We start from the raw sequence: 53,421 nt of genomic DNA on the forward strand, positions 1-53,421 counted from the left end.
AAATCCTGCTTAAGCAGGATTTTTTGCTACTTTTCTTTCAGTTTATTTGGCTTTATCGATGAATAATTGAGTACTGTATTCAGATGTTGCTAATTTCTGAATTTTCTTTTGACCAATTTGACCAGATAAACCTTGTGTATATTTTAAAAAGGCTTCTGCATAATCTAAACCCACGTTCAAACGTCGATCTCCAGTAATTGTCTTGAACGTTGTATAGTAATCACCTCCATTGGCTAAGAAGTCGATCGTGATGGCTCTATATGTTTTATTCAGGTCTAAGTTTTCATATTGTCCCAAATGATTACGCACTTGAATTTGACTTAGACGTTGTCCTTTATCTTTTGTGAAATCAACATTCCAACGTAAGCCACCTGTATATGGATAGCTTCCTGTATTATTTTGTGCAACCACACCATCTATTGCATCTTCTAAAGTCGCTTTAACCTCTACACCTGTTAGGTCTAAACGCACTAAAGTGTTTTTAAAAGGTAAAACATTATAAATTTTGCCAACACTTACATCTCCAAGTCCAACGTCTTCACGTACCCCACCACCATTTTGAAATGAGATGTCTGCATTAAAGAAGGTTTTTCCTTGTTGTAAAAATGCTTCTGCAATAATTTGCTGAATATCACCACCATGTTGGTCAACATGAGTATTCTTATTACAGACATCGCCTAAAGTTGAGCGATTTACATCACGTTGTGTGCCTGGTACACGACGTGAACATAGATTATCTGTTGTTTGCCCTACGATTTCCTGAGCGAATTTCTTTTTCTGTTCTTGGTATGGTTTTAGAACATCTAAGGTTTTTTGTAATGGTGCAACGACTTTAAACGGCACATTCTCTGTTTGAAACAGATTGAGGATATTTTGTTTTTCTGTTTCAGTTACAGTTTTTGCTTCTTTAGCTGTTCGTGTAAAGCTATTACCTATTAACATGTGTGGCGTCCCGCTACAGCTTTCGATATTGCCATTTTTATCAAAATTCACTTTTAAATCACCAACGATGTAGCTGTATTGCCAAGCTTGTGTAATACATACCAAATGCCCATCTTTATTTTTAAGTTGCGTTGGATAAGCGCCTTCGGGCGTCATTCCATATTTTTTAAGACTGTTTGGCCCCAACAAGGTATGCGAGTCACCACCAATGATGACATCGACATCAGTCAATGATTTTGCCAATTGTTGATCTAAATCGTAGCCCACATGGGTTTGCAAAATAATATTTTTAATGCCCTGCGCTTTAAATTGATCAATTTCCTTTTGTGCAGTTTCAATTTCATCTGTAAATAAGGTATCTGCATTGGGTTGCGAAGAGTTTTTGGTTTTCTTTGCTACAGTTAAACCAATAATCGCAAATTTTACGCCATCCTTTTCAAATATTTGTGATTTTAGAATACGCTTGGTTTTATAAAGTGGTGAAGAAGCACCAAAAGCAACATTGGCAGTTAAAATTTTGGTTTTTTCTTTACATGGGCTTTGGTCTAAGAAATCTATAAATTTCTTTAATCCATCATCTTTTGAATCAAATTCATGATTACCAGGTGTGAAGGTATCAAAGCAAACCGTATTCATTGCATCGGCATCAGCCTTACCATCCGTTAAGTTATAGTAGAGATCACCTGTAGTTGCATCACCTACATGAATTTTTAAAACATTTTTCTTTTCTATAGCAAGCTGATTGATAAGTGCAGCAACTCTTGCAAAACCACCACTTGCAACGCTGAATTCCTCATCGCCTGTTCCAATATTCATTGGAAATTTAATTGTTTCTTCATCTAAATGTGAATGGTGATCGTTGATATGTAAAATATTGAGCTCTAAGGGTTTAGCTTTAACGACTGGAGATACGGTATTGTTATTGTCATCATTACAAGCAATGAGCATGAATGAAACAGTTGTTAAAATTAATACTTGTTTTTTATTATTAATCAACATGATAAAACCAATAAATAATTAGAATAATGTGTAGTTTGGCAAATATTTGTTTAGCTTTGATGAATAATTGCTCGTTCTTTTTGAATTTATCGCCCAAAAACACTCACTTCAGCTTATTTAAATATGACATATATCGCCTTTTAAACACGATACCGATTTGATGCTTTATTTTAGATTTTGAATATTTTCATTTAATTAACAGCAATCACTACACGCCATGGTCTTGTAGATTTAAATACAATTATCATAAATAACTAATCTCTATTGCTGCATTTATTAAATGTTCATTGATCAAAGCCCAAAACCATCAACAATGTAATTAAACTTGTATTTTTAAACTTTAAAATAGCAAACAAAGTCACAAATATGATAACTTAACCTGAATCAAGTCAATTAAATTTATATAAAATAAGTATCATAATTTTTTTAATTTTGAAGATCACTTCTTGTTGAATAAATCATGAAATCATTATTTTTCAAGGTATTGAATTTTAAAATAGATTTTATTATTCATATTGGATTATACAAATTATCGACTAATAACATTATTTTTATCGGAAAATAGAGCAAAAACTCTATTCTTGTCATATATTGGACAAAACACGATCAAATTTAAAACGTAAGTATAGGGAAATGCTATGAAAAATAAATTACTTGTATGCACTATATTCATGTCGAGTATTTCTAGCTTGGCACAAGCAAAGCAAGATGTATGTGTTTTCGATTTGCTGGGGAAAGCGGGCGAATCATATAAAATGATGGAAGAATGGTCTTTAGCAGCAAAAGAGTGGAATCGAGATATTCAACTGATCGCTTACCAAAATGAAGAGCTTGCAGATAAAGATTTTAAAAGCGGTAAATGCGATGCCGTATATATGACGACGATGCGTGCACGTCAATTTAATAAATTCGCAGGTTCAATCGATGCACTTGGTGGTGTACCCAATAATGCGATTGCACTCAAAGCGATCACGTTCGTTTTAGATAAAAGAAATGCAAAACGTTTAAAAACCACGGTTGATGGCGAAGAATTCGAAATTGGTGGTATTGGTCAAATCGGACCTGCTTATATTTTTGTTAATGATCGCGCAATCAATACCATTGAAAAAGGTCGTGGTAAAAAGTTTGCTGTGCTTTCTTATGACAAAGCTCAAATCGCAATGGTTGAGCGTGTTGGTGCGATTCCAGTACCATCTGATGTCTCTAACTTCGTTAAAAAGTTTAATAATGGTGAAGTCCCGATGGTAGGCGCGCCTGCCTATGCCTTTAAGCCTTTAGAAATGGAAAAAGGGCTAGGCTCTAAAGGTGCACTGATCAATTTCCCTGTATTAAATGTCACAGCAGATTTGGTCTTTAGATCACAAAAATTCCCTGCTACTTTTGGTACTCAATCTAGAGCATGGTTTGTTAAACAACTTCCACGACAATTTAATATGGTGAAACGTTTGGAAAGCAGTATTCCAGCCAAATACCGTTTAAATTTGAGTAAAGCAGATGTTGAAAAATATCAGATCTTGCTCCGTGAAGGTCGCATCGATTTAACCAAACAAGGCGTATATGACCCAACCATGATGTCAGTTTTAAAAAGAGCGCGTTGTACTGTAGATCGTACCAATTTTGAATGTTCTTTATCTGGTGAATAACAGCAATTTTCATCATTTGTTAGATCATTCAATATAATAAAAATCAGACAGAGATGGCATCCGAAAACTGTCTGATTTTTATTTTCAATCTTAAAAATGGCTTGAGAGTATTACAACTTACTGCGCCGAAGGTTGCTGTATTACATTTGGATCATTGGTTGCTTGAGCGGGTTGTGATTGTTGCATGTGTGCATCACTTTCAGCGGCTATACCCTGTTGTGTAGAATCAACTGTTGCTGTTTGAGCAGATTGTTGATCGCTCATTGTTGTCGCTTGCTGTGCTGTTTCAGGCGACTGTGTAGATTGATTTGAAGTACATGCCGTCGTAAGTACAGCAACACCAAATGATAAACCTAAAATAAGACCTAATTTTTTCATCATATATTCCTTTTTCACTCGAATTTAAAAATGACGACAACACTAAAACTGTCGTGTTGCATATCATTGCTAAATTTTTCAAAAGAATCGTTAGTACTTGGTTAGGCTTTTAACGTGTTGACGTATAAGTTATGCAAAGTTTATTAAATCAATCATTTATTTTTACCAGTTATTATTTTCAATCTAAGGTTTTGTTTTCAATATTTTTTATTGTTCAATTTATGAATTTTTGGTGCTTATTTGCAAATCTTAAATATATATTTTGATATCAAACCACCTACTTTCGTTACATTGTTAATAAAAAGTTAAAAAATTGCGCCAGATTGGTTTAGACAAAAAAAAGCTTACCCAAAAAAGACTGGATAAGCTACGAAAACACATTTAGGGTGAAATATAGGCTTAACGATTACAATCAATTTTAAATGATTAGCCTATTTTTAATTCTTTAATCTTTCAGTGTGATCAATCATCTCTATGGGATGAAGTTCTATATCGTCTAAATTTAAATCACAAAAACTTATAACCTATCAATATAAAACTCACTTCAACTGTTGCAACTTAGAACAGAAACCAGTTTAGAAAGTTTTTCTTTAAATACAATTACATTTTTGTACGATTTAAAAACGTAAATTTTCTTATCAATGACTTGAATTTTAACGACTCGCCCATACCTTTAAGATTATTCATGAATTAAACGATCATGGCAGTTCAGCACTAACGCAGTTAATCTGACGCCGAAAAGGACTGTACATGTTTAAAAACCCATTTAAACGGAGTAAATCAATGGCGACTGAGCATAACCAAGACGCTCAAGATCTTCAAAACGAGCAAGCCGAACAGCAAACTCAAGCTGAAACAGAGCAAGCTGAAGTTACCGTTGAAGATTTACAAGCTCAAATCCAAAAACTTGAAGAAAATTTAAAACTTGAAAAAGCACGTACAGCAAATGCTGTTTATGAAGCTCAAAAGAGTGTTGAACGTATTCAACGTGAATCTGAAAAACATAAAGATACAGTGCTCGAAAAATTTGCCAAAGAACTTGTTGAGTCGGTGGATAACCTAGAGCGTGCTATTCAAGCTGCAACTGAAGAAACTCCAGTAGTTGAAGGTGTAAGACTCACCTTAAAATCGTTATTAACGACGCTTGAAAAATTTGGTGTTGTTGAGGCCGATACAACCAATGGTTTTAATGCTGACCTTCATCAAGCAGTAGGCATCGACCCAAATGCACAAGCCAACCAAATTGGTACTGTTTTACAAAAAGGTTATACCTTAAATGGTCGCCTACTTCGCCCTGCGATGGTGATGGTTGGTCAATAACAAGTAGTGTATTGCTTGAAGTGTAAAAATTAGAGTTTTTTTAAATATTTTCATCGTAGATGACTTGAAAAATTTCGAAAAGCTCTCATATCGGATAACAAGAAAATCCCTTTTAATTCACCTTTGCTTAAGGCGGAAATAGGGATTCAAAAGAATTTAGAGGAAAATATTAATGGCTAAAATTATCGGTATTGACTTAGGTACAACTAACTCATGTGTAGCAGTACTTGAAGGCGATAAAGTTAAAGTTATCGAAAACGCTGAAGGCGCTCGTACAACGCCATCAATTGTTGCGTATAAAGATGGCGAAATTTTGGTAGGTCAATCTGCTAAACGTCAAGCAGTAACCAATCCTAAAAATACATTGTATGCGATCAAACGTTTAATCGGTCGTAAATACGAAGATGCAGCTGTACAAAAAGATATTGGTCTTGTTCCTTACAAAATCGTTAAGGCAGACAATGGCGATGCTTGGGTTGAAGTAAACGACAAAAAACTTGCACCACAACAAGTTTCTGCAGAAATCTTGAAAAAGATGAAGAAAACTGCTGAAGATTATTTAGGTGAAACAGTAACAGAAGCCGTGATTACCGTTCCTGCTTACTTTAACGATGCGCAACGTCAAGCAACTAAAGATGCAGGTAAAATTGCTGGTTTAGATGTTAAACGTATTATCAACGAGCCAACTGCTGCTGCACTTGCGTTTGGTATGGATAAAAAAGAAGGCGATCGTAAAATTGCTGTTTACGACTTAGGTGGTGGTACTTTTGACGTATCAATCATTGAAATTGCTGACTTAGATGGCGACCAACAAATCGAAGTATTGTCTACAAATGGTGATACATTCCTTGGTGGTGAAGACTTTGATAATGCATTGATCGATTACCTAGTTGAAGAGTTCAAAAAAGAGCAAAACTTCAACTTGAAACAAGATCCGCTTGCACTTCAACGTTTAAAAGAAGCAGCTGAAAAAGCGAAAATTGAGCTTTCTTCATCAACTTCTACAGAAATTAACCTTCCATACATCACTGCGGATGCAACTGGTCCTAAACACTTAGTGATGAATGTGACTCGTGCGAAACTTGAAGGTTTAGTAGCTGACTTGGTTGCTCGTACTATTGAGCCTTGCCGTATTGCACTTAAAGATGCAGGTCTTTCGACTTCTGACATCTCTGATGTAATCTTGGTTGGTGGTCAATCACGTATGCCAATGGTTCAACAAAAAGTACAGGAATTCTTTGGTAAAGAGCCACGTAAAGACGTGAACCCTGACGAAGCTGTTGCAATTGGTGCTGCAATTCAAGGTGCGGTATTGTCTGGCGATAAAACAGATGTACTTTTACTTGACGTTACACCGTTGACTCTTGGTATTGAAACAATGGGTGGTGTTTTAACGGCAATCATTGAGAAAAATACAACGATTCCTGCGAAGAAATCTCAAGTATTCTCAACAGCTGCGGATAACCAACCTGCTGTAGACATTTCAGTTTACCAAGGTGAACGTAAAATGGCTCAACAAAACAAATTGTTGGGTAACTTCCAATTAGGCGATATTCCACCTGCTCCACGTGGTGTGCCACAAATTGAAGTGTCATTTGACATCAATGCTGATGGTATCTTGAAAGTATCTGCAAAAGATAAGAGCACTGGTAAAGAGCAATCGATCCAGATTAAAGCAAACTCAGGTTTGTCTGATGCTGAAATCGAAGCAATGATCAAAGATGCTGAAGCAAATGCTGAAGAAGATCGTAAGTTTGAAGAGCTTGCTAAAGCACGTAACGAAGCTGATGCATTGGTTTCAAGTGCTCAAAAAGCAGTAAAAGATCTTGGCGAGCAAGTGACTGCTGATGAAAAAACAGCAGTTGAAACAGCAGTTTCTGAACTTGAAGTTACTGCTAAAGATAATGATCTTGATGCGATTAAAGCGAAAACTGAAGCTTTACAAAACATCATCATGCCGATTACGCAACGTGCTTATGAAGCTGCTCAAGGTCAAGGCGGAGCTGAAGGTTTCGATCCGAACCAATTTGGTGGTGACGCTGGTCAACAACAGCAAGAAGCGGATGATGGCGTTGTAGACGCTGAATTCACTGAAGTTAAAGATGACAAAAAATAATTTGTCGATTTAACTCGAAAGATAAAAAACCGCTCAAGTAATTGAGCGGTTTTTTTAACTCATTTTTAAAACATTTCACTAAAAAGATCGATGAACGCATTTAAATAAAAATAAATATGTTAATTTAGCTTGATAACAGGGTCGCAGAATAAAAAGGCTTTCAATGAAAAACCAACCGATTGTTTCTCTTAATGTTTACTATACCTTGATCATTGCTCAATTGGTGCTACCTGTACTTGCGACTGCGATCGATATGTTCAGTACAGATCCTGAGTTAAGACTCTTAGACAGAACCTTGTATATTGAACCGCAAGCATGGGAAGGTATTTTTATTGCTATTGTCGCCATCACAGTATTGGTCATCACCTTTGGGCTATTTTTCCGTAAAGATTGGGCAAGAAAAGCTTATCTATATACGTTCTTCCCTGCTTTTTTAGTCTATTTCATGCCTTATCTACACTGGTTTTATATGAGTAGTTTTGCTGCGATTTTCAATGATTTAGCCTTTGTGTGTTCAGGTGTTTTACTGATGATTTTTGTCACACCAGCCCTATATGAACCAATCTTTGAAAAAGACTAAGTCATGTATAAAATATTGATTATCACGTTAGTACTTTACCTATTTTTAGAAGTTTTATGTCATGGCTTTGCTCTATTTATACGTAAATATTTAGATAAAGCCGTTACGCAAAATGAAAGAAAACCGTTATATCTTCAATTTATTCAACAAACCTTTTATCGCACCATGCTATTGGTCAGCATCATCTTAATGAACCACGTGTATAGCGAAATTGCATGGTTTGAACAAAGTGACTGGATTCGTTTCACGTGGAGTATTTCAGTTGTTTTACTTATTTTGCTGGTACTCCATGGGCTCAATACTTTTATTATTCGCCAAGTGGTTTTAAAACAGCAACAACAATCCGTCACGGCTGTATTTAAACAAAAATTTAGCTATATCATGTTGCATCCGTTGGAATTTAAACATCTATATAGCACGCAAGACTATTTAAGCAAATCCGTTTGGATCAACCGATTACTCAGTATTACAGCCTTAATATTATTATTTTTAGATATTCAGATTTTATATAATGTGGTTCATTCATAAAAAAATACCGCTTAATGCACCATTGTTATTTAATAAATATTGTTAAATCAATAAACTACCGCTTTCTTTGAACAATACATCTCACGATAAGCTTGCGCTTCTGTAAATTTCAGATAAATTATTCACAACAAAAATTATTTTTTAATTAAATCATGCGCTTTTGGTTAGTGGTTGCTTTGATTGTCTTTACAGCATATTTTTCGATTCAACGTATGATGTATCCACAACTCAATCATAACTCTATGGTTGATCGAATATCACATCCTTTAGATACTCGATTGCGTTATCGTATTGGAGAGATAGATCCTCGCTTTAATTTGAGTCGAGAAAATGCGGAAGCACTTGCACATCAGGCTGCAGATATTTGGCATTTAGGCGCAATGAAAAGCTTATTCGTCTATGATCCAAATGCTCAACTCACCATTAATCTGATCTATGATGAACGCCAAGCAGAGTCATCTGCTCGAAATCAAGAAATGCGAATTTTAGAAAATACGCAGCAATATACGCAAAATGAAAAACAAAAAATTCAACAAATACATGCAGAGTTAGATCTCGCCAACCGTGAATTAGAAATTCAAAAGATCAATTATCAAGCCAAAGTGGATCAATATAATCAACTGGTGAATATGATCAATCAATCACAGCAAAACTTAAATCCATCTGCAAGACAACAACTTGATCAGCAAAAAAGCCAACTTCAATACGATCAAGATCAATTAAAACAGCAGCTTGATAATTACAATCTGAAGGTAAATGACTTAAATCGCCAAGTTGATCAACTCAATTCAGTTAATCAACAATTTAACCAATCTGTTGACCAATTTAATACCCGTTTCCAACCTAGACAATTTGATAAAGGTGTTTTTGATGGCAAAAGTATTAAGATTTATGAGTTTGAATCTAATGATGATTTACGTGTAACTATCGCACATGAGCTTGGACATGCATTGGGTTTACAACACAATTCTGACCCAAAAGCCTTAATGTATCCCATGATGAAAGATCAAGATTTACAAAATTTTAAATTAACGGCCGCAGATTTGGTCATGTTAAAATAGAACAATAAACAAACAATACTCTATGGCTTTTTCTTAAATTAAATACCCATAATTAATTTATGTATCTAAATGGGTTTTAACAGATTTTTGTTAAAAATCATGTTATTGTCAGTTGATAACGCAATATTTAAGGAGAAGGCTGTGAGTTATTATCATATTATTCTAGAAGTAAATGATCACATCAGCACGATTGAACAAACTCGAGATATCGAAATTTTTGATATTACTGATATTCAGCCTTATCTCTACTCTATCCTACTGCCTTATTTCAATGAACAAATGATTGAACTTGAAGATGATAATGTTGAATTTAAAGATATTCTTCATCTAGAAATTAAACAGACTCTATTACCTATCCAACATTTGATTGAAGAAGAACAAAAGCAACTTCCAAGTGATACTGATGTGACCATTACGGCCTATGAAATTTTCAATGATCGTGATCATACTCAAGATGTGACTGCTGTTATTTTAGATTTACTGGAAGCGGTTAAAATCGATCAGTCTGCAATTGAGTAAATGCTAAACTACGTTTGAATAAAATAAAAAGGTCTGCGATTTCAGACCTTTCCTTGATATAAAAACCAATCATAAACAATGAGATGATTTAATATTTTAAATCATCTTGCACAATACAAATTACTGCATCATCTGTTTAGCTGCTTCGTTTCTAAATGCTTTTAAAATCTGTTGCCCTGCTCTACCTGTCGGACTCAAACCCAATTTAATTTGCTCTTGCTGAATCGCCTGACGGGTTTTATCGCCAACCAAACCATCTGCATCGCCAATTGCATAACCTTTTTTCAACAAATAGTTTTGAATTTCACGGCGTTCTGCGCGAGAAGTCCCTGCATCATTGGTTGGCCAAGCTGTTTGGAAGTAGCCCTTACCTTGTAAACGATCCGATAAATGTGCAATGGCTAATGCATAGCTTTCCGCAGCATTATAAGCATAGATTGCATCAAAGTTTTTAAAGACTAAAAATGCTGGGCCATTTTCGCCCGCAGGCATCATCAGACCCGCTTGAGAGCTTTCAGATAAATTACCTTGAATAATCGGCGTACCGTCTACACGCGTAAAACCACGATTCACCCATGAATTTAAAGATTTTTTATTGCGACGACTTTCACCATTGATTGAAACCCCTTGTGGAATCTGAACTTCAAAACCCCATGGCATACCTGTTTGCCAACCACGCTTTTTCAAAAAATTAGCAGTTGATGCTAAAGCATCTGAAGTACTTGAAACCAAGTCACGACGGCCATCTCCATCAAAATCTACAGCGAGTTCTTCATAGGTTGATGGCATAAACTGAGTATGACCAAAAGCCCCGGCCCATGAACCTTTCAACTGTTCTTCTCTTAAATCGCCACGCTGTAAAATACGCATTGTGGCAAAAAACTCACCGCGAAAATAACTTTGACGGCGACCTTCACAACTCAATGTCCCTAAAGCCTGCAATAATGGATATTTCCCTGAAATATCTCCAAAATTACTTTCTACACCCCATACAGCCACCACCGTTTCAGCCGGTACACCATAAGCTGTAGCAACACGATTCAACACATCACGATGTTGCGCCAACATTTGACGCCCTTTTGCTACACGTTCATCATCGACAAGACCAGACAAATAATCCCAAATTGGCGTAGAAAATTCTGGTTGATAATCCAATTTGCTAATGACTGAATAATCAGGGTTTAAATTTGCGGTATAGCGATCATATGTCGAACCACTCACACCCGAAGCCATTGCTTGAGAACGAAGATTGGCAAGGCAACTTTGAAAATTAGAATTGGGTGAAAATGTTGGATTTGATGTTGTTGTAATTGTAGTGCCTGATGAAGGTTGACCATTAATGATCAATTCAGCATTGGCATGTGAAGCAGCCAATAAAGCAGATCCGCAAAGTAATGAGAAGTAACGCATAATATCCACAATTTCTTTTAAATTTAAATTATGTGAATACCATATCAGCCTATGAATAAAATGACAGATGTAAAAACGTAAAATTTGAATTCATTTCCTTCATTTTAAATTCATATTTTTTGGTCTATTTTTAAATTTAAAAACTTATCCACAAGTATCTAATTTGTTATTTTTTAAATTCAAAAGTGACCTTTCAATTTTGAATTCAAAATAAACTTATACACAACTCACAATTATTCACATGCACCATTTTAAATTCAAACATGAAAAATATGCTTAAAAAAAATCATTAATCATTGATATTGAATCATTATTTTAAAATTGAGCACTCAAGTTATTTCCTAGTACGTTTAGAATAATTTTTAAATTCAAAAGCCATGACAGTTTAAATTTAAAGTTTTGAATTCAAAATTTTTTAGCTTTTTAAATTTAAATCTATTGTGGATAACATGTATTTCTCTCTTATCATTTTTTGAATTTAAATATACAAAACCGTTCTAAATTCATTTTAAATTCAAATTTTTTACATTTTATGTCATGTCTTTTGCTTTATTTTTATACCAATTGTGGTTTTTTCATGCAATTGAACTTTTGATTTTTCGACCAGTGGCACATCGTAAAATCAAGGAGCGCCATCATACCGAAATCGAGGTAATAAAAAAGCGGTCAAATGATTGACCGCCTTTTTAACAAACAAAGCTGAGCTTAAATGCTCATATCTTCGCTGAGTGCCAATGGATTCGGTAAAATCTTCGCCAGTTGACGACACAAAGTCGTTAATTCAGCACTGTCATTTGGCATAAGCGTGATATGACCAATCTTACGACCTTCACGCTCAGTTTTATTATAAAGGTGCAAATGCACACCATTTAAAGCCAAGACATCTTCAGATTTTGGATACTGTCCAATGATATTGATCATCACCGTTGGGCGAACAACCTCCGTCGAACCCAATGGTAAATCCGCTACAGCACGAATATGATTTTCAAACTGTGAACACACTGCACCTTCAATCGACCAATGACCTGAATTGTGCACACGAGGCGCCATTTCATTGGCATATAAGCCTTTGTCAGTGACGAATAACTCGAGTGTTAACACGCCAACATAGTTCAAATGATTGAGTAAATGCGTAATGTAATCTTGCGCGACAGGTTGTAAATCTGCACTGTTTGGTGCAGGAACAATCGAATGCGAAAGAATACCATGATGATGATGATTTTCAGCCAATGGCCAAGTTTTGACATCACCATCGATACCACGTACAGCAATAATCGATACTTCACGTGAGAAAGTCACAAAACTTTCTGCAATCAATGTACCTGCAGGGCCAAGTTCTGCCCAAGCTTGGTCAATTTGATCGGCTGAACGCAATACAAATTGACCTTTCCCGTCATAGCCACCCGTTGCCGTTTTTAAGACAATTGGTAAGCCCAGTTCAGTTACAGCAGTATTTAAACTTTCTAATGAATCAACTGCTTTATACGGCGCAACAGGGATGTCTAATTCATCGAATAATGCTTTTTCAGACAAACGATGTTGTGCAATCGCTAAAGCCTGACGTGGTGGATACAAATCTTTCTGTTTGGTGAGAACATCAACATCCGCCAACGGGGTATTTTCAAACTCAAGACTAAAAACATCTGCACTTGCAATAAAATCGTGTAAGCCATTTTCAGTCTGACTTGAAAAGACTTGACCTAATATTGCGGATGGGCAATCTGTATTGGCTTCAAAGAATGTGCATTGAATGTTTAATGGTAGCGCAGCTTGCGCCATCATACGGCCGAGTTGACCACCACCAAAAATACCGATGGTTTTATTCATAACCTGTGTCCCGTTTTAAACTTGGCTTTAAATTTGACCTGGAATATTGTTACTTGCCACTTTATCAGTTTGGGTAGCACGGAAATCTGCAACATTTTTTGCGATTTCAGGACGTGTTAAACCGAGAATCTGCGCCGCCATAATGGCTGCATTAGTTGCACCAGCAGGCCCAATTGCCAAAGTACCTACGGCAATACCAGCAGGCATTTGTACAATGGAAAGCAATGAATCTACGCCATTTAAAATAGAAGATTTTACAGGAACGCCCAATACTGGCAGATCTGTTTTAGCAGCACACATACCTGGTAAATGCGCTGCACCACCTGCACCTGCAATGATCACTTGAATACCGCGTTCACGTGCTGTTTCTGCATATTCGAATAAGCGATCTGGCGTACGATGCGCAGAAACAACTTCAGCTTCAAAAGGGACACCAAGCTGTTTCAGCATATTGGCAGTGTTTTCGAGAGTCGCCCAATCCGATTGAGAACCCATGATAATTCCAACTAAAGGAGCGTCTTGTACAGCGGCCGCATTCATTGCAAATATTCCATAAACGAATGTAAGGAAGTTTAAATTCTGGTCGTCCAGTCTTTAAATGAATATCAAGAAGCTCGCTATTATAGACTGATTTTTCATCTCACGAAAATTTAACAGAGCTCGTCGAGCATTATTTTCAGTATTTTTTTAGAAAATAGGGCATGCATCCCTGTTTTAAATGGATCATTGAGATCTAAAAACAAAAAATACACAGCCCAATAAACATAGACCCGCCCATAAGTAATCGAGCTTAAAAGGTTGTTTAAATAGAAAAATCATAAACGGAACAAAGACCAATAACGTTACAACTTCTTGGGTAATCTTCATTTGACCTAATGACCAACCATGTTGCGCCAATAAACGTGTCGCAGGAATCATAAAACTGTATTCAAGCAGGGCAATGACCCAACCAAATAAAATGGCTTGCCATAACGGTGCATCGTGTAAAAATTTTAAATGTCCATACCATGCTAAAGTCATGAAGCAATTGGAGATAATGAGTAATAAAAGGGGGAGGGATAAAGCCATTTTTAGCTCAAAACTATTCTGAATACAGATAGATTACACGGATATTTTAAAAGATTAATAAATCTTAGTACTCTTTTTTTATAGCTATAGATTAAGCATGATTTTAAGGGGAACGTACAATCTGATTAAAAGAAAGTTACTGCATCACCAGACCCGATTTACAAGATTAGCTGATAAAATAGCTCATCCAAAATCATAACAAGAAAAACTATCTTTTCCTTTTAACCCTTGCTATCGTTGCTTTCAAATCGAATTAATCACGACAACAGCACAACAAAAAGTGATGTGTCTAAAAAGCAGTGGAGTTAAAAAGAATGCATCTGCATATTCTAGGTATTTGTGGCACCTTTATGGGTTCTTTAGCACTTTTGGCTCGTGATTTAGGGCATAAGGTGACAGGCTCAGATGCGAATGTCTATCCACCGATGTCCACTCAGCTTGAAAATGCAGGCATTACCTTAATGCAAGGTTATGATCGTAGCCATTTACAGCCTCATCCTGATCTTGTCATTGTAGGCAATGCCATGAAACGTGGTATTGATGCTGTGGAATATATGTTGAATGAAGGTCTACCTTATATTTCAGGCCCTCAATTCCTTGCAGATCACGTATTACAAGGCAAACATGTCCTCGGTGTTGCAGGAACACACGGTAAAACCACGACGACAACCATGTTGGCTTGGGTTCTTGATCAAGCTGGTTTAAACCCAGGTTTTTTAATCGGTGGTGTGCCTCTAGGCTTTAGTGAAAGCGCACGTTTAGGTGGCGGAAAATATTTCTGCGTGGAAGCAGATGAATATGATTCTGCATTCTTCGATAAACGCTCTAAATTTGTACATTACCGTCCAAAAACTGCGATTTTAAATAATCTTGAATTTGACCATGCCGATATCTTTGATGATTTGGCTGCCATTCAAAAACAATTCCATCATTTAGTGCGCACCATTCCAAGTGAAGGTCGTATCATTGCGCCAATCACTGAAAGCAATATTGATGAAGTTTTAGAAATGGGGTGTTGGACACCTGTGGTACGTACATCACTTGAAGCCAATAACACTGCTGAAGTCTACGCAGAACAACTTTCTGCCGATGGTTCGCATTTTAAAGTCTTACAACACGGCGTTGTAAAAGGCGAAGTACAATGGAACATGACAGGGCAGCATAGTGTTGCGAATGCTTTAGCAACCATTGCAGCGGCTGAACATGTTGGTGTTTCAATTGAAACTGCTTGTGAAGCTTTATCGAATTTTGGTGGTGTAAAACGCCGTATGGAGTTACTCGATACGATTAATGGGATCGAAGTCTATGATGACTTTGCACATCATCCAACCGCAATTGATACAACACTCGAAGGTGCGCGTAAACGCTTAGGTGAACGTAAACTTTGGGCAATCATTGAACCACGTTCAAACACCATGCGTATGGGTAGCCATAAAGATGGTTTAGCACATTCTGCACGTTTGGCAGATGAAGTGATTTGGTATCAACCTGAAGGTTTGGATTGGGATCTACAACCCGTTATTGACGCTGCGCCCAACAAAGCGGTTGTCGCTCGTACACTAGACGACATCATCAACACTGTGGTTGCAGAAGCAGGTGAGGGCGATGCCGTGGTGATTATGTCCAATGGTGGCTTTGGTGGTTTACATCAGAAATTAATCGCTGCTTTAAAAGCAAAATAAACTGTTTTAAATAACACAGCGCTAACAGAAACACCTCGAAAATTGGGTACTTTTAATCTAATTTGAAGGGTGTTTCTCTATATTGGTATTGTTAATCATCAAGCTTAATCGATTCATCTAAAATCCAGCTTTGCAGAATGATCTTCTTCATTTTGATCGATCCATCATATGGATTTTTGTTAAAGGCTGAGATTCTTAGATAATTTGAATTCCCTTATAAATTCGCATTTTCAATTTTCACCAATAGACTTAAAAACTCAGCAATATTTTGTTCATCCAGTTGATGCGGTTGAAACTTTTTAAAGCCTTGCTTTTCAAAAAAGCGAGAAATTCGAGTAGAGTTTTTTACGTATTTCATCGACCATTTAGAAAAATGGTTTTTCTCAATTTCATGATCTTTAAAACGATGAATATTCACATGTCGACGATCTTGTTGAATCCGCTCAAACAAAACCTCGAGTATTTCTTTATTACCCTCTAAACATTGAAAATATATCCCATCAGAATAATACAATACGCCGTAAAGCTGATTTTCATGATTAAAATCTCGAGCTGCAGACAAAATATCCGTTAAATCTTGTAATAAATCTGAATCACCTTCAACTCGAGCACTTGCATAGCATAATTGTATAGGCATTCTATGTTCCTTTATTCTTTAATTATTCAATGTAATGACTTCATATTTATAAAAATCTAGAAATATCTAGTGGGTATAGAAAGTATATTTATAAATTAAATTATGTATTTTATGAATACTTAAAGTGCTCAATTTACAGACTGGATTGCTAAAATTTGAATACGAATAGTTTTTTATTGATCCAACGATTATTGTTGTCTGTGCTTAATGATTTCACTGAGCTGAACCATTTTTAGCAGTTATTTTTCTGTGGAAATACCTATAGAATACAGAAGCTTCATAACAATACTTGATGATAGGGAAGCTTCTCTACACATACTTATGCATTACGTCGATTAATTTAAAAATAGCAACTAAGCAGCTACATCTGCAAAACTTTTCTCACGGCGGAACATGACATCGACATAAGAGCAAGTTGGCACAATTTTTAAGTTCTTTTCACGTGCAAATTCAACCAAAGTATCTAACAACTGACGTGCTATTCCTTGCCCACGTAATGAATCATCGACCCATGTATGGTTAGCAATGATGATGGTATGCTCACCATTCCACACATAACTAATTTCAGCAATGCGTTTGCCTTGTTTATTATCTAAAAAGAATTCACCATTTTTTTGATTATTTACATGTTGGAATTGCATAAACCTGATCTCGACTTTGATTGCTTATCTATACAATTCCACTCTAACAAAGTGATTCTAAGATTTCAAAACATCATGTATCGATTAATCTTTATATTAAAACCAATTTTATTCGAACATTCACAGCTTTTGCATCATTATTAACACTTAACAACCCAATTCATTCAGCCTAAAATTTAATATTCGTTTTTAAATTGATTGACCATGTCATCTCTATCTCCCCAAACATCTCCTAGTCAACCATCGCCCAGTGAAACGCAGCAATGGGTGAGTGTGATTAGTCTTGCTTTTGCTGCTTTTATATTTAATACCACTGAATTTGTTCCTGTTGCACTACTCAGCGATATCGGTCACAGTTTTACTATGCCTGCCACAGATGTTGGCATCATGATCACACTCTATGCTTGGGTGGTTGCTCCGATTTCACTCCCAATTATGCTATTGACCAAAAATATTGAACGGCGCCTTTTACTTATCACTTTATTTGTCGTTTTTGTTGTCAGTCATATTTTGTCTTATGTGGCATGGAGTTTTGATATCCTGCTGATCAGTCGTATCGGAATTGCATTTTCACACGCTCTATTTTGGGCAATTACCGCTTCTTTGGCTGTACGCGTTGCACCCAAAGGCAAAGAATTTCAAGCTTTAGGCTTACTTGCAACAGGCACAGCATTGGCGATGGTTTTAGGCATTCCATTCGGCCGTATGATCGGTGAATCTTACGGTTGGCGGAATACTTTTGGCTTAATTGCCGTAGGTGCAGCTGTTGTATGTTTAATACTTGCCAAAACTTTGCCTCGTTTACCAAGTGTCAATTCTGGCTCTTTAAGCAGTCTAAAAGTGCTATTTAAACGGCCTAGCCTGATGATTGTTTTTGCGCTAACCGCTCTAGTGATCACAGCACAATTTACGGCTTATAGTTATATTGAACCTTTTGCTTTAAATATTGCACATTTTAGCTCATCACAAACCACAATTTTATTGTTGATCTATGGTGCTGCTGGCTTCTTAGGTTCTTATTTATTTGGGAAATTTGGTCAAAAATATCCTAAATTACCCATTCCTTTAAGTAGCGCTATTCTTGCAATTTCAATGTTATTACTGATTCCACTTTCAACTGATTTTACCAGTTTTAGTATTCTCAGTTTATTTTGGGGAATGGCGATTATTTGTTTTAGCTTAGCGCAGCAAGCCAAAACTTTGAATTTAGCTTCTGATGCAACTGACGTTGCGATGGCTATTTATTCAGGTCTTTATAATGTTGGTATCGGTGGTGGTGCACTACTCGGTGGGTTAGTTACAACGCATTATGGGTTAAATAATATCGGTATCATTGGGGGAATACTTGCTGTATTGGGTACGATTCTGGCACTTATTTTAGTACAGCGCAAAGACTTCAATCCTAAATAATGAATACCCTTTACAGCTCTACAGGCTAAAATCATTCATAGCACAATCGGTTACAGATTGGTCGTGCTGATTATAAAAGCAATGCTTTTATTCATCTCAAAACAATGGTGAAATTTTGTATTTAAATTAAAAAGGTAAAAATTCATTCAAAATTTGCACAATTGCTATAAATGTGCCATTCTCTACTCATATTAAGAAATGTGTACATTTCTTTAAACAGTTTTCGAACAAGGGGAGTAGCCTCCTCCAGTCAGAATATCGTCATTACGCTTTGCAAAAAGCCGGTATCTGAGCATCATCAAAACACCGATGATGTAGGCAAGACCTTGATCATGTTGATACAGATGTTTAATCATCTGGCAGCAGGTCAAGGTTTTTTTATGCCTGATTGCCAGATTTTGGAGAATTTTATGGAAACTATTGGCAATCCATGGCTGTATTTAGCGTTCTTCGCTATCGTTGCAATCATGCTCATCATCGACTTTCTTGGGTTTAAGCAAAAAGAAGGTCAAGACGTTAAAATTAAAACAGCTGCATATTGGAGTATTGCATGGGTTTCTGTGTCCATGCTTTTTGCGGGTGGTTTATGGCTTTATCTACAGCAAACCGCTGGTGTTAGCATTGCAAATACCAAAACCATGGAATATCTCGCGGGTTATTTACTAGAGAAATCCCTTGCAATCGATAACGTCTTCGTTTGGTTAATGATCTTCGCAGCCTTTGCTATTCCACCAGGCTTACAACGTAAAATCCTGCTCTACGGCGTATTGGGTGCTATCGTTTTACGTACAATCTTTATTTTTATTGGTGCATGGTTCGTACAAGAGTTTTCTTGGATTCTGTATATTTTCGGCGCATTCCTTGTCTACACAGGTTATAAATTCCTTAAAGGGCAAGATGAAGAAGAAACCAATATTGAAGATATGGCGATTCTAAAATGGTTACGTAAACATATTCGTATCACACCAAACTTAGAAGGCAATAAATTCTTTGTTCGCCAAAATGGTCTACTTTGGGCAACACCATTATTCTTGGTTTTAATTTTAGTTGAAGCTTCAGATGTAATTTTTGCGGTGGATTCAATTCCTGCAATTTTTGCCGTAACCAGTGATCCATTCATTGTATTGACCGCAAACTTAATGGCGATTTTAGGCTTACGTGCAATGTTCTTCTTATTGGCGGGTTCAGCATCGAAAATGCATTATTTACCTTACGGCCTAGGTATTATCTTAGTCTTTATCGGTTTTAAAATGCTTATGCTTGATGTATTCCATATGCCAATTTGGATTTCATTAGGCTTTATCGCTGTTGTATTGAGCGTTACAGCATGGTTATCTATTCGTTATAACAAGAAACAGGAATTAAATTCTTAATTTTTAAATCCTGTCTCAGTCTGAAATAGAGAGCCTTCCATATGGAAGGCTTTTTTATTTAAAACCAAGATCTAACTTCTATAAATATAAAAAATTATTCTACAACTTCGACAATGCGTAAATTTTGCCACTTTTCTAAAAACCGTTTAGATCGCACACGCTGTATAAATACGTCACGACTGACCAATCGATTATTCCAGCGCAATTTAAGCTCAAATAAATCATTTAATTCAAACGGTGCAACGATTTCTAAATCATCATTTTCCAATAAACGCACAGCAATCGCCGTGGCCGTTTCTACCCACACGCTCAAAGCATCAATAAGTGATGAATACTGCGTAATGGATAAACCTCTATCAGTTTTATACCAAGTATGTACGAAGGCTTGATTGACCACATCCCATTCATTTTCTGGAAATTGCTGATTCAATAATCGTGTTAAACGTTGTTGTTCAGAATGCTCATCTGTTAAATCATAAAAAATCACATCGATTTCCGTTTGCTCTATTTTATAATTTTGTTGATGTAAAACAGACCAAACTAAGTTTCGAATCACACCTGCACTTAGATAAGCTTGTGTATTGAGTTGCCTTAAATAAATCAATCTTTGCATTAAAGCAGGCTGATCAAAAACAATTTTCTTCAATTTAGACTGATAGTCATGGTCATCAAAATGAATCATTTGTGTCATTGTAAATACGCTTTTAAAATGATCTTCCTACTGTGAATCACCAAATAAATAACTGTAATCAATATTGGCACATGTATTATTTATATTATAAAAATAGTACATCAAAAAAAGAATACCCAAAAATAAACACCTAGAAAAAATCACTTTTTAAGTTTTCATTACGACTAAATATAGATTGCTATTATAGATTAATTATTAGTATATTGATGATAATTACAGCAAAAAAACAGATTTCTAATAGCAATTATGGGGTGAAGTAATGAACAAAAATAAATGTCTTAGCGCAACAAAAATAGCAACAATCTGCTCACTCAGTTTATCGAGTGTTAGTGTATTCGCAGCGGAATCAGATGACCTTGCAAAGAAACTCTCGAACCCTGTTGCCAATTTGATCAGTGTACCTTTCCAATTGAATTTTGATGATAATATTGGTGCGGCTGAAAATGTTCAACGTTATCAACTCAATATTCAGCCTGTTATTCCCATTGAACTGAATGAAAACTGGAATTTAATTTCACGCACTATTTTACCCGTAAATTATCAAACCTATAAAAATACCAATAAAAGTGATGATTGGGGCACAGGGGATATTGTTCAAAGCTTATTCTTTTCACCTTCAAATACGGGTTCTAATGGCATCACTTGGGGAGTGGGGACAGCGATGTTACTGCCTACGGCTTCAGAAAAATTATTAGGTGCAGACCAATATGGTCTAGGACCAACAGCTGTTATTTTAAAACAAAGCGAAGGTTGGACATTTGGTGCATTGGCAAATCATCTTTGGGCAGTAGAAAATCACGGTGATGTAGAAGATGTGAATAGTACTTTTCTTCAACCTTTTGTTTCTTATACTTATCCAAGTAGTTTGACGATTTCATTCAATAGTGAAGCAACCTACGATTGGAACACTGAAAAATCAACAATACCTGTCAATTTAATGGCAACTAAAATCATCAATTTAAATGATCAATTGATTAGTATAGGCGGTGGGGTAAAATATTGGGCACATGATACAGATGCAAGTCCTAAAGATTTTGGCGTTCGTCTAATCGCATCCTTTATTTTCCCTAAATAAGATTCAACACTCAATATCTCAGCGATAACAGATATACTGAAAATAGAATGTCTGTTATAGATTTTCCTATAATATCAATGACAAATGCCATGATATAAAATTTTGTACTTGCTTTGAGATCGTTTAGATAGGCTTGCTTGTTTTTACTTTAGGATAATGCTGTCATAAATCTGATGTTTTTGCTCATGTTAAGCACGTGATGAGTGTTATAATTCACACAAATAGAATTCATGCATAATGAGAATCTATGTTTTTTAAGCAAGATTAACTTAACTTTGAATATGCTTGTGATCAGACAATTTAATCAGAGATATAATAAACAACATCAATGCAGATTCACCATCAAGCATATAAACAAAGTGATTTTTAGTTAAATTTAACGATTATGGGATTGTATTAGGAAATGTTTATGAAAAAATTGTTATCCATTACTTTAGGTGCATTATTCATCGCTGGCTGTGCTTCAACCACTCCTGAGTCGAAGACAAATGTACGTACTTACGGTTTGCTCATTTGTCAGCCAGATGAACTTTGTCCTGTTGTTACTGTCATTAAAAATGACTCTCTTCAAGATGCAATAAAAATTCAAATTGCGTTAAACAGCATCAATCACAAATACGACATCAGCAAAGTTGTATTTAGCAATGGTGTAAAAAGCCTTTCATTTAATACTATTGGCCCAACAGACGTCGATTTTCAATTTGGTTCAAATCGATCTCGTAACAGCATCATCGTACCCAATCGCCTAATACATGACTTATCTGTGAATCACGATATTTCTATGAATATCTATACCGATCAAGGCATGATCAGTCGATATATTTTAAAAGGTGACGTTAAAGCACCGATTATTCAGGAGCTTCAACAAGCTTATAAAAAATAACCTTAAAAATATAATTTTTGAAAGGAAAGTGGTTTCTTGAGCAGCTTTCCTTTTAATTTTTATCTCCCCCCATTTAGTTAAATATTTTTTGCTAGATGTACATTTTCATAAGAATAATCAAAACATTCCCAGCAGTATTTTAGATATATACGAAGTACGCACCAAAATTTAAAAATGATAAAACAGCTTACAGCTTCACCCACAAATTTGAGGTACAATCACTCGAAAAAAGTATAAATTGCAGGTTTTACATGTCTTCTGTTGCTCAGAAAACGGCGATTCGTGGTCGCTTTCTCGATATTCAAAATACCGTCCTACAAGCATCTCAAATTTCAGATCAAGTTCGTTATATTGAAGATGCTTTACTCATCACAGAACAAGGCAAAATCATATGGTTTGGTTCTTGGGAAGATGGGCAATCACAATTAAATGAAAGTATTCCTGTAGATCATTATCCTGAACAATTAATCGTACCGGGTTTTATCGATACACATATTCATTTCCCACAAACTGAAATGGTTGGTGCATATGGTGAGCAATTATTAGAATGGCTCAACACCTATACATTTCCCACAGAAATGCAGTTTGCCGATAAAGACTATGCCGATGAAATTGCCCATTTTTTTGTCAATGAATTACTTAAGAATGGAACGACGACAGCTTTAGTTTTCTGTACAGTGCATCCCCAATCTGTGGATGCTTTGTTTGAAGCTGCTGAACGCCATCAAATGCGTTTAATTGCAGGTAAAGTGATGATGGATCGTCATGCACCAGATGCACTCACAGATACAGCTGAGAGCGCATATTTAGACTCTAAAGCACTCATTGAGAAATGGCATGGCAAAGGACGTAATCTCTATGCAATTACTCCACGTTTTGCACCAACTTCTACACCTGAACAATTAGAAAGAGCAGGCCAGTTAAAAGCCGAATATCCTGATGTTTATGTACATACACATCTGAGTGAAAATAAAAATGAAATTGCTTGGGTCAAAGAATTATTTCCAAAGCAAAATGGCTATTTAGATGTTTATCACCACTATGGTTTAACAGGGGAACGTTCTGTATTTGCCCATTGCGTACACTTGGAAGAACATGAATGGCAATGTATGCATGATACAGATTCAGCAATTGCCTTCTGTCCAACATCAAACTTGTTCTTAGGTAGTGGTTTATTCCCATTGAAAAAAACTTGGGATAAGCAAGTGAAAGTCGGTTTAGGTACAGATATTGGTGCAGGTACATCATTCTGCCAGTTACAAACACTGAATGAAGCCTATAAAGTTCAACAGTTACAGGGTGATAAACTTTCTGCATTGGAATCGCTTTATCATGCCACGCTCGGTGGTGCAAAAGCACTGCACTTGGATGATCAATTGGGTAATTTTAATCTCGGCAAAGAAGCCGATTTTGTTGTGCTTAATTTGAAAGCAACAGCTTTACAACAACTTCGCCAACAACGTGCTAAAAATATTGAAGATGCTTTATTTGCCTTATTTACCATGGGAGATGATCGCAATATTCAAGCCACTTATGTTTATGGAAACAAAGTCTATGAGCAAAAAACCGAATCAGCAGCAAAAATCAGGAAAATCTAAGAAAAAGATCATTTTAATCAGCACTGTATTTATCGTATGTGCATTGCTATTAAAAAAAGATGCACATTAAATCATTGGAAATTTACATTTTACAATGCCAAAAAAGATGCATCTTGATCTGATATGTTTTAAAATTAACGCATATTTTAGGGTGTTGCTAGTCAACGCCTTTTTTAATTTGTGAATTTGATGTTTTTAGTTTTAGGTATTTCCCATGACTGTTGAAATGAAAGTGATGATTTCTGCCGAAGAAATTCATGCAAAAGTTCAAGAACTTGGTAAAAAAATTGATGCGCATTATGCCAATAGCGACAAAGAGCTAGTATTAATCGGTTTATTACGTGGTTCAGTCATCTTCATGGCAGATCTTTGCCGCGCAATCACAAAAACCCATGAACTCGATTTCATGACTGTTTCAAGTTATGGTGGTGGTACAACTTCAAGCCGTGACGTTAAAATTTTAAAAGATTTAGACGGCGAAATTCATGGAAAAGACATTCTTATCATTGAAGATATTATCGACTCTGGTAATACTTTGAGCAAAGTCTTAGAAATATTAGAAACACGCCAACCGAATTCGATTGAGTTGTGTACTTTAGTGAGTAAACCCTCGCGCCGTGAAATTGATCTCGATGTAAAATTTCTAGGTTTTGAAGTAGAAGATAAATTTATTGTCGGTTATGGCTTAGACTATGATCAAAAGTATCGTCATGTTCCTTTTATTGGCGAAATTGGTTTGTAATTTAAAAGAATGTAGCTATAGCTAAAATCATTAAGCGACTTCGGTCGCTTTTTTTGTATTTACCATTTTAATAAGTGAACAAAAATGCAACAACTTGTAGCAGAGAAAAGCTTTAACTCTCAGCATAAATATTCAAAGATAAATAAGTTCAATTTCTTAACTCTAGATAAAATAAAGAAAAAGGAGAAGCATGATGATGTCACTGATTTGGGCAATCATTATCGGTTTTTTTGCAGGTCTCATTGCACGTGCAATACACCCGGGGGATGATAAAGCAGGATTTATCGTAACAGTTGTACTCGGAATTGTCGGTTCATTGCTTGCAACCTATGGCGGACAATTACTGGGTTTGTATGAAAAAGGCGCATCAGCAGGTTTTATTGCATCTGTCATCGGAGCAATTATCATATTATTTATCTACAACATGATCGCTAAACGAACTTAATCTTTATTCACTTGAAGTTTTTATTGATCATTCGTCTTAGATTACACATCTCATAAAAAAGCACTGAAAATTCAGTGCTTTTTGGGTTGGATAATTTTTTACTGAATAGCTTTTTTGAATAAAAGTAGTGTTCTATTTTAAAATAATTATAGACCCGACTGTTTCCAAATTTTCTCAATTTCTTCAGCGGGATAAGCTCCCATCACTTTATAACCATTTGAAAAAATAATCGCTGGCGTACCCTGTAAACCTAACTTTTTACCCAAAGCAAGATTACGCTCAATTGGGGTTTCACAAGTGGCTGCAGCAGTAGGTTTAATCTCTTTTTGAAGTAAGTTTTTCCACGCATATTCTTTATTGGCAGAACACCAAACTTGCTTTGAAGAAATAATCGATTGAGTTTTGATTGGGTAAATAAACGTGTAAATGGTGACGTCATTTAACTTGGCTAAATTCCCTTCAAGAGCCTTGCAATATTGGCAATTTGGGTCAGAAAAGATGGCAAGCTGTCGCTTACCATTCCCCCTTACCGATTTAACTGCATCATTTAAAGGCAAGCTTTTAAAATCTACTGTATTTTGTTTGACCACTAAATCTTTGGTTAAATTATGCTGATCTTTCAAACGAATCATCGAACCAATGAATAAATGCTGTGCATCTTCATTTACATACACGATTTGATTATCTAATGTTCCGCTATACAAACCTTGCATTTCAGTACTTTGTAAATTATTAATTTTTACATTGGGATATTGCTGTAGCAGCTTCGCTTTCACATTATCCACATTGGCAAAACTGGTACTGCATAGTCCTAAACTTAAACTCAAGGCGATAAATTGCTTTAACATATAGACTTAGAATTAAAAAAATAGTGTAGGGCATTAAAACATAATTTATCCATCTACATGTTTGAAAACTGTTGTCTTTAATGGGTTTCACGTGGAACAAAATTAAACAAAGCTGGCCGATTAATTTCCACTGAAATATGTACCAATTCCTTATGAATAGACAATGCTTGACGAACCATATCCGCATTTAGATTTTTATTATGACTTTCTAAAACCAAAATGACTGAAAACTTGTTTTTACCGACTTTCCAAACATGAATGTCTGTAATTTTAGCTTCTATATGTAAGCTTTCAATGATCTCACGCACTTCATCTACAACAGGATGATCCATTTCTGCATCCAATAAAGTTTTTCCTGTTTCTTTAATCAATCCCAAAGACCATTTTCCAACAAGAATTGCACCAACGATACCTAAAGCAGCATCTAAAAAATCCCAACCTAAAAACTTACCTGCTATCAGTGCAATAATTGCTAAAACAGAGGTCAAAGCATCTGCAACCACATGTAAAAATGCAGCTTTTTGGTTTAAATCGTGCTCGTAACGATCGCCGTGCTCATGCGAATGGTGATGGTGATGGTCATCATGCAGTAACCATGCACAAATCAAATTAATCACTAACCCTAAAATAGCAATCAAAATGGCTTCATTATAATGAATTTGTACAGGATGAAAGAGGCGTTCAATGGATTGAAAAGCCATGAATAAAGCTACAACCATCAATAAAATCGCACTGCTATAACCCGCTAGAATTTCGATTTTCCATGTTCCAAAACTAAAACGAATATCAGTCTCATAATGACGTGCAGCCCTGTACGCCACATAAGCCATGCCTAAAGCGAGCATATGTGAACTCATATGCCAACCATCTGCAAGCAAGGCCATCGAATTAAAAATCCAACCCCCAGCTATTTCAAAAAGCATCATGAGCCCAGTCAATATCGTTGCCAAAAGTATTTTCTTTTGTGCAAGTGGGTTCCCTTCATCAAACTGATGATTATGCTCACGATTTATCGTTTTAAATTGCATTTGAATGATATCCTAGATACTCCCATAGAGTATATTATTTCATAATCAAATATACTATAAGGGAGTATATTTTTTTGGAGCTTGCACATGGGTCATTTACATCAAAATAAAAAAGTTTTAAACCGTGTTAAGCGAATACAAGGGCAAATAAATGCTGTTGAAGCTGCGTTAAAACATGAAGAAAAATCATGTATCGATGTTTTGCAGCAAGTCGCAGCGATCAAAGGCGCTGTCAATGGATTAATGAATGAATTGATTGAAGCACATTTAAGAGAACATGTGATTTCTGATTCGACAACAGCCAATGAGGATGAGCTACAAACGTTTATTCAGTTATTAAAACGCTATGCATAATTTTATAACAAACAGTTAAAAATCAATTGACCTTATATTGATTAAGTTTTAATCTTTTTAAATAGTCAAAATCCTCCATACCAAGCTCAATACGCTAGAGCTTGGCTTTTTTTATGTGCAATCTTTATTTGCAAATACAGTTCAAAACTCATGAATCAGCAATCATGGCGACCATTTTTAATGATCAGCCTCGCCTTGTGCATTGGGACTATTGGTACAGCCTTAGCCAGCCCTTTATATCCAATTTATCAACAACTTTGGCATCTACTACCCAGTCAAATTACCTATATTTTTGTCGCCTATATGTTCGGCTGTTTGACCACTTTATTATTTTTAGGACGCACCAGTAATAGTTTTGGCTTTATTCGTACACTACAAATCGGTTTGTTTTTTGCAGTGATTGGCTTAACGCTTTCTGTCTTTGCTTCAAATACTTATTTACTTGGTTTTGGACGTTTTATCATTGGGATTGCTTCTGGTTTAATCAGTACATCGGCCATGTTAGGTTTAATATATACCATCCCAGAATCACATAAGCAGAATGCAGCACAGCTCAGTTCTATTATTACTGTAATGGGTTTTGGCTTAGGTCCTTTTATTGGTGGAGCGATCGCACAATTTTCAGATCAGCCACTTATTACTCCATATCTACCCGTCATTTTTGCTGCAATTTTAAGCTTAATCAGCCTATTTACCATTAAAACAGCTTCTTTCGAGAAGCAACCATTTTCAATCGCACCCCACTTGGAACATCCTGAACCACAATTTAAAACTTTATTTTATATTGCCAGTTTTAGCGCATTTTGTGCTTTTGGTTCGTTTAGTTTATTTGCATCATTAGCGCCGTCATTCATCAAAGATGTGATTCCGTGGCATGGCCCATTGGTTAGTGGTGCAACAATTGCAAGTATTTTGCTGATTTCAGCATCAGTACAATGGTTTGCTAAATCCCTAGACATGCATAAAACATTAAATGTAGGTTTGATCTTCCTGATCGCGAGTTATGTCATTCTTTCAATCTGTATGACCATGCATTGGAGTGTGCTGTTCTTTTTCAGTGTTATTTGTGTGGGAATCGGGCATGGTTTAAGTTTGCTGGGTGCTTTTGCTTTAATTCATCATATGACCAATACAGAAAATCGTGCAGCAGTAGTTTCCACTTATTTGTTTATTGCTTATTTTGGAACCATCATACCGATCATTACAGCAGGGTATTTGTCAGATCACTTTGGTTTTATGGTGGGTATTCTTGGGTTTTGCTTAGGTGTTGGTATATTGTGTATTTACTTATTCATCAGACACTTAAATATAAAATACAGTTAGAAAATATTGCATCAATATGTAAGTATTTACACTTACATATTGATTAAAAATCGATATATTATTCTTTGATTATTTCAATTTTTATCACTTCAATATCTGTCGGTTTGTAGCGATGTGTATCTATCTCACCAGCAACTTTTACTTCTGTTCCGACTTTTAATTGATCTGCTGTGGCTAAATCATCATCAACCTCTATCGTTATCGAACCCGTTGTATCTTTTAATTCATAATGTTCATGCTTAATTTGACCAACAATATGACCTTGCAAGGTTACAAGCGTTTCATCATTGGCTCTGAGTGCTTGCACAATTGTAATATTATTTTTTGCTGCTTCTTCAAGAATCTTAGAATCATCTTGTTCAGCCCAAACATTGGATGTCAGCATCGAAACAAGAACCGAAAGCAATAAAGGTGTTTTTCTCATGGATCAAACCTTTTATTTGGGGTAATGATTAATCACCATAAACAATTCTTTTTAAGTTGTAAATTCAGCTTACAAAACAATAACTTTTAATAAAAAAGCTGACCGAAGTCAGCTTTGAGATACCGTTTCAAACATCAAGGATCAGTAATTTTTACTTCCCAATACAAAAAGATCCAAAAATTACACCCAGCAAATCGTCAGCACTAAAGTCACCTGTAATCTCACCCAAAGCATTTTGTGCTAAACGTAGCGATTCAGCGACCAATTCACCAGCATGGTAAACCACAAGCTGCTCATGTGCTTCGGCTAGATAGTGCTGAGTACGCTTCATTGCATCTAAATGACGTGTACGTGCAATAAAGGTATCTTCTTCTGGATGAAAGCCTGCATGTGCTGTAATCGCTTCTATAAGCGCTTGTACGCCCATCTCTTGCTTGGCTGAAACCGTAATATGTCTAAAACCATCAAAATCACTCAGTTCAGGCTTTTGATCCGTCAAATCGCATTTATTTCCAATCAACATTAAACGCTTTGGTTCAATATGTTCAGCAAAATAATTTTCCGCTAGTGCTAAAGGATTTTCCCCTTGGCTTAAGTCATAAACCAACAATAATAAATCTGCTTGTTCTATTTCTTTAATCGCACGACGAATGCCTTCTTTTTCTACAATATCACCTGTTTCACGTAAACCAGCGGTGTCAGTTAGGGTAATCGGCAAACCATTTAAGCTAATTTTTTCATGCAAAACATCACGTGTTGTTCCAGCAATATCCGTCACAATCGCGCGATCATTACCTGCAAGTGCATTTAATAGAGATGATTTACCCGCATTCGGTTTGCCTGCAATCACCACCTGCAAACCTTCACGCAACAACTGACCTTGACGCGCAGATTGCTGAACAGCTGTGACAGATGATTGTACCTCTTGCAACAACGCTAAAATTTTTCCATCCGCCAAAAAGTCGATTTCTTCTTCTGGAAAATCAATCGCAGCTTCTACATGCAAACGTAAATGAATCAATTTTTCTAAAACAGAATTCACTTTATTTGAAAATACGCCTTGTAGAGAACGGACTGCCGAACGAGCTGCTGCTTGTGATGTAGCATCAATCAAATCTGCAATCGCTTCAGCTTGAACCAAATCCATTTTGCCATTTTCAAAAGCACGCATCGAAAATTCGCCTGCTTTGGCAGCAATTGCACCCAGTTCTAATAAACGAGCCAATAATGCATTTTGAATCACAGGGCCGCCATGACCTTGTAATTCAACTACGTCTTCACCTGTAAATGAATTTGGATTTGGAAAACAAATGACCAAACCTTCATCCATCACTTCGCCATTTTCATCTAAAAACTGACGAAAACCTGCAAATCTTGCTTTAGGTAAAGTCTTTTGAGTTAAAGACTCTGCAATCGCATAAGCTTTAGGACCAGACAAACGAATAACACCAACACCACCACGTCCAGGCGGAGTCGCAATTGCTGCAATTGTGCTTTGGTTTACAGTGTTGCTCATCTAAATCTACTCAAATTATGGCAATAAAAAAATCCGCCTAAGATTACCATCTCAAGCGGATTTTTTCAGCTATTGCTTAATGATGATTAAATCAATTAAGCCACATCTTTACTGAGCTTAGCTTTTTCAACATTTTTGTTGATAAACCATTGCTGTAAAATCGTGATCGAGTTGTTCACAATCCAGTATAAAACCAATCCAGCAGGGAAGAACAGCATAAATACTGTAAACATGATTGGCATGATTTTAAAGACTTTCGCTTGCATCGGATCAGCAGGTTGCGGGTTCAACATTTGTTGAACAAACATGGTTACCCCCATGATCAACGGCAAGATAAACCAAGGATCCATTGCTGACAAATCTTGAATCCAAAGCATCCACGGTGCATGGCGAAGTTCTACAGACTCCATCAATACCCAATACAATGCTAAGAAGATTGGCATTTGTAGAAGCAATGGTAAGCAACCTGAAAGTGGATTGACTTGCTCACGTTTGTAAAGCGCCATCATTTCTTGAGAGAAACGCATACGGTCTTCACCAAACTCTTCTTTCATGCGTTGCATTTCAGGTGCAATCACACGCATTTTCGCCATAGAACGATAGCTCTTAGACGACAATGGCCACAGAATCAATTTCACCAACACAGTCAATAAAATAATTGACCAACCCCAGTTACCTACGATGCCATGGAAGAACTGTAAGCCAAGGAATAATAATTTAGCAATTGGCCATAACCAACCGTAATCTACAGTTTGGTTTAAACCTACAGCTAAATCTTTCAATTCTGATTGAACTTTTGGACCTGCATAGAATGTCGCATCAATACTCATTGCTTTACCAGCAGGAACATTGATCGTCGGAGATGTAAACCCGATGATATTCATACCATCTGTAGATTTACGAGACTCTAGTTTTGCAGTGTATTCTTGCCCACCAAAATGACCTGGAATCCAAGCACTCACAAAATAATGCTGAACCATAGCCACCCAACCACCTTTTGCTTCGGTATTGAGTTTTTCTTCAGTAAAATTCGCAAATTTTAGCTTATTGTAATGCGCTTCTGGCGTACCCCATGCACCACCAAGGAATGTACCAAGGGTAAAGATACCTTGGTCAGATTTACCTGGATCGTCAGAGTTGTCACGTTTGATTTGACCAAACATTTGACCTTGCCAATTTTGCGCACTACGGTTGACTACTTGATAGCTCACATCAATCGGATATTTACCTTCTTTCACAGTAAATGTCTTGATGATTTCTACGCCATCGGCAGTTTTATAGACCATTGGTACAGATAAAACTTTAGCTGTTTTGCCGTCTTTATCTTTTACGTCTTTTGCATCAGCAGCTGTATAAGCCACTTTTTCAAACTCATAGTCTGGTCGATTTGGATTGCTGTCCGGGCCATTTAGACCAATCAAGCCAGATTGAGCAACGTAGGTACGTTTTGCATCACTTTCAAGCATAACAAAAGGCTGATCACTATCTTTGCTCTTGTCATGATTGAGTAATTCAATACGCACAATATCACCACCTTTAGGACTAATCCAAAGATGATAAAGGTCAGTTTGTACTGAAATCAGTTGTTGATTTGCTGTAGCTGGTGCAACAGCCTTCTGCTGCGCAGCAGCTATATTTGCTTGCGGAACGTCGCTAGTCGCTGCAGTCTTTTGACCATTTGGCAAATCGGCAGACACATCATGCGCAACAACAGTTTGCTGAGTTTCAGCTTTAGTCGTTGTCGTGCTATGACCATAGTCTTTTTGCCAAGCCAAAATGAGCAAATATGCTGTGACTAGCATGGCTCCGAGGATCGCAAACCTGGCCCATTGTTGCATATCTATTACCCCAAGTGGTTAGAGTGTTTTTGGTTCAATAAACGTTCACGCAAGGGTACAGGAACATGAAGCGTTTGAGAATCTATTTGCTGAAATGAAATAAAACGAATTGTTTTTTTAGGCACAGGGTCGTAACCATGTCCACCCCAAGGATGACAACGACATATACGCTTTGTGGCTAACCATGAGCCTTTGAATGCGCCATACGTGTGGATTGCTTCTAACGAATATTGTGAACAAGTCGGAATATAACGACAACGAGGCCCAATGAGTGGACTAATCGCAATTTGATAGAAACGAATCAACCAATGCAATAAACGAATCATTGGTTTCCTCTATTTTTGAGGGGAAGATTGAGCTATTTTTTGGTGCTTTTTAACAATGCGCTGCAATTTCAACCAAGCAAATTCGAGTTGCTGAAAAAGTTCAGCATTTGGAACTGCTTCTATACCTATTTTAGGCATAACAACAATGTCCAACAAATCTATACTTTGCTGGTTTAAGCGAAAACTTTCACGCGTTAAACGTTTTATTCGATTTCTTTCATGTGCACGGCGCACTTTTTTCTTTGCAACAACTATACCCAAACGGCTTTTAGGCTGCTCGGTAAATTTTGCTAAGAATATAAAATGGGGTTGATGCACTTTAAAAAGCGCACCATCAAATACACCTTTGTAATCTGCAGCACAGCGGATTCTCACCTCTGGACTGAAACTATAAAGAGACATAACACCCAAGTCGTCAGCTAACGGTTTAATAAATTAAACAGTTAAGCTATGACGACCTTTTGCACGACGGCGAGCTAATACTTGACGACCAGCCTTAGTAGCCATACGAGCACGGAAACCATGAACGCGCTTGCGCTTTAATTCAGATGGTTGAAATGTACGTTTCATATCGAAACTCCAAAATTGATCTTTCTAAAGGTTCGCGATTGTATTGTGCATTCTTTATGCTGTCAATGAATATACACTTTTCTTTTTATGGTTGCTGTATTTTTATACAAATAAATCAGTTGTCTTATTTATCCTCTATAAATATTAAAAAATATATATTCACAACATAACTTATTATTTTATAGTATAAATAATAGTTACCAACAAGCATATCCGCAAAGTTATCCATAAGAGAATATTCTTTTAAATTTAATTTCCTCAGTTTTTGAATTTAAATTCATAACTTGTGTTTTATCCACAGAATTCTGGATCCTTATAAATAAATTCAAATTTAAATTTAAAAGATTATTATTATTAGGAGGCATTTTTTGTGTGGAAAACCGTGTTTTTCTATTAATTAACATGAATTTAGCTTGTGGATATTGCTGTTTTTATTAATTTGATAGATTGTGGATAAGTTTATGTGATAATTTATCCACAGCTTGTGTAAAACATTATCCACAAGTGCTTTGAATTTAAATTTATTTGCGGAAGGTTGCTTTTTTGAGCAGTTTGGACTGAATTAGTCATGACAGATGTGGATAACTTGGTTAGAATGGCGACCCCTTTATCTGGGGGATTGGTCTTTTTTAAATTTAAAATAGAATGAAGGGGTTTCACATGCTTTGGACGGACTGCTTAACTCGCTTGCGACAAGAGCTCTCTGATAATGTCTTTGCCATGTGGATTCGTCCTTTGGTTGCAGAAGAAGTAGCAGATACTCTAAGACTGTATGCACCTAATCCATATTGGACAAGATATATTCAAGAGCACCATTTAGAATTGATTTCTATTCTGGCGGAACAATTGTCAGAGGGCCGTATTCGTAAAGTAGAAATACATGTCGACTCTCGACCTGGTGCAATTCTGTCAGCATCTGAGCAACCTGCGACTACAACAGCTGCTTTAGAGAGTTCTGTGCATCAACAAGCGCCGCAAAGAGCTAAAAAAGAGAAAGAACATGATGTTGTTACACCGAAAAACATCAAAAAACGCCAACTCAATCCATTGTTTAATTTTGCTTTGTTTGTGGAAGGTCGTTCCAACCAAATGGCTGCGGAAACTTGCCGAAAAGTTTTAACACAATTGGGTGAATCTCAGCATAATCCATTATTTTTATATGGCCCGACAGGATTAGGTAAAACGCATTTAATGCAAGCGGTAGGCAATGCTTTATTACAAGCCAAGCCAAATGCACGTGTGATGTATATGACTGCGGAAAGTTTTGTTCAGGATTTTGTCAGTTCACTGCAAAAAGGTAAGGTTGAAGAGTTTAAAAAGAATTGCCGATCTTTGGATTTATTGTTGGTAGATGACATTCATTTACTCGCAGGTAAAGAAGCAAGTCTGGTGGAATTTTTCTATACATTCAATGCTTTACTTGATGAATCTAAACAAATTATTTTGACATCAGACCGTTATCCAAAAGAGTTAACTGAGTTAGATCCTCGTTTGGTATCACGTTTTTCATGGGGATTGTCTGTTGGTGTAGAGCCACCAGATATTGAAACACGTATTGAAATTTTGCTTAAAAAAGCAGAAAGCAGCGGTATCGATTTGCCACGCAATTGCGCTTTATTCATTGCACAACAAGTGGTTGCCAATGTGCGTGAATTAGAAGGTGCATTGAATAAAGTCGTTGCTATCTCACGTTTTAAAGGTTCTGCAATTGATTTAGACGTGGTTCGTGAATCGTTGAAAGATGTTTTAGCGATTCGTGCACGTACCATCAGTACGGAAAATATTCAGCGTGTGGTGAGTGAGTATTTTAGAATTCCATTGAAAGAATTGGTGGGTCCTAAGCGGACACGTATTTATGCAAGACCTCGTCAATTGGCGATGGGCTTAGCTCGTGAATTAACGGGTGATAGCTTCCCTGAAATTGGTATGGCTTTTGGTGGACGTGACCACAGTACCGTGATGCATGCATGTGAAAAAGTGCAAAGCTTACGCGACGAAGATCCAATTTTTAATGAGGATTATAAAAACCTCATGCGTTTGCTACAAAGCTAAATTTTGAACAAATTCTACACTTGCAATGCGGCATAAACTGCCGCATAGTACGTCATTAAAAAAATTTATTAGCCCCCGTTTTAGTTATATTTAGTTTAGAGGAATTCCACCGTGCGTTTGAAAATCGCGAAAGAGAGCTTGCTCAATGTTTTATCTCATGTCGTTGGAGCAGTTGAGCGTCGCCATACTTTAAATATTCTTTCAAACGTTAAAATTCAAGTTACGAATCAATCGCTTACTATTACTGGTTCGGATTTAGAAGTGGAGTTAGTTGCAAGTACAAATTTAGTTGAAGGTGCGTGTTTACAGGCAGGGGAAACGACTGTTCCTGCACGTAAATTGGTTGATATTTGTAAATCACTACCGACAGCCGCATTGATTGATTTACAAATTACTGAAGATCAACGTTGTATTTTAAAATCTGGAAATAGCCGTTTTGTACTGGGCACCTTACCTGCTGAAGATTACCCATTATTGACCAATGAAAATAGTCAGGGTACTCAAGTTCAAGTCACTGAGCGTGAGCTTAAACGTTTATTTGAAAAAACAGCATTTGCAATGGCAGTTCAAGATGTACGTTTTTATCTGACAGGAACTTTGTTGGAAATTGATGCTAATCAATTGCGTGCAGTAACAACCGATGGCCACCGTTTAGCGCTTTGTGAAACTCTAGCGTCTTCAACAACAACACAACCTGTGCAAGCTATTGTTCCACGTAAGGCTGTGGGGGAGTTGCAACGTTTATTAAGCATAGAAGATGAACAATTAACTTTGCTTATTGGACGTGAATTATTAAATGTTACGATTCAAACGCAAAGTAAAGACAAGGAACAAAGTGATATTACGGTTCGTTTCACAACGAAACTGATTGACGGTAAATTCCCAGATTATCGCCGTGTAATTCCACGTGGTGGTGATAAAGTGGTAACTATTCCGCATGACGTATTCAAGCAATCTTTGCAACGTGTTGCGATTTTAAGTAATGAAAAATTACGCGGAGTTTTCCTTAATTTTAATGCAGATACATTACAATTACGTGCCAATAATCCTGAGCAAGATGAAGCGATTGAAGATTTAGCGATTCAATATGCAAGTGCACCATTGGAAATGTCTTTCAATGCGCAGTATATTTTGGACGTATTAAGTGTATTGGATGGAGATGATATGGCAATGACCATGTCAGAAGCTAACCAGTCTGTATTGGTGCAAGATCCTACGCAACCAAACCAAACCTATGTCGTTATGCCAATGCGTGTTTAATTGATTGAGTCTTTAAATCTTTTATTATGCATATTACGCGTTTAAACATACAACGTGTTCGAAACTTGAAAACGGTTGCACTCCATGAGTTGCAGCCGTTTAATGTTTTTTATGGACAAAATGGCTCAGGAAAAACATCAATATTAGAAGCCATTCATTTATTGGCAACAGGGCGTTCTTTTCGCACGCATATTCCTAAAAATTACATTCAAAATAATCAAGTGGATGCTATCGTTTTTGCACAATCAATCTCAGAAAAGATTGGTATGCAGAAAATGCAAAGTGGTGAACAGCTCATTAAAGTGAATGGTGATACTGTTGCAACACAAGGCCAACTGGCAAAAATTTTACCTTTGCAATTAATCGATCCATTAAGTACAGATATTATTGATCATGGTGCTAAACCTAGAAGACAATTATTAGATTGGCTCATGTTTCACGTGGAACCGGGCTTTTACCATGCTTGGCAATACTATTCTCGAGCACTTAAACAACGAAATAGCCTGCTTAAAACACGGCGTAATTTAAGTTTATCAGAATTAGAACCGTGGAATAAAATGCTCAGTGATTATGGTGAAGTATTACATTCGCAGCGAGTTGAAATTGTTGAGCAATGGAAGCAATGCCTACAAGAAGACTTAGCGCAACTTTTGCCTGATTTAAGCATTGAGATGGAATACAGTGCAGGGTTCCACGTGGAACAAGGTTTGGCTAATGATTTGATTCAATATCATCAAAAAGATGTAGATCGACGTTATACAGAATATGGCCCACACCGTGCAGATATACGTTTAAAAACCCCGATGGGAGATGCGGATGTTGTGCTTTCCAGAGGGCAGAAAAAGTTATTAATAATGGCTTTAAAACTATCACAAATCGCGATGTTGCACGCCTGTAATAAGGAAACTGTGGTATTATTAGATGATGTGACAGCAGAATTAGATTTAAGTGCACAGCAACGTTTAATTGAACGATTGAGCCAACTTGGTAGTCAAGTTTTTATTACCACACTAGACCATGAATCAGTAAAAAAACATTTACATGATTTGTCTATTTCATATCAGTTATTCAATGTAGATCAAGGTCAGGTAAGTGTCGTTGTGCCATGATTTTAGATTTTAACCAATTTTGGAAAGACCTATTTTTCACTAGGGAGAAACCATGAGTTCAGAAGACCAAGCAGCTTCTCAAACAGAACCAACCATTGAAAAGGCTTATGATTCCTCTAGTATCAAAGTATTACGAGGTCTAGATGCAGTTCGTAAACGTCCAGGAATGTATATTGGTGATACGGATGATGGTTCAGGTCTGCACCATATGGTATTTGAGGTGGTGGATAACGCCATTGATGAAGCCTTAGCAGGGCATTGTGATGAAATTTTTGTGAATATTCACGAAGATGAGTCCGTAAGTGTGACAGATAATGGTCGTGGTATTCCGACAGACATTCACCCTGAAGAAGGTGTATCTGCAGCAGAAGTGATTCTGACTATTTTACATGCGGGCGGAAAGTTCGATGACAATAGTTATAAAGTTTCTGGTGGTTTGCATGGCGTAGGTGTTTCTGTTGTTAATGCACTTTCAAGTAAATTAGAATTGACGATTCATCGTGCTGGACATATTCATCAACAAGAATATAAACATGGCGATCCTGTTTACCCATTAAAAACGATTGGTGACACAACAACGACTGGAACAACAGTGCGTTTTTGGCCAAGTGAAGAAACGTTTAGTCAAACGATTTTTAATGTAGACATTTTGGCACGTCGCTTACGTGAACTTTCATTTTTAAATGCAGGTGTGCGTATTGTTCTAAGAGATGAACGTGTTGCTTTAGAACATGTCTTTGATTACGAAGGCGGTTTATCTGAATTTGTAAGATACATTAACCAAGGCAAAACGCATTTAAACGATATATTTCATTTTACAACACAAGCTGATAATGGCATTGGTGTTGAAGTTGCTTTGCAATGGAATGATACGTATCAAGAAAATGTACGTTGTTTTACCAATAATATTCCACAAAAAGATGGTGGAACACATTTAGCTGGTTTTCGTGCTGCGTTAACTCGTGGTTTGAACAGCTATATGGAAAATGAAAATTTACTGAAAAAAGAAAAAGTTGCTGTCACAGGTGATGATGCTCGTGAAGGTCTAACTGCAATTGTTTCAGTAAAAGTGCCAGATCCTAAGTTTTCTTCACAAACCAAAGAAAAATTAGTATCAAGCGAGGTTAAACCCGCTGTTGAACAAGCGATGAATAAAGCTTTTACGGAGTATCTTTTAGAGAATCCTCAGGCTGCGAAATCAATTGCTGGTAAAATTATAGATGCAGCACGTGCGCGTGATGCGGCTCGTAAAGCACGTGAAATGACACGTCGTAAGAGTGCTTTAGATATTGCTGGTCTTCCAGGTAAGTTGGCAGATTGCCAAGAAAAAGATCCTGCACTTTCTGAACTTTACTTAGTCGAGGGTGACTCAGCGGGCGGTTCTGCAAAGCAAGGTCGTAACCGTAAGATGCAAGCGATTCTTCCACTTAAAGGTAAAATCCTGAATGTGGAACGTGCTCGTTTTGACAAAATGATTTCGTCACAAGAAGTCGGTACGCTCATCACTGCATTAGGTTGTGGTATTGGTCGTGAAGAGTACAATCCTGATAAATTGCGCTATCACAAAATTATTATCATGACCGATGCGGATGTCGATGGTTCACATATTCGTACTCTATTGCTCACTTTCTTCTTCCGTCAAATGCCTGAGCTAGTAGAGCGCGGTTATATTTATATTGCTCAACCACCTTTGTATAAATTAAAGAAAGGTAAGCAAGAACAATATATTAAAGATAATGATGCACTCGAAACATATCTTATCTCTAATGCTATTGATGAATTGGAATTGCATGTGAGTGCTGATGCGCCGGCAATCCGTGGTGATGCATTAGCAAAAGTGATTGCAGATTATCAAACATCTCAAAAAAGTTTGGCTCGTTTAACGGTTCGTTATCCTGCGACATTGCTTGATGGTTTAATTAGCTTAGATGCATATAAATTTGATCACAATCATGATGTGGATTATGTGCAAGAATGGGGGGGTAATCTTTGTGCAGCAATTGAAAAAATGCAGCCAAGCCTACGTCCAGAATTAAGCTTAGAGGCTTTTGAAAAAGATCATACAGATGGAAGTAAAACGACGGGTTATTTCCCTCGTATTACGGTTTATGTACATAATTTGCCACATAGTTATTTGTTGGATGCTGGATTATTGGCATCGAATGAATATAAGCGCTTATTACATAACTCGAAGAGTTGGTTTACGCTACTTGAAGATGGTGCTTATTTACAAAAGGGTGATCGTAAGATTAATGTTTCTACGTTCCACCAAGTATGGCAGCAGATTCTGACTGATTCTCGTCGTGGCATGATGATTCAACGCTATAAAGGCTTGGGTGAGATGAATGCTGAACAACTTTGGGAAACCACAATGGATCCTGAAAATCGTAATATGCTACAAGTGACGATTGATGATGCAATTGAAGCCGATCGTATGTTCTCTTGTTTGATGGGTGATGATGTGGAACCACGTCGTGCTTTCATTGAAGAAAATGCGCTGAATGCGGATATTGATGCTTAATTAGCATTTATTCAATAAATGAATAGGAAGGGAAATGCTTAGCGGCATTTCCCTTTTTATTTGAATTAAATATTGGTCAGAAGAAAAAATATAGACATAAAAAAAACCAGTTCAATGAACTGGTTTTTTTTAGTATCAACTCATGGATTCAATAAGATTTAAATCTTATTCACCACCAAGTGAACATTCAAAGTTTGCTTTATCAACAGAACAACGCGCTTTTTTCAAAACAGACATCATTGATGCATCGTAAATACCCATTTTGGTTAATTCAAGACGACCATCACGCATTAACTTTTGATATTTTAATTTATCATCAGCAGTTAGATTCATCTTGAATTTTGCAGGGATACCCGCTTCAAGACGATTAATCATTGCAAAACCTTTTGGTAAGTTTTTGATAAAATAATCACGAGATTTTTGACCAAAACCAGCAGAGAATTTTTCAGGGCGAATGACTAAATCTGCAGTAACTTGTAAAACTGGGAAGTTAAACATAGCACCATTGGTACCTAAACCTTTATAGATTTCTAATGGCTTATAAGCATAAGCAGGAGCACCAACCATATCGACTTGGCCGTTGTTGAATTTAGCAACAAAGTTAGTCACATCTGAAGGCACAGCTTGAGCACCAACACGTTGTACTAAAATTTTCTGAGCATTGTCATAACTCAACACAGCGAATTTCTTACCAGCTGCTTTTTCAATCGAGCTAATGCTCTTATCACGAACGAAAATAAAAGCTGAACCTAATGGTGCAATACCTGCAACTTCATATTTTTTACCACCAAGGTTTGTGGTCATTTTTGCTGCATTACGAGAATCCAGAGCAAACGTAATCGCTTTTTGAGCAATGGCATTGCTTGGCACGCCACCAATTGAATCGATTGAGCCTGCGAATTTATTATACTGACGTGCACGCATTGCCGTCATGAATACGCCATCACATTTACCAGCTTTAAAATCGTTATCTGCAACAGCTTCGTCTTGTTTTGGTAGCAAAACAACGTCTGTTCCCCAAGATTTAGCTGAAAGCGCCCACTCTTGTGCCATCTGGAATGATTCACCTGATTTACCAAGTAAGTCAAATACACAAATATTAATAGCAGCTTGAGTTGTAGCACTTACTCCAAAGATAGAAGTAGCAGCAATAGCGAGTGCAATTTTTTTCATTTTTCGTCCTTTTCTATATTGTTTGGCAACAGAAACTTTCCATAAGCGCATATTAATCAGCTTTCTTCAAAAAAAATAGAGTATTTACTCCAAATATATTTATTTTTTTGAAAAATATTGAGAAATAAGGATTAAATGTAAGCTGAAAAATAGAAATTACATAGAAAAATCAGAATTTTAAACCGAATATATAATACTTTATTAAAAAATGTTTAAATATTGAACAAATATGTAAGTGTATATATTTCCTATTGGCGATGTATTTTTAATCGATATCATTAAATTGATCACAATAAAAATAAAACTCACTTTAAAAATAAACTTGAATTTAGCTGATTTATTGATCAAAATGATGTGTGTAACTTTGTGGATAAATGAACATTATGGATATTCAGAAGCTATTTTTTGTGAAAAAAAGCACTTTTTTACCCTAATATTCAAATGAAAAAGTGAAAAACAATATTTAATTTTCCACTCTGAAAGAGAGCATTCATCATTAAACTTATCCACAAAAAACTAGGAGAATTTTTAAATTTAAAAAACAAAACCTTAATTTTTGGCATAAATTGCCTAGAAAATGGATTGTGTAGTTAATTTAATATGTTCCACGCAGCTAATTTTAAATGATAAATAAAAGTTATATATTATTTTTAAATATAAATTACAGTTTGTTAGGGCGTAATTGAGTCGTTATGTATTGGTTTGAATATCGATTGATAGGATAGAAATAAATGTACTTGAGGTGCTTTGATCAACGGATAAAATGATTTTTTGTCGCTAATTTATTGTTATTTAATGCTATTTTGACGCAATAATAGCTATATCAATTATGTAAGGTTTATTAGCAGTGCTTCTGTAAAGGAGCGAATATGATGTTGATTCAATGCTGTAATTCTGAAAAATTACTGAAATATTGGTTTTAATTATTGTATTAATTTATTGTTTTAATTGTTATTTTTAAATATAAAGTAAAATATAGGTTGAAAATACAATAAAGCATTTCCAACCTATATTTTGAATGATTTATTCAAATGAGCTTTCTAATTCCTCAAGCTGCATCATCAATTCAAGCATTTGTTCCTCTATTTGCTCTAATTTTGCTTTTAGATCAGTTTGTTCATTCATAAGCTTTAGTAAATCATCTTTACGGTTTGCATCATAAAGTGCAGTATCGGCTAACAAATCTTCAATTTCGATTAAACGAGGTTGAATTTTATTGATTAGACCTTCATTTTTTTCAATATTTTTACGAATTGGACGGCTTAAATCACGCTGGCGAGCCAATTCTTTACGCTGAGCTTCTTTATCCAGTTTGGAAATCGTTGGCTTTACTTCAACTTGTGATTTCACTGGTGCAGCAGGCTTTTGTCCATTTTTAATCATGTCAATACGTGCTTGACGTAACCATTCTGCATAAGCTGTTAAGTCACCATCAAATTCACGACTTTGACCGTTATGAACTAAAATGAGCTCATCGCAAACACTGGCGATCAATTGACGTTCATGTGAGACCAAAACCACAGCACCTTGGAAATCGGTTAAAGCCATGGTGAGAGCATGACGCATGTCTAAGTCTAAATGGTTGGTTGGCTCATCGAGAATGAGTACATTAGGACGTTGCCATACAATTAAAGCCAATGCTAAACGTGCACGTTCGCCACCAGAGAAGCTTTCACTTGGTGTATCCATACGTTCACCACTGAAGCCAAAACTGCCTAGGAATGAACGTAGGCTAGCTTCACTGATCTTTTTATCTGCGATACGTGCTAACTGTAGCATTGGGCTGGCATTTCCATCCAATGCGTCCATTTGATGCTGTGCAAAGTAACCGATGTTTAACAATTCAGAATCTTTGCGCTGACCTTGCAAAAGTTTTAAATCACCGACCAATGATTTGATAAGCGTTGATTTACCTGCACCATTCATACCCAATAAGCCAATACGACTATTTGGCGTAATCTGTAAGTTAACATTGGTGACAATCAGCTTTTCACCATAACCAATATCAGCACTTTCAAGTTCGAGTAATGGTGAACTCATTTTGGTCGGTTCACGGAAACTAAAAGTAAAAGGCGTATCCACATGCGCAGCAGAGAGTTCCTGCATGCGTTCAAGTTGTTTAATACGACTTTGTGCTTGTTTGGCTTTGGTTGCTTGAGCTTTAAAGCGATCAATATACTTTTGCAAATGAGCGCGAGTTTCTAATTGTTTTTCATAAGCTTGTTGTTGCTGTGCTAAACGTTCGCTACGGGTACGTTCAAAAGTTGAATAATTACCTGTATACAAAATCAACTCTTGATTTTCGATATGCAAAATGTGGTCGGTAATCGCATCTAAGAAATCACGGTCATGTGAAATAAGCACCAAAGTACCTTCATAAGCTTTTAACCAATCTTCTAACCATAAAATGGCATCTAAGTCTAAATGGTTGGTTGGTTCATCAAGAAGTAATAGGTCTGAACGACTCATCAGTGTACGGGCAAGGTTTAAGCGCATACGCCAACCACCAGAGAAGCTCGATACATCTAATTGCGATTGGTGTTCAAAAAAGCCTAAGCCCGCCATAAGTTGAGATGCTTTTGATGGTGCAGAATAACCATTAATTTCATCAAAACGACCATATAGATGAGCAAGTTCATCATCATTTAAATTTTCAGGATGATTAAGTTTATTTTGAATTTCCCAAAATTCTTCATCGCCAGAAAGGACGAAATCAATAGCTTTCATATGCAGCGCTTTAATTTCTTGTGCCATATGCGCAACAGTCCAAACAGCAGGACGTGTTAATGAACCACCATCCGACTCCATACCACCAAGCAGCGCAGAAAATAAGGTTGATTTACCTGCACCATTGACGCCAGTTAAACCAATTTTCCAACCTGGATGAAGTTGCATAGACGCTTTTTGAAATAAAATACGTCCGCCACGGCGAATTGAAAGTTGGTCAAGCTGGATCATAGTGAATTAACTATTGAATATTTGGTGGGGTATTCTAAAGGAAAAATGGCAGAGTTCAAAAATTCTCAGTTAAAGTAATAGAAGATAAAAATATTTAAGCCTAATGATCATACTCAATTGGGCAAAACCGATAACAAATGGGTGATCTTTTTAAGCAAATATAATAGTTGATGACTGTAATAATATGATCTGAATGAAATACTTATTTAAAAAAGCATGAATTTAAAATCTTATAGTTATTTGATAAATAAAAAGTAATAAAAAAAGCCATCATTGAAATGGCTTTTTTTATTTTGAAAAAGTGACTTAGTCGGTAAACGTCACTTTAGCAATCGCTTTTTTACTGGCTTGAATAATTAAGGTTGTGTTTTCTTTGACCATGAAGCTTGCATCAACGGTTTCCCAATCGACTTTAACGGCTCCACGTGAAACAGCATCTTTAGATTGAGCAGAGTTCTTGGTTAAACCTGCTGCACGCAGTATAGACACAATTGAAACTTCACCACCGTATTCACCACGAGAAATCGTTACTTCTGGTGTATCTTCTGGTAATTCACCTTCAGTGATTAAATTACCCGCGCCTTTGTGTGCATGTTCAGCTGCTTCAGCACCATGGAAACGTTCAACCAATTCAAGTGCAAGAATTTTCTTAATGTCTTGAGGGTTACGACCTTCAGTCATTTCTTTGAGTAATACAGCAATGTCTTCAAGTGATTTGAAGCTCAATAATTCGAAATAGCGTTCAATCAAGCTGTCAGGCATAGACAATACTTTTTGGTACATTGCTCCAGGGGCATCGAATACGCCAATATAATTGCCTAAAGACTTAGACATTTTATTGACGCCATCTAAACCTTCAAGAATAGGTACAGTGATACATACTTGTGCTTCTTGGTCATAACGGCCTTGAAGTGTACGACCCATTAATAAATTAAAAGTTTGGTCAGTCCCACCAAGTTCTACATCGGCTTCAAGTGCAATCGAGTCATAACCCTGAACCAATGGATATAAAAACTCATGAATCGCAATCGGTTGGTGATTGTTATAACGCTTAGTAAAGTCATCACGTTCTAACATACGCGCAACAGTTTGCTGCGAAGCCAATTGAATTAAATCAGCTGCTGTTTTTGTTGCAAACCATTCAGAGTTAAAACGAACTTTAGTTTTATTTGGATCAAGAATTTTAAACACTTGCTCTTGATACGTCTTCGCATTTTCTAAAACTTGCTCACGTGATAAAGGTGGGCGAGTAGCACTTTTACCAGTCGGGTCACCAATCATTGCCGTGTAATCACCAATCAAGAACGTCACATCATGACCAAGGTCTTGAAAGACTTTTAACTTGTTGATTAAGACTGTGTGACCTAAGTGCAAATCTGGTGCAGTTGGGTCAAAGCCTGCTTTAATTTTTAAGGGGCGATTTTCTTTAAGTTTCTTTAACAGATCCTCTTCAGAAATAATCTCGTGTGTGCCTCGTTGAATGAGGGCAAGTTGTTCTTCCGCGGGCAGGAAATTTGACATCACAAAATCCAATACATCAGTTATCTCATTTGTGCGATATACTAACATTTTTTCAGCGAAATGCAGGCGAAGAATATCTCATGACAACAATCTATATTGGCGTAATGACTGGAACCAGCATGGACGGCGTCGATTTTGTTGCAGCTTCATTTGATCCTTTACATATTCATGCCACTTTGACTGTGCCATTTGATCCCGATTTGCGTGATGAGTTAATGGCATTGACCCTACCTGATGACAATGAAATTGATCGAATGGGTAAAGCAGATGTATCGCTTGCAATGATGATTGGGCATGGGATTAATCAAATGATTCAAGAGAATCATTTAGATCGCAGTCAAATTAAAGCCATAGGTTCACATGGGCAAACCATTCGTCACCGTCCTGAACATGGTTTTACTTTACAAATTGGCGATCCCAATATTATTACTGAGATTACTCAAATTCCTGTCATTTCAGATTTTCGTCGTCGAGATATGGCGGCAGGTGGGCAGGGAGCACCCTTGGTTCCAGCTTTTCATCAAGCGCTTTTCCAACATCCAACCATTCACCGTGTGATTCTCAATTTAGGTGGTATCGCTAATGTGAGTATGTTGCCAGCGGGAAATTCTCAAGCTGTTTATGGCTTTGATACAGGCCCAGCCAATATTTTAATGGATGCATGGTGTCAACGTTATACAGGACAGCCTTATGATGAAAATGGCAACTGGGCAGCTTATGGACAGCCGATTCGTTCATTGTTAGAACGCTTGCAAGCCCATGAATATTTTTCTAAAGAACCGCCTAAAAGTACAGGTCGTGAAGACTTTAATTTGGAATGGTTAGATGAACAAGTTGCAGACTGGCGCAATGATCTTGAATACGATGAATTAGAAGATACCCCTGAAAATATTCAAGCAACTTTAATGAAGTTGACAACACGTGCGATTAAAAAAGCCATTTATCGTTCACCTTTAGATACTGGTGAGGTCTATGTCTGCGGTGGTGGTGCTTATAATTCACATTTACTTGAACAATTACGTTGGCGTTTACGTAAGCATCATTGGTCAGTACAAACAACTTCTGCATTAGGTTTAGCACCTACTTGGGTGGAGGCGACAGCTTTTGCTTGGTTGGCAATGCGTTTTGATCAAAAACTGAGTGGCAATTTACCTGCAGTAACTGGTGCAACTGGCGATCGAATTTTGGGAACAATTACTGTCGTTTAGTTGTTGTTAATATATCCAGAGTTTTTGCTTTTAAGCAGAGACTATATTTTCAATATTATAATGGGTCGAATGGTTTTTCTATAATATTCGACCCTAAATCCCTATGAAATGACCCGATCTGCTGTTCATAAATAGATATGAAACTTACAAAATAAATAAAAATTTCATTGAAATCATCCATTGAGAAAATAATGAATAAAACGATAGAGATACTTACACAACGTATTACAATCTTCCAAAGAGAAAATCTAACCTTTGATGTGATTGACTCAGGTCCTTTGAATGGTCAAATTTTTGTTTTATTACATGGTTTCCCTGAAACCAATAAAAGTTGGCAGGAAACATCTGAAATTTTGAATCAACAAGGCTATCGTACATTTGCGATCAATCAACGTGGTTATAGTTTGGGTGCTCAACCTCAAAAACGCCGTGATTATCGGAGTTCTGCTTTGGTTGAAGATGTGAATACTCTTTTGAATATGATTCAGCAACCTGTGTATTTGGTGGGGCATGATTGGGGTGCTGTCGTTGCATGGGAAGTTGCACAACGTTATCCGCAAAAAGTAAAACACCTCATTTCCATTTCAGTACCACATAAAGCTGCTTTTATGAAAGCAATGTTGAGTAGTAATCAGCTGCTGAAATCTTATTATATTGGTCTGTTTCAGCTTCCCAAAATTCCTGAATTATTATTTGAGAAATTTCCTAAGATTGGTTTGGCGCTTTTAAAAGATTCAGGCATGACCAGCAAGCAGTTAGAGGATTTTCAACAGGATATTGTTGCTGAAAAACGTTTAAGTTCAGCTTTAAATTGGTATCGCGGTGTGCCTTTTAGTTCAAATAAAAATTTAACCCAGCCCATTAAAGTCCCGACTTTATTTATTTGGGGAAAGCAGGATTCGGCAATTGGTGCAAAAAGTGTTGAGCTGAATAAACACTATGTCAATGCACCATATAAAGAAGTGATTATGGATGCAACCCATTGGATTCCTGTGCAAAATGCAAAAGAATTAAGCCAATTTATTTTAGAAACGATTGTATAAACGTATTCATCTAAACGCTAAGCATATAAAAAAGCCCTCTATTTTGAGGGCATTTTCAAATATATTCTTGAGATTAGATCGAGAATGAAGACCCACAACCACAAGTTGTTGTTGCATTTGGGTTTTGAACAATAAAACGAGAACCTTCTAAACCTTCAATATAATCTACTTTTGAGCCAACTAAATATTGGTAGCTTAAAGAGTCAACGAGCATTTTGACATCGCCATTGAAAAATTCTGCATCATCTTCATTGGTGCTTTCAGCAAAATTAAAACCATAAGAGAAACCTGAGCAACCACCACCTGTTACATAGACACGTAACATAAGATCTTGATTACCTTCGCTATCACGAAGTTGGCGAACTTTATTTGCCGCGTTGTCAGTCAGCTCTAATACTTGGGCATTCATGGAGATGTTCCTCAGTTTCAAATGGCTTAAATAAAAAGACCATATATTCAGTATAACATACTCAATATATGGTCAGTGAATGAACTTTAAAGTAAATTCAGACTAAATTTATCGGATTTAGTACAGACTTATTTATAGTTTTCATCTTGTAATGCACATTCAAAGTTTTTCGGATCATTTTTACAGCGGAACTGCCAAAGAATTTTCATCATTGTTTTGTTGTAAATCCCTTGTTTGGTCAAACTGATACGTGATTCACGCATTAATTTTTGATAACCAGGCTTATCACCAGCAGGAACTTGCATCCAATATTTGGCTGGAATATCTGCTTTCATTTTACCAATAATACTATTGGCACGTGGTAATTGAGATTTGACCCAATCACGAGATTTTTGACCATAGCCCGCAGGGAATTTATCTGGTCGGATGATGATATTACCTGTAACTTGTAAAAGTGGGTAATTCACAATTGCACCTTTAGTTCCCAAACCTTTATGTAATTCTAAAGGTTTAAATACAGCGGCAGGTGCGCCAATGATATCAACTTGGCCATTGTTAAACTTACTACTAAAATTCGTGACATCAGCGCTTACAGCCTGAGCACCGATCTGTTGAACCATGATTTTTTGAGCTTGGTCATAATCGAGTACAGCAATTTTTTTACCTGCAGCTTTAGCAACGGTATTGATATTACGGTCATTCACCATCAGGAAAGCATCACCCACTGGAATGACACCAACAACTTCATATTGACCACTGGTCATGTATTTTGCAAAATTTGGATTGGCTAAACCTTGCATTACTTTCACAGCTAAACCAAGATCTGGAATCGCACCAATTGCATCTAACGATCCTGTAAAGCTGTTAAATTGACGACCACGCATACCTGTAATACTGACAGCATCACATTTTCCTGCTTTAAAATCTTCGGCAATTACAGCTTCATTGCTGTTTACTTTGAGCTCTAAATCAGCACCCCAGTTTTTAGCTGCAAGTTGATAATCTTTCATTAAGGTAAAAACATCACCATTTTTACCGACTAAATCAAAGACACACATGACTTGTTTGGCTTGAGTTGTTGAAGTAGCAGCCAATAAACCAGCAGCAACAAAAAGCGCACTAGACCATTTCATTATTTTTTTCCTTTCCATGATCAATATTATTGATGTCCAAATTATCTAAATTTTTAAATAAATGATTTGATAACTGAACTTTTTACATCAAAAGATTAAATAAATTTAGAGATAAAGGCGTTCTAAATCCAACTTTATCTATATACATAATTTATTTTTTCAAAATCATTATTCATGCTTACGATGAATCGATGTTGTAAAAATGATCACTTGAAACAGGTTTAAGTACAATGACCTAAATGACAAAAATATAAAGTAAATAAGAAGCGGTGGTGAACATTTAAACACATTATAAATCAAATACTTTTTATATTGGTTTAGTAAAAACATCACCCAAAAGACAAAAAAGAATCCGAGTATGCTCAGATTCTTTTTGAATTAATCTCTATTATCGTCTTTGTTTTTGCGATCATCGCGTTTTTTATCATGTTGTTGATTATTGCGATCATGCTGCTGCCACTGTTTTTGATTGACTTTATTATTCCAACGAGCATTAGAATTCGTTTTTTTATCCCAGTCTCGGTTTGATTGATCAAATTGCTGCTTTCGAGCTCGATCACGTTTTGCCTGTTCATATTCCCAATGTTGTTTTTTGAGTTGGTAATCACGTCTCTCTTGCTGTTTTCGAGTTTGCTCTAAACGATAGGCGCGTTCTCGCTCCCATTGTTGACGGTCATCATAGTGTCTACCACCATAGCGATCATCATATCTTCGATCGTAATTACGGTTATAAGGATAACCATAACCGCCGTAGCTTTGATAACCATAATCACGAGAGTCATAATGGTCGTCTGGAAATGCAACACAGCCTACGGCAATGAATGATGTGATGAACGAAATAAATAATGCTTTGAACGCCATGGTTATCTCCTTATCTGGAAAAGGAATAGCAAAAAAATTCCTGAGAAATAGCGAAATAGTCAATGACAACTGATATAACTCAGCTTAGCGTATTTAAAACTTATATTTGTATATCGATGACTAGACTTGTATAAGAATATAGTCAGTTAACTCGTGATCATGTAGAAAATATGAAGAATTTGGATATTTAGGAAGGGAAATCAATGGGCGCTTTACAGCATAATATTCAAGAATTAATTGAAAAGGGGCAGGGATCAGCGGGCAGAACTTTAGATCGTTTACCTGCATTCGCTCAAGAGTCATTAGCAAAATTATTAGGCTATCCTTACCAATTTCCACAGTTGGACAGCTTTACCAAATGTTTAATGGCAGCTCAATTAAAACAAGGCAAGTCGGGATTCATTGGTGAAGATGTAGAGCGCTCTAGAAAGCAATTTGAATCGCAAATGCAGTCCATTATTCATAAACCTACACATGTTCAATTTGTTGAAGATATTCGATTGCCATTACAAAGTGGCAGTATTTATGCCCGACATTATCATCCAGCACCAAATAAGAAGCTTCCAATGGTTGTGTTTTATCATGGGGGTGGCTTTGTTGTAGGGAGTGTGGATACGCATGATGAAGTTTGCCGATTAATCGCAACGCATGCAAAGGTACAAGTTTTAAGTATTGAATATCCACTTGCACCTGAAGTAGGCCCTCGTGAACTGATCCAATCTTGTGAAGATGCATTGGCTTGGGTTTATCAAAATCGCCGTCAATTTAAAATTCTTAAAAATAGAATTGCTGTTGCTGGAGATAGTGCGGGAGGTAATATAAGTGCAGTCATAGCACAAAGAACGGTAAATACAGCTTATGCACCTCATGCACAATTTTTAATTTATCCAACAGTTGACTTTAAAAGCCGCCATCCATCTTTTTTTGCTTATAAAGATGGGTTGGTTTTAACAGGTACAGATATTGATTATGTCACCGATTTCTATGTGAATAAATTCAATATCGCTTTAGATGATGCAATCGTTTCGCCAACCAATGGTTATTTAAAAAAATTAGCACCAACTTTCTTGATTACAGCAGGTCATGATCTACTGCACGATGAAGGTAAAATCTATGCTTATAAATTACGTCAAAATGGCGTTAAGGTGCAGTATCACGATTATGAAGATCAAACACATGGTTTTATCAATCTGACGCCTATTTCTAAAAAAGCTAAAAAGTATGTGATTGAAATGAGTAAAGAGTTCCGTAAATTTTGGGATAAACAATAAACTTACTTTTCATTGTAGATAAAAGCTTTTGTTTCACGTGGAACAAAAGCTTTTTACTTGATTAATTATTAATCAAAAACATATAAATCTGTTCAATAAATCAATATAAATAGTTTGAAAACTTTTCATGTGCTTTTGAATTAATTCGTGATTCATTTTTTTAATTGAAGTCGGAAGCTCTTTTAAAGTAGCAGGATATTGTTATCCAGATCGTGAATCATTCTCTGCTGGTTTTATAAGTGGGGAAACTAATATTTACTAAATGGCTAAGAATGTTATCTTTATTCGTATTAAAAGCAGACTAATATAAAAGACATTATTCGTTTTAAAAGACTTAAGGAAAATAGAATGATCAAAAAGCTAGGATTAAGTATTGCATTAGTCGTATTGGCGAATCAGGCATTTGCCAATACAGATATGCAAATTAAAACCAACTTGGGCAATATCAAAATAGAACTCTATGATGATAAAGCACCAGTCACGGTGAAGAACTTTAAAAGTTATGTTAATAGTCAGTTTTATAGTGGAACTATTTTCCATCGTGTAATTCCAGGCTTTATGATTCAAGGCGGTGGTTTCGATAGCAACATGAAAGAAAAGGCAACGCAACCTTCTATTGTGAATGAAGCCGGTAATGGCCTAAAGAACGCTAGAGGAACTTTGGCTATGGCACGTACCAATGATCCGAACTCTGCTTCTAGCCAATTCTTTATTAATGTTGCAAATAATGACTTTCTAAATAAGGCAGCAGGAAATCCTGGATACGCCGTATTTGGTAAAGTGACTGAAGGCTTAGATATTGTCGATAAAATCGTGAATACCCCAACAGGAACAGTGGGTATGTATCAAGATGTGCCTAAACAAGCTGTAAAAATCATCAGTATTCAAACAATCAATACCAAAGCTAAAAAATAATAAGAAAATAAAGCAGAAATATTTTATTCATATTTCTGCTTTATTATTATAGGTTTAAGTTGTAATTGGTGTAAAAATGAACCAATATAGTGCATAAAAATGCAACACTCAATAAAACAATCAGTTAAAAGCACTTGCACGTGTAAGAAATTGCCCTATAATGAGCTCATCCCGACGCGATACAGCAAACGA

At 36.4% G+C, this 53,421-nt stretch carries 48 protein-coding genes; 25 read left to right on the forward strand and 23 right to left on the reverse strand.

The features are described 5' to 3' along the window. Positions 1–42: 42 nt before the first annotated feature. Positions 43–1,941, reverse strand: coding sequence for a bifunctional metallophosphatase/5'-nucleotidase (locus CDA10_RS14755; RefSeq protein ID WP_089606339.1), 1,899 nt, complete (start codon positions 1,939–1,941; stop codon positions 43–45). Positions 1,942–2,579: 638 nt separating this feature from the next. On the opposite strand from CDA10_RS14755, the gene CDA10_RS14760 reads away from it, so the two are divergent. Beyond that, positions 2,580–3,584: a putative solute-binding protein gene (locus tag CDA10_RS14760; RefSeq protein WP_089606340.1), complete on the forward strand. Its 1,005-nt coding sequence runs from the start codon at positions 2,580–2,582 to the stop codon at positions 3,582–3,584. A gap of 117 nt (positions 3,585–3,701) precedes the next feature. On the opposite strand, the gene CDA10_RS14765 is transcribed toward CDA10_RS14760, so the two are convergent. Then, positions 3,702–3,962 carry a hypothetical protein gene (locus tag CDA10_RS14765; protein WP_089606341.1) on the reverse strand — a complete coding sequence of 87 codons (261 nt, stop codon included), beginning with the start codon at positions 3,960–3,962 and terminating at the stop codon, positions 3,702–3,704. 783 nt (positions 3,963–4,745) lie between these two features. Between CDA10_RS14765 and grpE the strand changes: the two genes are divergently transcribed. The 6 genes from grpE to CDA10_RS14795 all read left to right on the forward strand — a co-directional run bounded on the left by grpE (position 4,746) and on the right by CDA10_RS14795 (position 10,086). After that, entirely contained in the window at positions 4,746–5,282 is a 537-nt protein-coding gene (gene grpE / locus CDA10_RS14770) for a nucleotide exchange factor GrpE (protein ID WP_089606342.1), read from the forward strand. A 172-nt stretch (positions 5,283–5,454) separates the two neighbouring features. Continuing rightward, positions 5,455–7,398 carry a molecular chaperone DnaK gene (gene dnaK, locus CDA10_RS14775; RefSeq protein ID WP_089606343.1) on the forward strand — a complete coding sequence of 648 codons (1,944 nt, stop codon included), beginning with the start codon at positions 5,455–5,457 and terminating at the stop codon, positions 7,396–7,398. Positions 7,399–7,561: 163 nt separating this feature from the next. Further along, positions 7,562–7,978: a hypothetical protein gene (locus CDA10_RS14780; protein WP_089606344.1), complete on the forward strand. Its 417-nt coding sequence runs from the start codon at positions 7,562–7,564 to the stop codon at positions 7,976–7,978. Between the two features lie 3 nt (positions 7,979–7,981). Beyond that, the gene (locus tag CDA10_RS14785) at positions 7,982–8,506 is read left to right on the forward strand and encodes a hypothetical protein (protein WP_089606345.1); all 525 of its coding nucleotides are present in this window, start codon (positions 7,982–7,984) and stop codon (positions 8,504–8,506) included. Between the two features lie 152 nt (positions 8,507–8,658). Further along, positions 8,659–9,567, forward strand: a complete 909-nt coding sequence (locus tag CDA10_RS14790) for a matrixin family metalloprotease (RefSeq protein WP_089606346.1) — start codon at positions 8,659–8,661, stop codon at positions 9,565–9,567. Positions 9,568–9,666: 99 nt separating this feature from the next. Beyond that, positions 9,667–10,086, forward strand: a complete 420-nt coding sequence (locus tag CDA10_RS14795; protein ID WP_167374973.1) for a hypothetical protein — start codon at positions 9,667–9,669, stop codon at positions 10,084–10,086. 120 nt (positions 10,087–10,206) lie between these two features. On the opposite strand, the gene CDA10_RS14800 is transcribed toward CDA10_RS14795, so the two are convergent. The 4 genes from CDA10_RS14800 to CDA10_RS14815 all read right to left on the reverse strand — a co-directional run bounded on the left by CDA10_RS14800 (position 10,207) and on the right by CDA10_RS14815 (position 14,391). Beyond that, positions 10,207–11,496 carry a lytic murein transglycosylase gene (locus CDA10_RS14800; protein ID WP_089606348.1) on the reverse strand — a complete coding sequence of 430 codons (1,290 nt, stop codon included), beginning with the start codon at positions 11,494–11,496 and terminating at the stop codon, positions 10,207–10,209. A 705-nt stretch (positions 11,497–12,201) separates the two neighbouring features. Then, positions 12,202–13,323, reverse strand: coding sequence for a 5-(carboxyamino)imidazole ribonucleotide synthase (locus tag CDA10_RS14805; RefSeq protein WP_089606349.1), 1,122 nt, complete (start codon positions 13,321–13,323; stop codon positions 12,202–12,204). A gap of 27 nt (positions 13,324–13,350) precedes the next feature. Continuing rightward, positions 13,351–13,863, reverse strand: coding sequence for a 5-(carboxyamino)imidazole ribonucleotide mutase (purE, locus tag CDA10_RS14810; RefSeq protein ID WP_089606350.1), 513 nt, complete (start codon positions 13,861–13,863; stop codon positions 13,351–13,353). Between the two features lie 183 nt (positions 13,864–14,046). Beyond that, entirely contained in the window at positions 14,047–14,391 is a 345-nt protein-coding gene (locus tag CDA10_RS14815; protein ID WP_089606351.1) for a DMT family protein, read from the reverse strand. A 314-nt stretch (positions 14,392–14,705) separates the two neighbouring features. Between CDA10_RS14815 and mpl the strand changes: the two genes are divergently transcribed. After that, positions 14,706–16,073 carry a UDP-N-acetylmuramate:L-alanyl-gamma-D-glutamyl-meso-diaminopimelate ligase gene (gene mpl / locus CDA10_RS14820; protein WP_089606352.1) on the forward strand — a complete coding sequence of 456 codons (1,368 nt, stop codon included), beginning with the start codon at positions 14,706–14,708 and terminating at the stop codon, positions 16,071–16,073. Between the two features lie 214 nt (positions 16,074–16,287). On the opposite strand, the gene CDA10_RS14825 is transcribed toward mpl, so the two are convergent. Both CDA10_RS14825 and CDA10_RS14830 read right to left on the reverse strand, forming a co-directional pair. Then, the gene (locus CDA10_RS14825) at positions 16,288–16,710 is read right to left on the reverse strand and encodes a BLUF domain-containing protein (RefSeq protein WP_089606353.1); all 423 of its coding nucleotides are present in this window, start codon (positions 16,708–16,710) and stop codon (positions 16,288–16,290) included. A 353-nt stretch (positions 16,711–17,063) separates the two neighbouring features. Next, positions 17,064–17,351, reverse strand: coding sequence for a GNAT family N-acetyltransferase (locus CDA10_RS14830; RefSeq protein WP_089606354.1), 288 nt, complete (start codon positions 17,349–17,351; stop codon positions 17,064–17,066). A gap of 204 nt (positions 17,352–17,555) precedes the next feature. Between CDA10_RS14830 and CDA10_RS14835 the strand changes: the two genes are divergently transcribed. Beyond that, positions 17,556–18,761 carry a sugar transporter gene (locus CDA10_RS14835; RefSeq protein ID WP_089606355.1) on the forward strand — a complete coding sequence of 402 codons (1,206 nt, stop codon included), beginning with the start codon at positions 17,556–17,558 and terminating at the stop codon, positions 18,759–18,761. Positions 18,762–19,171: 410 nt separating this feature from the next. Further along, positions 19,172–20,134 carry a TerC family protein gene (locus tag CDA10_RS14840; protein ID WP_089606383.1) on the forward strand — a complete coding sequence of 321 codons (963 nt, stop codon included), beginning with the start codon at positions 19,172–19,174 and terminating at the stop codon, positions 20,132–20,134. Between the two features lie 94 nt (positions 20,135–20,228). Here the strand turns inward: CDA10_RS14840 and CDA10_RS14845 are convergent, their stop codons facing one another. Next, positions 20,229–20,825, reverse strand: a complete 597-nt coding sequence (locus CDA10_RS14845; protein WP_089606356.1) for a nucleotidyltransferase family protein — start codon at positions 20,823–20,825, stop codon at positions 20,229–20,231. Positions 20,826–21,084: 259 nt separating this feature from the next. Here CDA10_RS14845 and CDA10_RS14850 point away from each other — a divergent pair, with 259 nt between their 5' ends. The 5 genes from CDA10_RS14850 to CDA10_RS14870 all read left to right on the forward strand — a co-directional run bounded on the left by CDA10_RS14850 (position 21,085) and on the right by CDA10_RS14870 (position 25,568). Further along, positions 21,085–21,900: a hypothetical protein gene (locus CDA10_RS14850; RefSeq protein WP_089606357.1), complete on the forward strand. Its 816-nt coding sequence runs from the start codon at positions 21,085–21,087 to the stop codon at positions 21,898–21,900. Between the two features lie 409 nt (positions 21,901–22,309). Further along, the gene (locus CDA10_RS14855; protein ID WP_089606358.1) at positions 22,310–22,783 is read left to right on the forward strand and encodes a hypothetical protein; all 474 of its coding nucleotides are present in this window, start codon (positions 22,310–22,312) and stop codon (positions 22,781–22,783) included. A gap of 251 nt (positions 22,784–23,034) precedes the next feature. Then, on the forward strand, positions 23,035–24,381 hold the full coding sequence (gene guaD, locus CDA10_RS14860; protein WP_089606359.1) for a guanine deaminase: 1,347 nt from the start codon (positions 23,035–23,037) through the stop codon (positions 24,379–24,381). 214 nt (positions 24,382–24,595) lie between these two features. Continuing rightward, a complete protein-coding gene (gene hpt / locus CDA10_RS14865; RefSeq protein WP_089606360.1) occupies positions 24,596–25,123 on the forward strand; it encodes a hypoxanthine phosphoribosyltransferase in 528 nt (175 codons plus the stop codon). A gap of 193 nt (positions 25,124–25,316) precedes the next feature. Beyond that, positions 25,317–25,568 carry a GlsB/YeaQ/YmgE family stress response membrane protein gene (locus CDA10_RS14870; protein ID WP_089606361.1) on the forward strand — a complete coding sequence of 84 codons (252 nt, stop codon included), beginning with the start codon at positions 25,317–25,319 and terminating at the stop codon, positions 25,566–25,568. A 146-nt stretch (positions 25,569–25,714) separates the two neighbouring features. On the opposite strand, the gene CDA10_RS14875 is transcribed toward CDA10_RS14870, so the two are convergent. After that, positions 25,715–26,416 carry a DsbC family protein gene (locus CDA10_RS14875; protein ID WP_089606362.1) on the reverse strand — a complete coding sequence of 234 codons (702 nt, stop codon included), beginning with the start codon at positions 26,414–26,416 and terminating at the stop codon, positions 25,715–25,717. Between the two features lie 77 nt (positions 26,417–26,493). After that, on the reverse strand, positions 26,494–27,444 hold the full coding sequence (gene dmeF, locus CDA10_RS14880; RefSeq protein ID WP_089606363.1) for a CDF family Co(II)/Ni(II) efflux transporter DmeF: 951 nt from the start codon (positions 27,442–27,444) through the stop codon (positions 26,494–26,496). A gap of 87 nt (positions 27,445–27,531) precedes the next feature. Here dmeF and CDA10_RS14885 point away from each other — a divergent pair, with 87 nt between their 5' ends. Both CDA10_RS14885 and CDA10_RS14890 read left to right on the forward strand, forming a co-directional pair. Further along, the gene (locus CDA10_RS14885; protein WP_089606364.1) at positions 27,532–27,798 is read left to right on the forward strand and encodes a metal/formaldehyde-sensitive transcriptional repressor; all 267 of its coding nucleotides are present in this window, start codon (positions 27,532–27,534) and stop codon (positions 27,796–27,798) included. Between the two features lie 150 nt (positions 27,799–27,948). Beyond that, positions 27,949–29,121: an MFS transporter gene (locus CDA10_RS14890; protein ID WP_089606365.1), complete on the forward strand. Its 1,173-nt coding sequence runs from the start codon at positions 27,949–27,951 to the stop codon at positions 29,119–29,121. 58 nt (positions 29,122–29,179) lie between these two features. Here the strand turns inward: CDA10_RS14890 and CDA10_RS14895 are convergent, their stop codons facing one another. From CDA10_RS14895 to rpmH, 6 genes are all read right to left on the reverse strand, one after another. Beyond that, the gene (locus tag CDA10_RS14895) at positions 29,180–29,545 is read right to left on the reverse strand and encodes a NirD/YgiW/YdeI family stress tolerance protein (RefSeq protein WP_089606366.1); all 366 of its coding nucleotides are present in this window, start codon (positions 29,543–29,545) and stop codon (positions 29,180–29,182) included. A gap of 151 nt (positions 29,546–29,696) precedes the next feature. After that, positions 29,697–31,061, reverse strand: a complete 1,365-nt coding sequence (gene mnmE / locus CDA10_RS14900; protein ID WP_089606367.1) for a tRNA uridine-5-carboxymethylaminomethyl(34) synthesis GTPase MnmE — start codon at positions 31,059–31,061, stop codon at positions 29,697–29,699. 95 nt (positions 31,062–31,156) lie between these two features. Further along, positions 31,157–32,899, reverse strand: a complete 1,743-nt coding sequence (gene yidC, locus CDA10_RS14905) for a membrane protein insertase YidC (protein ID WP_089606368.1) — start codon at positions 32,897–32,899, stop codon at positions 31,157–31,159. Between the two features lie 5 nt (positions 32,900–32,904). After that, positions 32,905–33,225, reverse strand: a complete 321-nt coding sequence (yidD, locus tag CDA10_RS14910; RefSeq protein WP_089606369.1) for a membrane protein insertion efficiency factor YidD — start codon at positions 33,223–33,225, stop codon at positions 32,905–32,907. A gap of 9 nt (positions 33,226–33,234) precedes the next feature. After that, positions 33,235–33,627 carry a ribonuclease P protein component gene (gene rnpA / locus CDA10_RS14915; protein ID WP_089606370.1) on the reverse strand — a complete coding sequence of 131 codons (393 nt, stop codon included), beginning with the start codon at positions 33,625–33,627 and terminating at the stop codon, positions 33,235–33,237. A 33-nt stretch (positions 33,628–33,660) separates the two neighbouring features. Then, positions 33,661–33,795, reverse strand: coding sequence for a 50S ribosomal protein L34 (rpmH, locus tag CDA10_RS14920; RefSeq protein WP_000831329.1), 135 nt, complete (start codon positions 33,793–33,795; stop codon positions 33,661–33,663). Positions 33,796–34,455: 660 nt separating this feature from the next. On the opposite strand from rpmH, the gene dnaA reads away from it, so the two are divergent. From dnaA to gyrB, 4 genes are all read left to right on the forward strand, one after another. Beyond that, the gene (gene dnaA / locus CDA10_RS14925) at positions 34,456–35,847 is read left to right on the forward strand and encodes a chromosomal replication initiator protein DnaA (RefSeq protein ID WP_089606371.1); all 1,392 of its coding nucleotides are present in this window, start codon (positions 34,456–34,458) and stop codon (positions 35,845–35,847) included. A 111-nt stretch (positions 35,848–35,958) separates the two neighbouring features. Continuing rightward, complete coding sequence (gene dnaN, locus CDA10_RS14930) at positions 35,959–37,107, forward strand: DNA polymerase III subunit beta (protein ID WP_089606372.1); 1,149 nt, start codon at positions 35,959–35,961, stop codon at positions 37,105–37,107. Positions 37,108–37,133: 26 nt separating this feature from the next. Further along, entirely contained in the window at positions 37,134–38,216 is a 1,083-nt protein-coding gene (gene recF / locus CDA10_RS14935; RefSeq protein WP_089606373.1) for a DNA replication/repair protein RecF, read from the forward strand. A 52-nt stretch (positions 38,217–38,268) separates the two neighbouring features. Further along, positions 38,269–40,737 (forward strand): DNA topoisomerase (ATP-hydrolyzing) subunit B, encoded by a 2,469-nt coding sequence (gene gyrB, locus CDA10_RS14940; protein ID WP_089606374.1) that lies wholly within the window; start codon positions 38,269–38,271, stop codon positions 40,735–40,737. 165 nt (positions 40,738–40,902) lie between these two features. On the opposite strand, the gene CDA10_RS14945 is transcribed toward gyrB, so the two are convergent. From CDA10_RS14945 to tyrS, 3 genes are all read right to left on the reverse strand, one after another. After that, positions 40,903–41,910 (reverse strand): putative solute-binding protein, encoded by a 1,008-nt coding sequence (locus tag CDA10_RS14945; protein ID WP_089606384.1) that lies wholly within the window; start codon positions 41,908–41,910, stop codon positions 40,903–40,905. Positions 41,911–42,933: 1,023 nt separating this feature from the next. Next, positions 42,934–44,868, reverse strand: coding sequence for an ATP-binding cassette domain-containing protein (locus CDA10_RS14950; protein ID WP_089606375.1), 1,935 nt, complete (start codon positions 44,866–44,868; stop codon positions 42,934–42,936). A gap of 306 nt (positions 44,869–45,174) precedes the next feature. Beyond that, entirely contained in the window at positions 45,175–46,389 is a 1,215-nt protein-coding gene (gene tyrS, locus CDA10_RS14955; RefSeq protein WP_089606385.1) for a tyrosine--tRNA ligase, read from the reverse strand. 80 nt (positions 46,390–46,469) lie between these two features. Between tyrS and CDA10_RS14960 the strand changes: the two genes are divergently transcribed. Then, positions 46,470–47,597: an anhydro-N-acetylmuramic acid kinase gene (locus CDA10_RS14960; RefSeq protein WP_089606376.1), complete on the forward strand. Its 1,128-nt coding sequence runs from the start codon at positions 46,470–46,472 to the stop codon at positions 47,595–47,597. Positions 47,598–47,788: 191 nt separating this feature from the next. After that, the gene (locus tag CDA10_RS14965) at positions 47,789–48,640 is read left to right on the forward strand and encodes an alpha/beta fold hydrolase (RefSeq protein ID WP_089606377.1); all 852 of its coding nucleotides are present in this window, start codon (positions 47,789–47,791) and stop codon (positions 48,638–48,640) included. Between the two features lie 73 nt (positions 48,641–48,713). Here the strand turns inward: CDA10_RS14965 and erpA are convergent, their stop codons facing one another. The 3 genes from erpA to CDA10_RS14980 form a co-directional block, all read right to left on the reverse strand. Beyond that, positions 48,714–49,049 (reverse strand): iron-sulfur cluster insertion protein ErpA, encoded by a 336-nt coding sequence (erpA, locus tag CDA10_RS14970; protein ID WP_089606378.1) that lies wholly within the window; start codon positions 49,047–49,049, stop codon positions 48,714–48,716. Between the two features lie 128 nt (positions 49,050–49,177). Continuing rightward, positions 49,178–50,182 carry a putative solute-binding protein gene (locus CDA10_RS14975; RefSeq protein ID WP_089606379.1) on the reverse strand — a complete coding sequence of 335 codons (1,005 nt, stop codon included), beginning with the start codon at positions 50,180–50,182 and terminating at the stop codon, positions 49,178–49,180. A gap of 378 nt (positions 50,183–50,560) precedes the next feature. Next, positions 50,561–51,043, reverse strand: coding sequence for a hypothetical protein (locus tag CDA10_RS14980; RefSeq protein WP_089606380.1), 483 nt, complete (start codon positions 51,041–51,043; stop codon positions 50,561–50,563). Positions 51,044–51,246: 203 nt separating this feature from the next. Here CDA10_RS14980 and CDA10_RS14985 point away from each other — a divergent pair, with 203 nt between their 5' ends. Both CDA10_RS14985 and CDA10_RS14990 read left to right on the forward strand, forming a co-directional pair. After that, positions 51,247–52,314, forward strand: coding sequence for an alpha/beta hydrolase (locus CDA10_RS14985; protein ID WP_089606381.1), 1,068 nt, complete (start codon positions 51,247–51,249; stop codon positions 52,312–52,314). 348 nt (positions 52,315–52,662) lie between these two features. Further along, positions 52,663–53,229: a peptidylprolyl isomerase gene (locus CDA10_RS14990; protein WP_089606382.1), complete on the forward strand. Its 567-nt coding sequence runs from the start codon at positions 52,663–52,665 to the stop codon at positions 53,227–53,229. Positions 53,230–53,421: the final 192 nt, after the last annotated feature.

The sequence above is a fragment of the Acinetobacter piscicola genome, assembly GCF_002233755.1.
Classification (GTDB): domain Bacteria; phylum Pseudomonadota; class Gammaproteobacteria; order Pseudomonadales; family Moraxellaceae; genus Acinetobacter; species Acinetobacter piscicola.

What these genes read in the sequence shown, in the direction of transcription:
- CDA10_RS14980 (WP_089606380.1), bottom strand. Translation starts at nt 51,043, where the DNA reads ATGGCGTTCAAAGCATTATTTATTTCGTTCATCACATCATTCATTGCC.
- CDA10_RS14825 (WP_089606353.1), bottom strand. Translation starts at nt 16,710, where the DNA reads ATGCCTATACAATTATGCTATGCAAGTGCTCGAGTTGAAGGTGATTCA.
- CDA10_RS14975 (WP_089606379.1), bottom strand. Translation starts at nt 50,182, where the DNA reads ATGAAATGGTCTAGTGCGCTTTTTGTTGCTGCTGGTTTATTGGCTGCT.
- tyrS (WP_089606385.1), bottom strand. Translation starts at nt 46,389, where the DNA reads ATGTCAAATTTCCTGCCCGCGGAAGAACAACTTGCCCTCATTCAACGA.
- CDA10_RS14950 (WP_089606375.1), bottom strand. Translation starts at nt 44,868, where the DNA reads ATGATCCAGCTTGACCAACTTTCAATTCGCCGTGGCGGACGTATTTTA.
- CDA10_RS14895 (WP_089606366.1), bottom strand. Translation starts at nt 29,545, where the DNA reads ATGAGAAAAACACCTTTATTGCTTTCGGTTCTTGTTTCGATGCTGACA.
- CDA10_RS14845 (WP_089606356.1), bottom strand. Translation starts at nt 20,825, where the DNA reads ATGACACAAATGATTCATTTTGATGACCATGACTATCAGTCTAAATTG.
- CDA10_RS14875 (WP_089606362.1), bottom strand. Translation starts at nt 26,416, where the DNA reads ATGTTAAAGCAATTTATCGCCTTGAGTTTAAGTTTAGGACTATGCAGT.
- CDA10_RS14985 (WP_089606381.1), top strand. Translation starts at nt 51,247, where the DNA reads ATGGGCGCTTTACAGCATAATATTCAAGAATTAATTGAAAAGGGGCAG.
- CDA10_RS14965 (WP_089606377.1), top strand. Translation starts at nt 47,789, where the DNA reads ATGAATAAAACGATAGAGATACTTACACAACGTATTACAATCTTCCAA.
- dnaA (WP_089606371.1), top strand. Translation starts at nt 34,456, where the DNA reads ATGCTTTGGACGGACTGCTTAACTCGCTTGCGACAAGAGCTCTCTGAT.
- CDA10_RS14835 (WP_089606355.1), top strand. Translation starts at nt 17,556, where the DNA reads ATGTCATCTCTATCTCCCCAAACATCTCCTAGTCAACCATCGCCCAGT.
- yidC (WP_089606368.1), bottom strand. Translation starts at nt 32,899, where the DNA reads ATGCAACAATGGGCCAGGTTTGCGATCCTCGGAGCCATGCTAGTCACA.
- CDA10_RS14790 (WP_089606346.1), top strand. Translation starts at nt 8,659, where the DNA reads ATGCGCTTTTGGTTAGTGGTTGCTTTGATTGTCTTTACAGCATATTTT.
- CDA10_RS14870 (WP_089606361.1), top strand. Translation starts at nt 25,317, where the DNA reads ATGATGTCACTGATTTGGGCAATCATTATCGGTTTTTTTGCAGGTCTC.
- guaD (WP_089606359.1), top strand. Translation starts at nt 23,035, where the DNA reads ATGTCTTCTGTTGCTCAGAAAACGGCGATTCGTGGTCGCTTTCTCGAT.
- CDA10_RS14890 (WP_089606365.1), top strand. Translation starts at nt 27,949, where the DNA reads ATGAATCAGCAATCATGGCGACCATTTTTAATGATCAGCCTCGCCTTG.
- erpA (WP_089606378.1), bottom strand. Translation starts at nt 49,049, where the DNA reads ATGAATGCCCAAGTATTAGAGCTGACTGACAACGCGGCAAATAAAGTT.
- CDA10_RS14885 (WP_089606364.1), top strand. Translation starts at nt 27,532, where the DNA reads ATGGGTCATTTACATCAAAATAAAAAAGTTTTAAACCGTGTTAAGCGA.
- CDA10_RS14960 (WP_089606376.1), top strand. Translation starts at nt 46,470, where the DNA reads ATGACAACAATCTATATTGGCGTAATGACTGGAACCAGCATGGACGGC.
- grpE (WP_089606342.1), top strand. Translation starts at nt 4,746, where the DNA reads ATGGCGACTGAGCATAACCAAGACGCTCAAGATCTTCAAAACGAGCAA.
- CDA10_RS14780 (WP_089606344.1), top strand. Translation starts at nt 7,562, where the DNA reads ATGAAAAACCAACCGATTGTTTCTCTTAATGTTTACTATACCTTGATC.
- CDA10_RS14785 (WP_089606345.1), top strand. Translation starts at nt 7,982, where the DNA reads ATGTATAAAATATTGATTATCACGTTAGTACTTTACCTATTTTTAGAA.
- rnpA (WP_089606370.1), bottom strand. Translation starts at nt 33,627, where the DNA reads ATGTCTCTTTATAGTTTCAGTCCAGAGGTGAGAATCCGCTGTGCTGCA.
- CDA10_RS14755 (WP_089606339.1), bottom strand. Translation starts at nt 1,941, where the DNA reads ATGTTGATTAATAATAAAAAACAAGTATTAATTTTAACAACTGTTTCA.
- CDA10_RS14760 (WP_089606340.1), top strand. Translation starts at nt 2,580, where the DNA reads ATGAAAAATAAATTACTTGTATGCACTATATTCATGTCGAGTATTTCT.
- CDA10_RS14945 (WP_089606384.1), bottom strand. Translation starts at nt 41,910, where the DNA reads ATGAAAAAAATTGCACTCGCTATTGCTGCTACTTCTATCTTTGGAGTA.
- CDA10_RS14990 (WP_089606382.1), top strand. Translation starts at nt 52,663, where the DNA reads ATGATCAAAAAGCTAGGATTAAGTATTGCATTAGTCGTATTGGCGAAT.
- CDA10_RS14765 (WP_089606341.1), bottom strand. Translation starts at nt 3,962, where the DNA reads ATGAAAAAATTAGGTCTTATTTTAGGTTTATCATTTGGTGTTGCTGTA.
- CDA10_RS14855 (WP_089606358.1), top strand. Translation starts at nt 22,310, where the DNA reads ATGAAAAAATTGTTATCCATTACTTTAGGTGCATTATTCATCGCTGGC.
- recF (WP_089606373.1), top strand. Translation starts at nt 37,134, where the DNA reads ATGCATATTACGCGTTTAAACATACAACGTGTTCGAAACTTGAAAACG.
- CDA10_RS14800 (WP_089606348.1), bottom strand. Translation starts at nt 11,496, where the DNA reads ATGCGTTACTTCTCATTACTTTGCGGATCTGCTTTATTGGCTGCTTCA.
- CDA10_RS14850 (WP_089606357.1), top strand. Translation starts at nt 21,085, where the DNA reads ATGAACAAAAATAAATGTCTTAGCGCAACAAAAATAGCAACAATCTGC.
- CDA10_RS14815 (WP_089606351.1), bottom strand. Translation starts at nt 14,391, where the DNA reads ATGGCTTTATCCCTCCCCCTTTTATTACTCATTATCTCCAATTGCTTC.
- dnaK (WP_089606343.1), top strand. Translation starts at nt 5,455, where the DNA reads ATGGCTAAAATTATCGGTATTGACTTAGGTACAACTAACTCATGTGTA.
- mpl (WP_089606352.1), top strand. Translation starts at nt 14,706, where the DNA reads ATGCATCTGCATATTCTAGGTATTTGTGGCACCTTTATGGGTTCTTTA.
- purE (WP_089606350.1), bottom strand. Translation starts at nt 13,863, where the DNA reads ATGAATGCGGCCGCTGTACAAGACGCTCCTTTAGTTGGAATTATCATG.
- CDA10_RS14805 (WP_089606349.1), bottom strand. Translation starts at nt 13,323, where the DNA reads ATGAATAAAACCATCGGTATTTTTGGTGGTGGTCAACTCGGCCGTATG.
- CDA10_RS14795 (WP_167374973.1), top strand. Translation starts at nt 9,667, where the DNA reads ATGTTATTGTCAGTTGATAACGCAATATTTAAGGAGAAGGCTGTGAGT.
- rpmH (WP_000831329.1), bottom strand. Translation starts at nt 33,795, where the DNA reads ATGAAACGTACATTTCAACCATCTGAATTAAAGCGCAAGCGCGTTCAT.
- CDA10_RS14840 (WP_089606383.1), top strand. Translation starts at nt 19,172, where the DNA reads ATGGAAACTATTGGCAATCCATGGCTGTATTTAGCGTTCTTCGCTATC.
- gyrB (WP_089606374.1), top strand. Translation starts at nt 38,269, where the DNA reads ATGAGTTCAGAAGACCAAGCAGCTTCTCAAACAGAACCAACCATTGAA.
- yidD (WP_089606369.1), bottom strand. Translation starts at nt 33,225, where the DNA reads ATGATTCGTTTATTGCATTGGTTGATTCGTTTCTATCAAATTGCGATT.
- hpt (WP_089606360.1), top strand. Translation starts at nt 24,596, where the DNA reads ATGACTGTTGAAATGAAAGTGATGATTTCTGCCGAAGAAATTCATGCA.
- mnmE (WP_089606367.1), bottom strand. Translation starts at nt 31,061, where the DNA reads ATGAGCAACACTGTAAACCAAAGCACAATTGCAGCAATTGCGACTCCG.
- dmeF (WP_089606363.1), bottom strand. Translation starts at nt 27,444, where the DNA reads ATGCAATTTAAAACGATAAATCGTGAGCATAATCATCAGTTTGATGAA.
- CDA10_RS14830 (WP_089606354.1), bottom strand. Translation starts at nt 17,351, where the DNA reads ATGCAATTCCAACATGTAAATAATCAAAAAAATGGTGAATTCTTTTTA.